Genomic DNA, 56,038 nt, shown 5'->3' with positions numbered 1-56,038 from the left:
CGGAGGCGGACGTCCCCGCCGACGCGGTCACCGCCTCGGGTTCGGGCCTCGACCCGGACATCAGCCCCGCGTACGCGTCGCAGCAGGTCGTGCGGGTGGCGGCGGCGCGGGGCGTGTCCGAGGACACGGTGCGGCAGCTGGTCGCATCGCACACCGAGTCGCGTCAGCTCGGGTTCCTCGGCGAGCCCGTCGTGAACGTGCTGGCCCTGAACCTCGCGCTGGCGAAGCTGTCCTGACGTGCGGTCACCTCGCCGCCCAGCTCGGCCGTCCGCCGATGCCGTCGATCAGGTCGTCGTGCTCGTCGGGCAAGCCGGCAGCAACTACAGCGTGGGGAACGAACGTGAGCGGTGAAGAACTCCGTCCCGCGTCCGAGACGGACGCGGGACGGGACAGTCCCACCCGATTTGAGGAAGCCTGGGCTCGAGCCTTGGTGGGAACGGTTACAAGGAGTATATCAGTCGACCGGCAGCCCTGCAACAGCCGACGCGAGAGGATGAGCACGTGAAGCGCGGCAAGCTACGGGTCCTGCTCGGTGCCGCACCGGGCGTCGGCAAGACGTTCACCATGCTCGAGGAGGGCCGCCGGCTGCTCGACGAGGGCCGGGACGTCGTCGTCGCCGTGGTCGAGACGCACGAACGGGCCGCCACCGCTGCGCTCGTCGACGGCCTCGAGGTCGTGCCGCGCCGCACCGTGGACCACCGCGGTGTGGAGCTCGACGACCTGGACCTCGACGCGGTGCTCCGGCGAGCGCCCGAGGTCGCCCTCGTCGACGAACTCGCGCACACGAACGCTCCCGGCAGTCCGAACGAGAAGCGCTGGCAGGACGTCGAAGCGCTGCGGGCCGCCGGCATCGACGTCATCTCGACGGTCAACGTGCAGCACATGCAGTCCCTCGGTGACGTGGTCCGCGAGATCACGGGCACCGTGCAGCGCGAGACCGTCCCCGACGCCGTGGTGCGCGCGGCCGACCAGATCGAGGTCGTCGACCTGGCACCGGCCGCCTTGCGCGAGCGGCTCTCCGACGGGCTCGTGTACCCGGCTGCCCGGATCGATGCGGCCCTGTCGAACTACTTCCGGCTCGGGAACCTGACGGCGTTGCGCGAGATCGCGCTGCTCTGGCTGGCGGACGAGGTCGACGACGCGCTCAAGGCCTACCGCGCCGAGCACGGCATCGAGCACCGGTGGGAGACCCGGGAGCGCGTGCTGGTCGCCCTGACCGGCGGCCCCGAGGGCGAGACCCTCCTGCGCCGCGGTGCCCGCATCGCTGCCCGCAGTGCCGGGGGTGAACTCGCGGCCGTGCACGTGACGACGAACGACGGCCTGCGCGAGCGCCACCCGGGGGCGCTCGGTGCCCAACGCACCCTGCTCGAACAGCTCGGCGGGACGTACCACCAGGTGGTCGGCGACGACGTGCCGTCGACCCTCGTGCGGTTCGCGCGGTCGATCGACGCGACCCAGATCGTCATCGGCGTCAGCCGTCGCAGTCGGCTCGCCGCGGCCCTGACCGGCCCGGGCATCGGCAACACGGTGATCCGGGAGTCGGGCGACATCGACGTGCACGTCGTCACGCACGAGCGCGCCGGTGGTGGCTTCGCCCTGCCCAAGCTCGGCGGCAGTCTGTCCCGCGGACGGGTCCTCGCCGCGTTCGTGCTCTCGGTCCTGGTCGGGCCCCTGCTCACCTGGGTCCTGTCGATCGGCAGCGACCCCGACGCCATCACCGTGGACGTCCTGGCGTACCAGTTGCTGGTGCTCGTCGTGGCGCTCGTCGGCGGGATGTGGCCGGCGGTGTTCACGGCGGTGCTGTCCGGACTGAGCCTCGACTTCTTCTTCGTCCAACCCCTGCACATGGTCACGGTGCAGCAGCCGTGGCACCTCTTCGCCCTGGTCATGTACGTCATCAGTGCCGTACTCGTCAGCTTCGTGGTCGACCGGTCCGCCAGACGTTCGCGTGCTGCCCGTCGCGCCGCGGCGGAGTCGGGTCTGCTGATGGGGATCGCCGGCAGCGTCCTCCGCGGCGACGACGCCCTGCAGGCCCTGCTCGACCGCACCCGCGAGGCCTTCGGGTTCGCCGGTGTCCGGATCCGGCAGGGGAACGAGGAACCGGCCACGTCGGGGACGTTCGGCGAATCGCCGGACGCGTCCACGAGCCTCCCGTCCGGTGCCGTGCTCGAGTTCGCGGGCGCTCCGGACGACCCGACGCAGCGCCGGTTGCTGCGCGTCGTCGAGCAGCAGCTCGACGCCGCGGTCGAACACCGCTCGTTGACGCGCACCGCGCTGGACGCGGAGCGGATCGCGGCGGCTGACCGCGTCCGCAGCGCGATCCTCGCGGCCGTCGGCCACGACGTGCGTCGGCCGATCGCGGCCGCCTCGGCCGCCGTCCAGTCGTTGCGTGCGCTGGACGTCGACCTGTCCAGGGCCGACCGGGAGGCGCTGCTCGCGACCGCCGACGAGAGCCTCGGTCAGCTGGCGGTGCTGTTGGCAGACCTGTTGGACGTCAGTCGTGTGCAGGCGGGTGTGCTCGCGGTCGCGTCCGGGCCGCTGGCCCTCGACACGGTGGTCGCACCGGCGCTCGACGAGCTCGAGCTCGGGCCCGACGACGTCGACCTCGACCTGCCGGCGGACCTGCCGCCGGTCCTCGCCGACCCGGTCCTGCTGCAGCGGGTCGTCGTGAACCTGCTCGCGAACGCCGTCCGCTACGCACCCGACGGCACCCGCGTGCGCGTCGCGGCGAGCGCCTTCGGAGGCGGGGTCGAGCTCCGGATCGCCGACCACGGTCCGGGTATCCCGTCGGACCGGGTCGACGAGGTCTTCCAGCCGTTCCAACGGCTCGGCGACACCGACAACGAGACGGGCCTCGGACTCGGTCTCGCACTCGCGCGGGGCTTCACCGAGGGCATGGGCGGCACGATCGAGGTCGACGACACCCCGGGTGGTGGGCTCACCGTCGTGGTGCGGCTGCCGATCGCCGGGCACGTGGGAGTGGAGCTCCGGTGAAGGTCCTGATCGCGGACGACGACGCGCAACTCGTCCGAGCGCTCTCCGTCACGCTCGCCGCCCGCGGGTACGAGGTCGTGACGGCGAAGGACGGGCGCGCGGCGATCGACGCCGTCATCACCGAACGCCCCGACCTGGTGCTGCTCGACCTGGGCATGCCCCGGCTCGACGGCATCGGGGTGCTCGAGGGCATCCGGGGGTGGTCGCAGGTGCCGGTGCTCGTGCTGTCCGGACGGACCGACTCGTCCGACAAGGTCGACGCACTCGACGCCGGCGCGGACGACTACGTGACGAAGCCGTTCCAGATGGACGAGCTGCTGGCGCGGTTGCGGGCCCTCGGACGACGCCGTGCCCCGGCCGGCGTCGACAGCGCGCCGACGATCCGGATCGGCGACCTCGTCGTGGACCTCGTCGCGAAGCAGGTCACCCCGGCCAGCGGTCCCGCGATCCGACTGACCCCGACCGAGTGGCGCCTGCTCGAGGTGCTCGTCACGAACCCCGACCGGCTGATGACCCGCGAGATGCTCCTGACCGAGGTGTGGGGGCCCTCGCACGGCAACGACTCCGGGTACCTGCGGCTGTACATGGCGCAGCTGCGGCGGAAGCTCGAGCCCGACTCGGCGACCCCGCGGTACCTGGTCACCGAGTCCGGCATGGGCTACCGCTTCAGCCCCTCCGGGGTCACGCCCGGGAACTGAAGGCGGCGAGCTCGGCACGGGTGCGGGCGCCGTGCTTCCGGAGCAGGTTCGCCACGTGGTACTTCACGGTGTTGACGCTGATGCCCAGGCCCTCGGCGATCTCGCGGTTGCCGACACCCGTCGCGAGCAGCCGCAGCACGTCGCGCTCCCGCGGGGTGAGGTCGTCGTCCGCGACCGAGTCCACCTCGGTCGGCGACGGGTCGAGGGGCAGCGAGATGTCGAGGACCGAGCCCCAGTCCGGCGTGCTCGACACCTGGACGCGGCCGTCGAGGGTGACGACCCGTTCTGCGATCGGCCGCATGGCGTCGTCGTGCACGTCGAGGGTGCCGGACCCGTCGTCACGGAGCTGCATGAGCAGGTTCCGGCCGTCGCAGTCCCACTGGATGCGGACCCGCTTGGCCGCACCACCGTCGACCAGGGCGAGCACGGCGGTCCGGACGATGGCGCGGGCCGCGTGGGCGACGTCGCCCGGCAGTGCGCGGCCGGTGGTCGGCGGCTCGACGAACTGCACGTCGAGGTCGCCGAACCGGACGAGCGGGCGCAGGTCGGCTCGGAGGCGCGAGAACGCCCCGGTGACCGGCTCCAGCAGGGTGCTGCGCTGGTGGTCGGTCTCGGTGCGCAGGTCGACGAGTGCTGCCGACGCGATCTCGACGGCCTCGGCCCGCGCGGCGGCGTCCGACACCCGTGGTGACCGGAGCACGGCGAGCACGGACTCGAGGGTGAGCGCCTGACGGTCCGCCTGCTCGGCGACGGTCCGGGCGTGCTCCGAGGCGGCGAGCCGACTGGCGGGCTCGCCACGGGCCTCCCGGTCGGGTGCGATGGCGTCCATGGGAGCCGAACCTACCTGTCCCACCCGTGCGGACGGGGCCACCCGATCGGGTGGGATGCCTGCCGACGCGGGTAGCGGTGCGGCGGGCCGCGCGACGGCATGCTCGTGGACATGGCAGAACCCACCGTCCCCGCAGCGTTCGACGTGATCGTGCGCGAGGTCACCGACCTCGCCGCGAACGTCGACGACGCGTCGGCCGAGCGCGCCCTCGACCTGATCGACCGCTCCCACCGTGTCTTCGTGCACGGTGCCGGCCGTTCCGGACTCGCGCTGCGCATGACCGCGATGCGGCTCATGCACCTCGGTCGCGACGTCCACGTCGTCGGCGAGGTCACCACGCCCGCGATCCGGCCCGGGGACGTGCTCCTCGTCGCGAGCGGTTCCGGCACGACCACCGGCATCGTGCAGGCCGCCCGCACCGCGCACGACGTCGGCGCGTCCGTCGTCGCCCTGTCGACCACCGACGACTCCCCGTTGTCCGAGGTCGCGGACGTCACCCTCGTGCTGCCGGCAGCGACGAAGACCGACCGCTCCGGCACGGCCTCGGCGCAGTACGCCGGCAGCCTCTTCGAGCAGGCCGTCGCCCTGGTCGGCGACGCCCTGTTCCACACGCTCTGGTCCCGCGGCGGGCAATCCGCCGACGACCTCTGGCCCCGACACGCAAACCTCGAATGAAAGGCATCCACATGCAGCTCCAGTTCGCCATGGACACCCTGACCACCGAAGCCGCCCTCGAACTCGCCGCCGCGGCCGCGCCGCACGTCGACGTCCTCGAGCTCGGAACGCCCCTGATCAAGAGCGCCGGCCTGTCCGCCGTCACCGCGATCAAGGAAGCCCACCCGGACAAGATCGTCTTCGCCGACCTCAAGACGATGGACGCCGGCGAGCTCGAGGCCGACATCGCGTTCTCGGCCGGAGCCGACCTGGTCACCGTCCTCGGTGTCGCCGGTGACTCGACCATCGTCGGCGCCGTCAAGGCCGCGAAGAAGCACGGCAAGGGCATCGTCGTCGACCTGATCGGCGTCTCCGACAAGGCCGCCCGTGCCCGCGAGGTCGTCGCGCTCGGCGCCGAGTTCGTCGAGGTCCACGCCGGGCTCGACGAGCAGGCGGAAGAGGGCTTCACGTTCTCGACACTGCTCGACGCCGGCAAGGAGTCGGGTGTGCCGTTCTCGATCGCCGGCGGCGTGAACGCGTCCTCCGTCGCCTCGGTGCAGGAGGCCGGTGCCCGGATCGCCGTCGCCGGCAGCGCGATCTACAGCGCGTCGGACGTCGGCGCAGCAGCCGCCGAGATCCGCGCCGCGATCACGGCGTAGCGCCCGCGGCGCCCGCGGCGCGATGGTGAGCAGAAATGGTCGAGTGCGCATCCCGCACCCGACCATTTCTGCTCACCGAGGGACCTCCGCCGGTACCGTCGAGGCGTGACGATCGAGCTGCGCCGGGTGACCGCGGACGATTGGCGCGTCTGGCGACCCGTCCGGCTGCGAGCGCTCGCCGACTCCCCGCACGCGTTCGGCTCGACGCTGCAGGACTGGGCGGACGCCCCCGAGCACCGCTGGCGGACACGCCTGTCGATCCCCGGTGCGCTCGACCTGCTGGCGGTCGCCGCCGAGGGCGACGTCGTCGGGATGGCCAGCGGTGTCCCGGGCGCCGACGCCGGTGCGCCAGCCGAACTCATCTCGATGTGGGTCGACCCCGCCAGCCGGGGCCGAGGCGTCGCACGTGCCCTGATCGAGACGATCGCGGAGTGGGCAGCGGCCTCCGGTGGCAGGGCGCTCGAACTCTCCGTGATGCCCGACAACACCGTCGCCCGGCACACCTACGAACGCGCCGGGTTCACCGCACTCGACGAACCGGGCGCTCCCCTGCCCGACGGTCGGAACGAGGTGCTGATGCGTCGTACGGTGGTCGCATGAACCGAGTACTGCGGTGGACCGCGTGGATCGTCGCCGTGCTGCTGGTGGTCGTGGTGGTGTTCCTCGTCTGGGCGCACATCGTGATGCAGGGCACCCGGAGCGCTGCGCTGCAGGTCTGGCGCGACGACCGTGTGTCGGTCCAGGATGCCGGTGACTCCGTGGTGATGACGCCCACGGGGCAGGCCGACGGCAAGGGCATCGTGTTCATCCCGGGTGCGAAGGTCGATCCGTACGCGTACATGGCGACCTTCCGGCAGGTGGTCGCGAACGGCACGACGGTCGTCATCACGAAGCCGACGCTCAACCTCGCGTTCTTCGACACCCGACCGCTCTCGACCTTCGAGGCGCACGCGCCGGATGTCGCGACCTGGGCGGTCGGCGGGCACTCGCTGGGCGGGGTCCGTGCCTGCCAGCTCGCGCAGGACGCTGACGGCCTGCTGCTGCTCGGCAGCTACTGCGCGAACGACATCAGCAGCTCGTACATCGACGTGCTGAGCGTCTCGGGCTCGCGTGACGGGCTCTCGACCCCCGACAAGGTCGACGCGGCCCGGCACCTGTTGCCGTCGACCGCGACGATGACCGAGGTCCAGGGTTCGAACCACGCCGACTTCGGCGCCTACGGGGACCAGCCGGGCGACCGCACGGCGACCATCAGCCGCGAGGCCGCCCGCGAGCAGATCTCCTCGGCGATCGAGGAGTGGGCGCGCGACCTGCCGCCGGCCCCTGGCCTGCGCTGACGGCGCGGTCTGAACACGCGTGCTGGAGCGGTCCTAGACTCGAGGAGAGCAACGTCCACGAACCCCGTTCCCTGAAGGGCTGCAGATGACGACGCCGACCCGGCGCACACCCGCGCGACTCGCGGACACGCGAGCGCTCCTGTTCGACCTGGACGGTGTCCTCACCCCCACCGCCGACGTGCACATGCGCGCCTGGAGCCGGCTCTTCACGCCGTACCTCGAAGCGCACGGGGTCGCGCCGTACACACAGGCCGACTACTTCGCGTACATCGACGGCAAGCCGCGGTACGACGGCGTGCGGTCGCTCCTCGAGTCGCGGGGCATCGACCTGCCGCAGGGCACCCCGGACGACGGCCCGGACGACGACACCGTGTGCGGTCTCGGCAACCGGAAGAACGCCGAGTTCACCGCCGAGCTGGACGAACACGGCGTCGAGCCGTACCCCGGCTCGCTCCGGTTCCTCACCGCCGCGATCGACGCCGGCTTCCACGTCGCGGTCGTCTCGAGCTCCGCGAACGCCGTCTCGGTGCTGCGGACCGCCGGCATCCTCGACCGGTTCACCGTCGTGGTCGACGGGCTCGTCGCCCGCCAAGACGGCCTGGCGGGCAAGCCCGCCCCCGACACCTACCTGGACGCCGCCGGGCGCTTCGGACTGACCGCCGCCGAGTGCGTCGTGGTCGAGGACGCCACCAGTGGTGTGGAAGCCGGCCGGAACGGGGCCTTCGGGCTCGTCGTCGGGGTCGACCGCGGAGCGGGCGCCGACGCGCTGCGCGAACACGGTGCCGACGTCGTCGTGACGGACCTCGCCGACCTGGTCGCGGACCTTCCCCACGCGACCACCAGCACGACGTAGCCAGCGCGCCGGAGGCGAGCCGCGCCTCCCGGTCGAACCGACGTCCCCACGCCACCCTCCCTTCCCACGGAGCACCATGAACCCCATCACCTCGGACCCGCTCGACCGCGTCCGGTACCCGATCGACGAGTGGGCACTCGTCGAGACCGAGTACACCCCCGACCAGCAGGGCGTCGCCGAGACGAACTTCGCCGTCGGTAACGGGTACCTCGGCCTGCGCGGCAACCTCGACGAGGGCCGCGGCGGTGTGCAGTACGGCACGTACATCAACGGGTTCCACGAGACCTGGCCGATCCGGCACGCCGAAGACGCCTTCGGGTTCGCCAAGACCGGCCAGACGATCATCAACGCGCCCGACGCCAAGGTGATCCGGCTCTACGTCGACGACGAACCCCTCGTGCTGGCCGAGGCGGACATCCTCCACCACACGCGGCGCCTCGAGTTCCGCGGCGGCTACCTGTTCCGCGAGACCGAGTGGTCGACGCCGTCCGGCAAGCGCGTGCTGATCCGGTCCCGCCGCCTGGTGTCGTTCACCGATCGGCACCTCGCCGTCATCGACTACGAGGTCACCGTGCTCGACGCGGACGCCTCGATCCTGCTGTCCAGCCAGATCCTGAACCGCCAGGACGTGCAGGACGAGTACCACGCGGGGATGCGCGCAGCCGCGAACGCCTTCGACCCGCGCAAGGCCGAGGCCTTCACCGACCGGGTGCTCGAACCGAAGCTCAAGCGCAGCACCGGCGCCCGTTCCCTGCTCGGGTACCAGACGTCGAGCTCCGGCATGACGATCTGCGTCGGTGTGGAGCACCACCTCGAGACCGAGAACAGCTGGGACGAGTCGTCGTCGATCGACGACGACCTGGCGAAGCACGTCTACCGCGTCCAGGCGCGTGCCGGGCAGCCGATCCGACTCGTCAAGCACGTGGTGTACCACACCTCCCGCGGTGTCCCGGTGCGCGAACTCGCCGACCGCTGCGACCGCACGCTCGACCGGGCGCACGCCGAGAACATCGACGAGACGTTCGAGAAGCAGCGCGTCTGGCTCGACGACTACTGGGCCCGGAGCGACGTCGAGATCGCCGGGCAGCCGGAGATCCAGCAGGCCGTCCGGTGGAACCTGTTCATGCTCGCGCAGGCCACGGCCCGCACCGACGGGCACGGCATCGCCGCCAAGGGCGTCACCGGCTCCGGCTACGGCGGGCACTACTTCTGGGACATGGAGATCTACGTCCTGCCGTTCCTGTCGTACACGGCGCCGATCGTCGCCCGGAACGCGCTGCGGTTCCGCTACAACATGCTCGACGCCGCACGCTCGCGGGCACGCGAGCTGAACCAGCGGGGTGCCCTGTTCCCGTGGCGCACGATCAACGGCGAGGAGTCGAGCGCGTACTACGCCGCCGGCACCGCGCAGTACCACATCGACGCCGACATCGCCCATGCCCTGATGCAGTACGTGCGGGCGTCCGGTGACACCGAGTTCCTGAAGCGCGGGGCGATCGACGTGCTCGTCGAGACCGCCCGGCTGTGGGCCGACCTCGGCTTCTGGCGCTCCAACGGCGACAAGAAGTTCCACATCGACGGCGTCACCGGGCCCGACGAGTACACGACCGTCGTCGACGACAACCTCTACACGAACGTCATGGCGCGGGCGAACCTGTGGTTCGCGGTGAACGCGTGCCGCGAACTCGCGGCCGACGACGTCGAAGAGTACGACCGGATGGTCCGGCGCACCGGTCTGCGCCCCGACGAGCTCGTCGAGTGGGAGCACGCCGCCGAGTCGATGGAGATCCCCTTCGACCCGCACCGTGGCATCCACCCGCAGGACGCCCAGTTCCTCGACAAGGAACTCTGGGACCTCGAGAACACCCCCGAGTCCAAGCGTCCACTGCTGCTCCACTACCACCCGCTGGTCATCTACCGGTTCCAGGTGCTCAAGCAGGCCGACGTCGTGCTCGCGCTGTTCCTGCAGGGGCACGAGTTCACCGCGGCCGAGAAGCGCCGCGACTTCGACTACTACGACGCGCTCACCACGGGCGACTCGACGCTGTCGGCGGTCGTGCAGTCGATCATGGCGGCCGAGGTCGGGTACCACGACCTCGCCGACCAGTACTTCCAGACGGCGCTCTACGTCGACCTGGCCGACCTGCACGGCAACACCTCGGACGGCGTGCACATCGCGTCGACCGGTGGCATCTGGGGTGCGCTCGTCAACGGGTTCGGCGGCATGCGCGACCACGGCGGCCGGATGACGTTCAACCCGCGACTGCCGCGGCACTGGGACTCGTTGACCTACCGTCTGACCGTGCGCGGGTCGCGGGTCCGGGTCGACCTCGGGCAGGACGCCATGACCTTCACGGTCGAGTCCGGCACGGGTTTCACCGCCTGGGTGCACAACCAGCAGTGGGACATCGAGGCCGGCGAGCCGACCGTTGTTCCGTTGCCGCACCAGGGGCCGCGGATGTCCGGGCACGCACCGACCACGAGCGACATCCAGGGCACGCTCCGCGCCGACGGCTCCGTGATCACGGCCTCGATCCCGACGATCTCGCTCCAGCGCGACTTCGACGTGGACGAGACGACCGCTTAGGGCGGCACGTCGGCCGTCGGCCGACGAGACGACCGCGTAGGGCGTCACGTCGGCTGTCGGCAGGGGCCCGCTCGACCCCGTCAGCTCGCGACGAGCTCGACCTTGAAGCGTTCGGCGTCCTCCAGGAAGGCAGCACGGTGGTCTGGACCGCCGGCGTACGGGTGCCGGTCCTCGTAGAGGCGGGTCCAGCCGTGCGCCGGTGCGTCCGTCCACAGCTGCTCGACCTGTCCGGCGTCGCCGGCGTGGAACGCGAGGTGGCTCAGCCCGGGCCGTCGGCGGTCGTGCGCGCCGTCGAGCGGTGCGGCCTCGAGAACGAGGTAGACGTCACCGAGTCGCCAGCTCCGGCCCGCTGGCCACTCCTGGAACGGCGTGTACCCGAGCTCGCCGAGCAGCCAGCCCCACGCCCTGCTCGCCGTGTCGAGGTGGGCGGTGCGGAGCTCGACGTGGTGCAGGGCTCCCCGGGTCACAGGAGCTTCCGGAGCGTGTTCGTGTTGCGCGTCGTGGTCGAGCGCTTGAAGCGTGCTGCCCCGGCCCGCTTCGCGAACACGGTGTCCGTGCTCGACCCCTTCGGGCACGACCAGTACACGACCCCGTCACCCCGGGCGACCTGCTCCACGGCGGCGTCGAGCGTGAGGTCGGCGAGCAGCGCATCGAGGGCGTCGTCGTCGGAGCCGAACACCACGTAGTCGTGCCGATCGTCGGCCCGGTCGAACGGGAACCCCTCGACGATGCGTTCGAGGTCGTCGTGCGGGACGAGCACGATCCACGCGTCGTAGCCGAAGCGGTCACGGAGTGCCTGCTCGATCGTGGCCTTCAGGGTCGGCGCGTCGGCGTCCGTCCCGAACACCACGTTGCCGGATGCGAGCACCGTGCGGACGTCGTCGAAGCCGAGTCCACGGAGCAGTTCCGCGAGCTCGGCGTTCTTGATCGTGATGCCGTTGACGTTCACTCCGCGCAGCAGCGCGATCCACTTCGCCATGCCGGAACCGTAGCGCGGTGGCGGCCGTCTCAGCCGATCAACTACACAAGAAGCATTGCGCAAGAGTTCTTGTGCATCTATCGTCAGAGCATGACCGTGCGCAGACTCGACGACGCCGCCCACATGCGTGCCCTCGCCCACCCGACCCGACTGCGGATCGTCGGGCTCCTGCGTTCCGGTGGACCGCAGACCGCGGCGATGCTCGGCGACGAGATCGACGAGGCACCCGGCACGATCAGCTACCACTGCAAGCGCCTGGCCGACGCGGACTTCATCGAGCCGGCGCCGGAGCTCGGTTCGGACCGGCGGGAGCGGTGGTGGCGTGCGACTGCGGACCACACGTCGTGGGACCTCGCCGATGCGTTCGACGACCCGGAACGGATGCTCGCCACGACGGCACTCGACCACACCGTCGCCGATGCGTACGCGGCCGAGTACGGGCGGTTCATCGACCAGGCGCCGGTGCTCGGCCGTGAGTGGGTCGCGGCGTCGACCAGCTCCGACGAGGTGCTGCGACTGACCGCCGAGGAGCTCACCGGCCTCGGCGCCCAACTGCGTGCCGTCGTCGAGCGATGGACGGCCGTGAGCGACGCGCACACGCCGGGTGACGGGTCGGAGCGCGTCATCGCCGTCACGCAGAGCTACCGGACGGGGCGACCGTGAACGCCCGGGCACGGTTGCGTGCGCTGCTCGCGGTCCAGGTCGTCTCGCGGACCGGCAACGTCGTCACGACCGTGGCCGTGCCCTTCGCAGTCCTGGCCCGGGGCGGCTCGGCAACGGACGTCGGGATCGCCGCCTTCGCCGCGACGGTGCCGATCGTCCTCGGCGGCCCGTTCGGCGGGGCGCTCGTCGAGCGGGTCGGGTTCGTCCGTTCGAGTGTGGCGTCGGACCTCGTCAGCGGTGCGACCCTCCTGGCGATGCCCGTCCTCGCCTGGACGGTGGGTCTGCCGTTCTGGGCGCTCCTGGCGCTCGTGTTCGTGAGCGGCCTGTTCGACCTGCCCGGGGAGTCCGCACGTCGGGTCCTGCTCCCGGGGCTCGCCCGATCGGCCGGCGTTCCGCTGGAGCGCGCGGTCGGTCACTTCGAGGCGTCCCAGCGACTCTCGGTGCTCATCGGCGCGCCGCTCGGCGGGGTGCTCGTCGCGGCTGCCGGACCGATGGCCGCACTCGTCTGCACCGCTGTGGCGTTCGGTACCGCAGCGCTGCTCGCTGCGGTACTGGTCCGGCCAGCGGGCGACGACGCAGCGGGCGACGACGCAGCGGGCGACGACGCAGCGGGTGCGAGCGCTGACGCGGCTCCGACCAACGGGTACTGGCGGGACATCGCCGAGGGCTTCCGGTTCTGCGTCCGCGACCCGTTCTTCCGGCTCGTGATCGCCCTCGTGCTGATCACGAACCTGCTCGACGCGGCCCGGTCGACGACGTTGCTCCCGCTCTACGCCGCCGACGCACTCGGCGGGGCGCAGGCGCTGGGCTTCGTGACCGGGACCTTCGGCGGTGCGGCGTTCCTCGGGTCGGTGGCCTTCGGGTACGTCGCACACCGCGTCCCCCGTCGGATCACGTTCGTCGTGTGCTTCGTGCTCGCCGGTGGGCCCTCGCTCCTGGTGCCGGCGCTCGGCCTCGGGCTGCCGTGGATGCTCGCTGCATCGGCACTGTCGGGCCTCGCTGCCGGCGCACTCAACCCGATCCTCGGTGCGGTCGAGCTCGAGCGCATCCCGGTGCACATGCGGGCCCGGGTGTTCGGGCTGCTCGGAGCCGGGTCCTGGGCGGGCATCCCGCTCGGCGGACTGCTCGCCGGGTTCGCGGCCGAGGGCGTCGGTGTGCAGGCGACGTTCGGAGCGGTCGTCGTGCTCTACACCGTCGTGACGCTCGCGCCGCTGACGGGTGGCGCCTGGCGTCTCATGGAACGACCGGCTCCGGAGCGGGCGCCGGTCGAGCGCGTGACGACGTAGTCCGCATCCGGGGCGGCGCTCACGTCCACGTCCGCGCGACGCCCCAGCCGCTGCCCTCGGGCACGATGTCGACCACCAGCGTGTCCCCGTCGTCGGCCGTGGCCTGGAAACGCCAGCCGACCGTGCGCTCGGGGGCGTGGGTGATGGCGGTCGGCAGCTCGGCCCGCGTCACGGTCAGACGGGTCGGGGTGTCGCTCACCCGCCAGCGGCGCCCGCCCCAGACCAGCCGGCTCGGTGCGCCCTCGGACCACCACACCGTGGCGGCCGTCTCCGTGATCATCATCGGGTCTCCTCGTTCGAACGTGTGTTCGAATGCTAGGTCGCAATCGAACGGCGAGCAACTGCGGGTTGTGTTCAGAACGCGTTCTGAATACGCTGGATCTATGACCCTGACCGCCCCTCCTCGCTCGCGTCGTGCCGTCCAGTCGTCCGACCTCTCCCGCCACTCGAGAGAAGTGTTCGCTGCAGCTGAAGAAGAGCCGCTCGAAGTCACGCGGCGCGATGGAAAAGCGCTCGTGCTCACCACGAAGGAACGCTCGGACGACGACGACGCGGTCCTCGAGATCGCTGCGCAGTTGATCGCTGCAGTGACCGTCAACGAGGGGCTGCCGCTCCACGATCGACTCGCCATCCCCTACCCGTGGATCAAGCTCCTGAGTCGAGACGACCAGCAGCGATTCGCACGTGAGATCGTCGACGTGGCTCGTGGATCGTTCTCGCTCAGGCAGCCGCGGGCCTTGCTCGTCGAGATGCAGGCGTGGCGCAGCAGTGCCGAGGCGATCGCGGCGGGCTGGAGCACCGGCGAACCCGAACTCCTCGAGCACCCGATCGTCCTCGACGCACCGTGAAGCCGTGGTCAGTCGCGGCACCGGTGTCCCCCGTCCGGTACGGACGACGGAGTTCACGGTCGTCCTGGGTACGCGCTCGGCAGAACACGGCTGGCGAGACGTCCTGGCGACACAGCGGAACGCAGTCGTGTCAGCCTGGGAGCGGTTGACCAGCGATCCCTTGTCCGAGGACCTGGCCTGCCATGCGCTCCGCGGTGCGCTCGGCGTCGTCCGGCACTCGGGTCGCGAATGGACACGTCGGCAGCTCGAACTGAAGCGGGGCGCGCGGATCTGGTTCACGGTGGACGAGGCGGATCGAGTCGTCTGCATCACAGACGTCCACACGCGCCATCCCAACCAGACGAAGTGACTACTGCGCCTGACCTCGGACGCCCTCGTGTAGACGGGGTGCATGACGAACGACGATCAGGGCCCCGACGAACATCACAAGGTCCCCGCGGGGGTCTCCGACGCCACGGTCGAGGCACTCGGCACGCTGTCGGCAGCGGTCGAGGTCATCGAGCACGCCCGCGGCCTGCTCTACGGCTTCCACCGCCTGACGGGCACCGCCGACCTGAACCTCGGCGAAGCCGTCGAGCAGCTCCGGAAGGCCGGCCACACCGAACTCGCCGACCGCATCGACACCGAGCTCGTGGGTCGCAACGTCATCGCCGGCCGCTGGACGTTCCAGGTCGTCGAGGACTACGACGACGGGTACTACGCGCTCGCGAAGGAGCTGGAGCGCACTGCGCGGGACGAGCTCGTGCAGGGGCGCCGCCACCTGTTCGAGGCGGGCATGAAGGAGGACCGGCGGTCCGGCGGTCGACGCCACCACGAGGCGACGCCGGGCGACCTGCCGGACTGAGCACGGGGCTCCCGGCCGGCCCGAACGCGAAAGCGACAGTTCTCCGCGGATGTTTCGCGGACAACTGTCGCTTTCGTGGACCACCCTCGGACGGCCCCACAGGAACTGTCGCTCTTGCAGACCAGCCCCTGCCCAGCCCCCCCCCGGCCTCAGCCGACGCCGAGCAGCGCCTCCAGCGGCCCGCGTGCGAAGTACAGCAGGAAGCCCGCGGCGACGACGTAGAGCAGCCACGACACCTCGCGGCCCCGGCCGGACAGCAGCTTGATGAGGACCCAGCTGATGAAGCCCACGCCGATGCCGTTCGCGATCGAGTAGGTCAGCGGCATGACGACGATCGTCAGGAACGCGGGCAGGGCCGAGCCGAAGTCCGTCCAGGAGATGTCCGCGACCTGCGCGACCATCAGGGCGCCGACGACGACAAGTCCGGCGGCGGCGACCTCGAGCGGGACGACCTGCGTGAGCGGGGTGAGGAACATCGACGCCAGGAACAGCAGGCCGGTGACGACCGACGCCATGCCGGTGCGTGCGCCCTCGCCGATGCCGGCGGCGGAGTCGATGAAGACGGTGTTCGACGACACCGAGGCGCCACCGCCGGCGATCGCGCCGACGCCCTCGACGACGAGCGCCGACTTCAGGCGGGGGAACGTGCCGTCGGGCTTCGCGACGCCGGCGGCCTTCGCCAGGCCGGTCATGGTGCCCATCGCGTCGAAGAAGTTCGTGAACACGAGGGTGAAGACGAGCATCGACGCGGCCAACGGCCCGATGCGGCTGAACGCACCGAACAGGTCGGCGTGGCCGACGAGCGACAGGTCGGGGAACGCGAAGAGCGCACTCGGCAGACCGGGGGCGTTGAGGTTCCAGCCGGTCTTCGAGTCGACCGAGGTCGGCACCTGGAAGATCGCCTGCAGGATGATCGCGATGATCGTCGTGGCGACGATCCCGATGAGCAGCGCGCCCTTGACCTTGCGGGCCATGAGCGTGCCGATGATGACCAGGCCGATCAGGAACACGATGGTCGGCAGGGCGCCGACGGAGCCGTCCTCACCGAGCTGCAGGGGCGGCGACGCGAGCCCGGACGAGCGCACGAAGCCCGAGTCGACGAGGCCGATGAAGGCGATGAACAGGCCGATGCCGACGGTGATCGCTGCCTTCAGCTGCGCCGGGACGGCGGTGAAGATCATCGTCCGGATCCCCGTCAACGCCAGGACGACGATGATCACGCCGTTGATGACGACGAGGCCCATCGCCTCGGCCCAGGTGACCTGCTGCACGACGCTGACGGCCAGGAACGAGTTGATCCCGAGGCCCGCGGCGATGCCGAACGGCAGGTTCGCGATGACGCCCATGGCGATGGTCATCAGGCCGGCGACGAGGCCGGTCGCGGCGGCGACCTGCGCGTTCTCGAGCCAGCCGCCGGAGACGTCCTTGGCGGCCTGGTCGGCGCTGAACCCACCGAGGATCAGCGGGTTGAGGATGACGATGTACGCCATCGTCACGAACGAGACGAGTCCGCCTCGCACCTCGCGCGGGATCGTGGATCCGCGCTTCGTGATGGAGAAGTATCGATCGAGGCCGGTCGCGAAGCGGTTCCGGGGTGGGGTGTCGGTCTTCGTGGCGCTCACCGAGCAAGTTTAAAGCCTGCTGGGTTTCCGGCATGTCACAGGATCCTCACAGGGCGCGCAGGGTGCGCCGATGTCCGACCGGGAGGCCCGACCCGCGTGATCGGGGGACGTCACGCCGTGCGCCGGCTCGCGTTCTCCGGCCATGGCTGGTGTTGGATGGACCGGTGACGTCACGCATGGACCGTGCCCGCGTCGAGGCCGCGGTGCGCGAACTCCTGCTCGGCATCGGCGAGGATCCCGACCGCCCCGAACTCGAACGCACACCCGCTCGGGTCGCCGACTCGTACGCCGAGTTCTTCGCCGGCATCGGCACGGATGCCGTGGCCATCGCCCGCGACGGCACGGTGCACGCCGAGGACGGTGAACGCGGCCGACTCGTCATCGTCCGCGACGTGAAGTTCCGGTCCGTCTGCGAGCACCACCTGCTGCCGTTCCTCGGGGTCGCGCACCTGGCCTACGCGCCGGGTGATCGCCTGATCGGGCTCGGCACCCTCTCGCGTGTGCTCGACGCCGTGGCCTCGCGTCCGCAGCTGCAGGAACGGCTGGGCGAGCAGGTCGCCGCCACGATCGCCGAGGGGCTCGGTGCCGAGGGGGTCCTCGTGGTCCTCGACGCGCAGCACCAGTGCGTGACGACCCGTGGGGAGCGCCAGACCGGCTCGACGACCGTCACGGTCGCGGCGAACGGCTCGCTGGCCGACGCCGCGGGCCGGGCGGAGGCGATCGCGCTCATCGGTGCGGGGCGTGTGCCCGACCCCGAGGCGGACGCGTGACGACTGAGGGGGCCGCCACGGGCCTCCAGGCAGGATCGACCGCACCCGGCTGGGTCGTGCCGGACCTGCGGCAGCCGGTCCGTACGATCGGACGCAGAACGTTCGACTTCGACCACCGCATCGCCGTGATGGCGATCGTGAACCGCACGCCCGACTCGTTCTACGACCGCGGCGCCACCTTCGAGCTCGACCGCGCCGTCGCCGCCGCCGCCCGGGCTGCCGAACAGGGCGCCGACTGGGTCGACATCGGCGGCGTGAAGTTCGCTCCGGGGCCGGAACTGCCCGCTGCGGACGAGGTCGACCGCGTCGTGCCCGTCGTCGAGCAGCTCGCCCAGGAGTCCGACGTCACCATCAGCGTCGACACGTTCCGCCCCGAGGTCGCCGCAGCGGCGATCGCAGCTGGCGCGAGCGTGGTCAACGACACCACCGGCCTGTCCGATCCCCGGATGGCGGCCGTCGTCGCGGACTCCGAGGCGACGATCGTCATCACGCACTCGCTCGCCGAACCCCGGCGGCCCCTCGCAGCGCCGCCGCAGTACGACGACGTCACGGCGTCCGTCGTCGGGTTCCTGCGGGAGCGCGTCGACCGGGCGCTCGCCGCGGGGATCCCGGAGTCGCGGATCGTCGTCGACCCGGGCCACGACCTCAACAAGAACACCGTGCACACGCTCGAGGTCACCCGGCGCCTGCCCGAGGTCGTGGCGCTCGGCTACCCGGTGCTCGCGGCGGTGTCGAACAAGGACTTCGTGGGGGAGTCGCTCGGACGCCCGCGCGGCGAACGCCTGGCGGGCTCGCTCGCCGTCGCGACCGTGAGCGCGATGCTCGGGGCGCGGATCGTCCGGATGCACGACGTCGCCGAGAGCGTCGACGCGATGCGCATGGTCGAGGCGACGCTCGGCTGGCGCGCCCCGGTGGAAGCACGGCACAACACGTGAACCTCCTGCCCCCGTCGATCGCTGAGCTGTCAGACGACGACCTCATCGACCTGTACACCGCGGGTGCGTCGGCGCCGTGGCTGCGGGTGAACTTCGTGGCGACGCTCGACGGGTCCGCCTCGGCCGCCGGGGTCTCGGGGTCGCTCGGCGGCCCGGACGACCTGCGCGTGTTCGACCTGCTCCGCCGGGTCGCCGACGTCGTGCTCGTCGCCGCGGGCACCGTGCGTGACGAGGGCTACGGGCCGATGGTCCTGCACGACGCGGACGTGGCCTGGCGCCGGGCGCACGGCCTGCCCGACCACCCGGTGTTCGCGATCGTGTCGCGGTCACTGTCGCTGGACGCCGGATCCCGGGTGTTCACCGAGGCCCCGGTCCGGCCCGTCGTCCTGACCTCCGCGGCGGCGTCGGACGTCGGGGTCGCGCTGTCGTCCGTCGCCGACGTCGTGCCCTGCAGCACCGACACCGACCCCGACTCGGTCGACGTGTCGCTCGTCCGCGACGCACTGGTGGCGCGGGGGCTCGGCACGATCCACTGCGAGGGTGGCCCGTCGTTCCTCGGGTCGCTCATCGCCGCGGACGCCGTCGACGAGCTGACCCTGACGATCGACCCGTCGCTCGAGGGCGGCGCCGGGCCCCGGATCGCCCGCGGCAGTTCCCCGGAGCTGCGACGGATGCGGCCCGCGCACGTGCTCCGCGGTGCGGGTGACGTGCTGCTGACCCGGTACGTCCGGGCGGAGCCGTCCGCCCGAGTCCCGGTGCCGGTCGACCGCTTCGGCTAGGGTCGGGCGCGTGATCGACATCGTGGCGTCCGGGGTCCTCTTCGACATGGACGGGACGCTCGTCGACTCGACCGCGGTGGTCGAGGCGACCTGGACGAGGTTCGGTCAGGACCGCGGCATCGAGCCCGCCGAGATCCTGGCCTTCTCGCACGGCCGTCAGGCGATCAGCACGATCGAGCACTTCCTGCCCGGACTGGACCGCGACGAACAGCTCCGCATCGCCGCCGCACTGGTCGCCGAGGAGAGCGCGAGCAGCGAGGGCATCTTCGAGATCCCCGGCGCCGCAGCCTTCGTCGACCGGCTCCTCGACGCGGGGGTCCCGGTGGCGCTCGTGACGAGTGCGCCGCGCGACCTGGCCGCCGGCCGGATGGCGTCGGCGGGCCTGACCATGCCGACGGCGTTCGTGCCGTCCGAGGACGTCGAGCACGGCAAGCCGCACCCCGACGGGTACCTGCGCGGTGCCGCACTGCTCGGTGTCGCGGCAACCGACTGCGTGGCGTTCGAGGACGCCCCCGCCGGCCTCGAGTCGGCCATCGCCTCCGGAGCGACCACGGTCGTCGTCGGCCCGCACGAGTCGGACGTCACGGCGGGGCTCTACCGGGTGTCGGGGTACGAGGGCATCACCGTCGAGCCCGAAGGGTCCGCTTTCCGCATCCGCGGCTGAGGACCCGCTGCGTCCTGCGGGCACGCCCAGCGCTCCCCGACGACCCTCGGGTGTGCGGCCGGAACAACCGGGCCGCACGTGCGGCCGGAACCACCGGGCCGCGGAAGGAGCGACCATGGCAACCCTGGACGGCAAGAAGGTCCTCGTCATCGCGACGAACTACGGCGTGGAGCAGGACGAGATCGTCGTGCCCGTCGACCAGCTCCGCGAGCGTGGCGCGACGGTGACCGTGGCGGCGCAGGACTCCGGTTCGATCGCGACCCTCGTCGGCGACAAGGACCCCGGCAAGTCCCTCGACCCCGACACCACCATCGCCGGTGTCAACGTGACCGGGTACGACGCGCTCGTGGTCCCCGGTGGCACCATCAACGCCGACACCCTGCGACAGGACAACTCGGCGGTCTCCCTGGTGACGGCCTTCGTCGAGGCGAACAAGCCCGTCGCGGCGATCTGCCACGGCCCGTGGACCCTCATCGAGGCCGGTGTGCTGCGCGGACGGACGATCACCTCGTTCCCGTCGCTGCAGACCGACGTCCGGAACGCCGGCGCCGAGTGGGTCGACCAGGAGGTCCAGGTCGACGGCGGCATCATCACCTCGCGGAACCCCGACGACCTGCCGGCCTTCGTCGACGCGATCGAGAGCGCGCTGACCGCGTGAGCACGGTGCGCTGCCGCTGACGGCCCTGCCGCTGACGGCCCTGCCGCTGACGGCCCTGCCGCTGACGGCCCTGCCGCTGCCGGCGCTGCCGCTGACGGCACCGCCGTCAGCCCAGCGCGACGGGGCGGGTCGTCCGGAGCACCGCGGGTCCGAGGGTGAGCACACCGTCGGACTCGGGGTCGCACCGCACCCCGCCCCGTCCACGCATCGCCCGGAACGCACCCGGCGCCACCTCGTGGTCCATCCAGGCGCACGGGTTCGCCGGCCGGTACCCGCGGAACAGCACGGCACCGCTGCCGGGGCTCTGCAGCGAGAACGGCTCCCCCCGGAGCGCTTCGACGTCGGCGCCCCGCAGGAACACGTTCCGCCGGGTCGCCACGGGGTCGACCGGCACGCCGAGTGACCGTCCGACCTCCTCGAGGCCCTCGAGCCCGATGACCGTCACCGAGGCGTGCACATGCGCCCGCGCCGCGAAGTAGCGGTCGCCGACGATGCCGAGTCCCGCGCGGAGTTCGATGCGGTCGCGCAGCTCGTCCGGGTCGTCCGACCGGACCGGCAGGGCACCGTCGGCCGGCCTGCCCTCGTAGCGGTGGCGGCGCGACACGAGCAGCAGCGCGATCTCGACGTCGGTCCGGAACGGCAGGTCGACGGAGTCGGCGAGCCCGGCGAGCCCGGCGAGCTCGTCGGAGCCGACCCGGTGGTCAGACCCGGCCACGTCGTCTCCGGAGGTCACCCGCCCAACGCTAGCCGGGCCTCCCGGTCGACGCCGTGCCCTCGTCGGCACTGCGCCGAGGTTCCACAACACGCCGTCCGTGTGGCGCCGAGGTTCCACGGGCGAGCACATCGAGCACCGACATGCCGAGATCTCGGAACCTCGGAACCTCGGAACCTCGGGCCGCCCGCCACCCGCACCACGCGACCGCCGCGGCGTCCGATTTCCGCCAGTCGCGGTCGGTGGTGCGTGTCAGGCTGGGCGCGTGACCATCCCCGGAACCGACCAGCTGCACGCCGAGCGCTACCGCGTCGTCGCCTCGCGCGACGCACGCTTCGACGGCCAGTTCGTCACCGCCGTGCACTCCACCGGCATCTACTGCCGACCGAGCTGCCCGGCACGCACGCCCCGCGAGACCGGCGTCACCTTCTACCGCACGAGCGCCGCAGCGCACCTGGCCGGCTTCCGTGCCTGCAAGCGCTGCCTGCCCGAAGCGACCCCCGGCAGCCCCGAGTGGGACCTGCGCGAGGACGTCGCCGGCCGCGCGATGCGCCTCGTCCTCGACGGCGTCGTCGAGCGCGACGGCGTCCCGGGGCTCGCCGCACGGGTCGGCTACTCCGAACGCCAGCTCAACCGCATCATGACGGCCGAGCTCGGTGCCGGCCCGAAGGCGCTCAGCCGCGCACACCGCGCCCAGACGGCACGCACGCTGCTGACGTCGTCGGACCTGCCCATCGCGGACGTCGCCTTCGCGGCCGGGTTCGCGAGCGTCCGCCAGTTCAACGAGACCGTCCGCGAGGTCTTCGCCGTGACCCCGTCCGAGCTGCGCGCCCGTCGGACGCTCCGGCCCGCGTCCGACGGCGCACTGCACGTGCACCTGCCCGCGCGGCCGCCGTTCGACGCGCAGGGGCTCCTCGACTGGCACGCACTGCACGCCCTGCCGGGCCTGGAGCAGGTGGACACCGACGAATCCGGTCGGGTCACCTCCTACGGGCGGCTGCTCGACCTGCCGGGAGGCCCGGGCTGGTTCAGCGCATCGGCCGCGGTCGCGGGGACGGCCGGTTCCACGGCCGCCGGTCGCGGTGCCGGGATCGACCTGCGGGTGCGCGTCACCGACCTGTCCGACCTGCCGACGCTCGTCGCCCGCGTCCGGTCGTACTTCGACCTCGATGCCGACCCGGTCGCCGTCGACGCGGTGCTCGGCTCCGTGCCCGAGCTCGCTGCGGCCGTGCAGCGGGTCCCCGGCCTGCGGCTGCCCGGTGCCGTCGACGCGCACGAGATCGTGTTCCGCACCCTCATCGGGCAGCAGGTCTCCGTCGCCGCGGCCCGGACGGCCCAGACGCGGCTCGTGGCGGCGCTCGGTACCGCCGTGCCGTCGGCGATCCTGCCGGACGGCGTGCTGTTCCCGTCCGCAGCCGTCATCGCCGCCCGCGGCCACGAGGTGCTGCGCGGTCCGGCCGCCCGCGTCGACACGATCCTGCGGGTCGCCGCGGCGCTCACTGACGGGTCGCTCGTCATCGACGGCGGACAGTCCCTCGACGAGCTGCGCGAGCGGCTGCTGGCGGTGAAGGGCATCGGGCCGTGGACCGCCGACTACGTGGCGCTCCGGGTCCGGCACCACCCCGACGTGTTCCTCCACAGCGACCTCGCGGTGCGCAACGGTGCACAGGAACTCGGACTGCCCGGTACGGCGCGCGAGCTCTCCCTATGGTCGGAGCAGGTGGCGCCCTGGCGGAGCTACCTGACGATGCACTGCTGGCGACCGATCATCGACCGCGCGATCGCGACGGCCGCCGGCGCGCGGGTGCACGGCACCGGCCGTGCGCGGCACGCAGACAACGACCCTCGGAAGGACGAACGATGACCGACGCAACCATCCAGACCCTGGACACCCCGGACGGGGCCTTCACCGTGCTCGAGGACGCCGAGGGCCGTGTCCTCGCCTCGGGCTGGACCGACTCCGTCGACCGGATCCTCGGGCGGCTCGCCGACCGGTACCGGCCCAGTCGCATCGTCGACGGCACGGTCGCCGCCGCTGATGCCGTGGACGCCTTCTACTCGGGCGAGGTCGAGCACGCCATGCAGGTGCCGGTGCGGCAGTTCGGCACCGACCTGTTCACCGAGGGGTGGCGGCAGCTCCGCCGCATCCCCGCCGGCGGCACCCTGACCTACACCGAGTTCGCGGGGGCGATGGGTCGCCCGGACGCCGTGCGGGCCGCCGCCAGCGTGTGCGCACGGAACGCTCCCGCGCTGTTCGTGCCGTGCCACCGGGTGCTGCGGTCGGACGGCACGCTCGGGGGCTTCGCATGGGGGCTCGACGTCAAGCGATCGTTGCTCGAACGAGAGTCGGTCGGCACCACGGCGCTCGTCTGAGTTGTACAAAACGCTCTAGAATGTACAGGTGAGCGAAGTGTCGATCTCCGAAGCACGTGGCCGCCTGGCGTCGATCATCGACGACGCCCGGCACGAACCCGTCTACCTGACCCGGCGCAACAAGCGCGTCGCGGCGGTGGTGGACGCGGATGTCCTGGACCGCCTGCTCGAGGCGGCCGAGGACCTCGACGACCTGGTCGCGTACGACGCTGCCATCGCGGAGAACAAGCGCATCGGCGGCGAGAACGTGCAGTGGGACGATCTCAAGCGCGAACTCGGACTCGGATGACCTGGTCGGTCGAGGTCATCCCGTCCGCGCAACGTGTCATCCGCAAGCTCCCGCCCGACGGTCGTCGGCGGATCGAGGGACTCCTCGCGATCCTCGCCGACCACCCGCGGCCCCCGGCAGCTCGGAAGCTCGTGAACCGACCCGGTTGGCGGGTGCGATCAGGTGACTACCGTCTGATCTACGAGATCGACGACGGCCGACTCATCGTGATCGTCGTCGATGCCGGCCACCGCCGAGCGACCTACCGCGACCGCTGAGCGGAGCCGGAGCCGGAGCCGGACCCGGACCCGGATCGGTCGTCTCCCCCTGGTTGCGGGTGGTGACGTGGGAGCGCTCCGATGCCATGCTTCGAGGACCGACCCGCCCGGTCCCTCCCGAGGACCCGACGCAGCGCCGTCGAACCACCCTCGGAAGGCCCCCAATGGACCAGCACGTCGACCGCACGGTCGTCTCCGCCGACGGCACGGTGATCGCCGTGTCCGACGCGGGGACCGGTCCGGCGCTCGTCGTGGTCGGTGGCGCCTTCGACCACCACGGCACCCCCACCGTCGAGCACCTGACCGGCGGCCTGCAGGACCGCTACCGGGTCATCACGTACGACCGGCGGGGCCGCGGTGCGAGCGGCGACACCACCCCGTGGACGATCGAGCGCGAGGTCGAGGACCTCGCGGCCGTCGTCGCGAGTGTGGACGGACCCGTCGCCGCGCTCGGCCTCTGCGTCGGCGCGGGGGCGGTCCTCCGGGGCCTCGCCGCCGGCGTCCCGCTCGGGGCCGCCGTGCTGTGGGAGCCGCCGTACCGGGCGACGGTCGACCCGCACGCCGACGACGTCGTCTTCGCCGACCTGCTCGACGAGCACGTCGCCGCCGGCCGTCGCGCCCAGGCCGTCCGGGCGTTCCTCGCGCACGTCCTGGGGGTGCCGATGGGGCAGATCTCGGCGCTGCGGCTGAAGGGTGCGCTCTGGCGGTCGCTCGTCGTCGACGCCCACGTGCTCAGCCGCGACGTGCGGGTGCTCAACGGCCTGGCGATCCCGGAGCGGGTGGCAGCAGCGGTCGGTGTCCCGGTGCTCGTCGCCGCGGGCAGCGACGGCCACGAGTGGATGCGGCAGGCGGCCCGAGCGGTCGTCGAGGCCGTGCCGGGCTCGGGCTACGTCGAGGTCCCCGGGCAGGGTCACGTGCCCGAACCGGCCGCGATCGGCGCCGTGCTCGACGGGTTCCTGGTCCGGGTCGTCTCACCGAGCAGCTGACTGCGAGAGGATGGCGTGGTGAACGCACCTCGTCTCGGTCTCCTGCTCGACGTCGACGGGCCCATCGCCAGCCCCGTCTCCCGCACCATCGCGATCCCGAGCATCATCGAGGACCTCGTCGCCCTCGCCGCCGAGGGCATCCCCGTCGTCTTCAACACCGGCCGGAGCGACGCATTCATCCGGAGCGAGGTGGTCGGTCCGCTGCTCGCCGGTGGTCTCGCCGAGGGTGGCCGCGTGCACGCCGTCTGCGAGAAGGGCGCCGTCTGGTGCTCGATCGGCCCGCAGTACGAGGGCGGCATGAGCGAGCTCACCGTCGCCGACGACTTGGCGCTCCCGCGCGACTACGCCGACGAGATGCGCGAGCTCGTCCGCACCGAGTACGCCGACCTGGTGTTCTTCGACGAGACGAAGCGCGCCATGGTGTCGATCGAGCAGCGGGTGGAGGTGCCGAACGCCACGTACCTGGCCCGGCAGCCCGAGTTCGACGCGAAGGCGATGGCGGCCCTCGAGCGTCGCGGCCTGGGCGTGCGCCGTCTCGACGACGTCCGACCCGACGCCGACGGCGCCGTGCAGTGGCGGATCGACCCGACGATCATCTCGACCGACGTCGAGTCCGACCGCAGCGGCAAGGACATGGGCGCCGAGCGGTCGCTCGAGCTCCTGGCGCAGGACGGCGAGCTGCCGACGGCCTGGCGCACGATGGGCGACTCGCGCAGCGACTACGCGATGGCGGACTGGCTGCACGCGAACGGCCACGAGGTCGCGCACGTCGACGTCCGTCCCTCGGACGGCGTGCCGGCGACGCCGTACCCGGTGCTCACCGCACCCGACGGGGTGATCCACGACGAGGCCGGAGCGCGGTTCCTGGCGGACTGGCGCCGATCCGCCTGAGCCGAGCCGGGCCTCCCGGTCGACCCGCCCTGCCCACGGAACCTGGTTCCGGACACCGCACCGCGCCGTTCCCTGGTTCCGCGTCCGGAACCTGGTTCCCATGCGCCCAGCGGCTCCGCTGTTTGCGTGTCGGGGTGGTACACCAGTAATGTCACGGGGTCCGCCGCCCAGTCGATGACGGGATCCACCCCATGGCAACGAAGCTCCGCATCAAGTCGATCGAGGCCTCACTGGCCGACTCCGAGGAGCAGGGCCGGTCCCTGAAACGCTCCCTGAAGACGTTCGACATCGCCGCGATGGGCATCGCGGTCGCCGTCGGCGCCGGCATCTTCTCGGTCGGCGCGAACGCCGCCGCGAACTTCGCCGGGCCCGGCGTCATCATCTCGTTCCTGCTCGCCGCGGTCACGTGTGGCCTGGCGATCATGTGCTACGCCGAGTTCGCCTCGACGATCCCCGTCGCCGGCTCCGCGTACACGTTCACCTACGCCACGATGGGCGAGCTCCTCGCCTGGATCGTCGGCTGGGACCTCATCCTCGAGACCCTCACCGCGAGCGCCGTCATCGCGAAGTACTGGGGCATCTACCTCAGCACCGCGTTCGACGTCTTCGGTGTGACCCTGCCCAGCACGATCCAGCTCGGCCCGATCCCGTTCACCTGGGGCCCGGTCCTGATCGTCGGCATCTTCACGGTGCTGCTCGCCTTCGGCACCCGCCTGTCGTCGCGGGTCTCGGCGGTCATCACGATCATCAAGGTCGCCATCGTGGTGTTCGTCATCGTCGCCGGCGCGTTCTTCGTCAAGGCCGCGAACTTCACCCCGTTCATCCCGCCGTCGGAGCCCGCCAAGGGCGCGGAAGGCAGCGTCTGGACCCAGTCGCTCGTGTCGTGGTTCACCGGTTCCGAGCCCGCGCAGTACGGCGTCTTCGGGCTGCTCGCCGCGGCGTCGCTCGTGTTCTTCGCGTTCATCGGCTTCGACGTCGTCGCGACCAGCGCGGAGGAGACCGAGAACCCGCAGAAGACGCTGCCCCGCGGCATCTTCATCGGCCTGGGCATCGTGACGCTGCTCTACGTCGGCGTCAGCATCGTCATCACCGGCATGGTCTCGTACCAGCGCCTCGCGCAGGAGGACGCACCGTCCCTGGCCTCGGCCTTCGACATCGTCGGGTTGCCGTGGGCTGCCGGCATCATCGCCATCGGCTCCCTGATCGGTCTGACGACCGTCGTCATGGTGCTGCTGCTCGGTCTGTCCCGCATCGTCTTCGCGATGAGCCGTGACGGTCTGCTGCCGCGCTGGTTCTCGAAGACGAACCCGAAGACGCAGACGCCGGTGCGCGTGCAGGTCGTCGCGGGCGTCGTCGTCGCGCTGCTCGCCGGGTTCACCGCGGTCGACAAGCTCGAGGGCATGATCAACATCGGCACGCTGTCGGCCTTCGTGCTGGTGTCGATCGGCATCATCGTGCTCCGCAAGTCGCGTCCGGACGCCCCGCGCTCGTTCCGGGTGCCGTGGTCGCCGGTGATCCCGATCCTGTCGGCGGTGCTGTGCTTCTGGCTGATGCTGAACCTCGAGGTCGAGACCTGGCTGCGGTTCGTCGTCTGGCTCGTCATCGGCTTCGCCATCTACTTCGGGTACAGCCGCCGCAACAGCCGGGTGGGCAAGGGGCAGCAGTAGCGGGCTCCGGCCTCCTACGCGCCGACGACCAGCAGGACGCCGAAGCCCAGCATCACGACGGCGACCAGGCCGTCGAACACCCGCCACGTCAGGGGCTTCGCGAACAGCGGCCGGAGCAGTCGCCCGCCGAACCCGAGCGCGCCGAACCACAGGCAGCTCGCCGCGACGGCGCCGACGGTCCACAGCCAGCGGTCGTCCGGGCCCTGCTGGTTCGCGACGGACCCGAGGAACACCAGCGTGTCCAGGTACACGTGCGGGTTCGCCCACGTGAAGACGAGCATGGTCACCACCGCCGTGCGCATGGTGACCGCCTGGCCGGGAGGCACGGTGCGCGTCCGCCCCGCCACCACCGTCGCGGTGCGGTCGGGTCCACTGCCCGCGGCCGATTCCGGCACGCCGTCGTCCGACGCCTCGTCGGCGACGCGAGTCGCGATGGTCACGTCGTCCGCCGCCTCGTCGGCCACGCGCATGGCGTCGCTCGACGGCCGCAGTGCCCGTCGCGCGGCGAGCACGCCGTAGGTCACGAGGAACGCGGCCCCGACGAACCGCACGACGACGAGCGCCACCGGGAACCGCTCGACCACGGCCCCGACGCCGAGCACCCCGGCGACGATGAGCACGGCGTCCGACACCGCGCACACGACGACCGCCGCCGTCACCACGCGCAGACCCGAGCTGACCGCCAGCCGGAGCAGGTAGGTGTTCTGCACACCGATCGCGACGATCAGGGCGAGTCCGGTGCCGAGGCCGGCGAGCAGGGGGAGGAGTGCGGTCACGTCCACGACGCTAGGTACTCCCTCGGCTGTAGACCAGCTCACGTTCCTTCAGCGCCGTAAGCTGCACTGCATGGTCCGGTTCCAGCGCGAGCACCTCGAGACCCTGTTGGCCGCCGTCGACCACGGCACCCTCGACGCGGCCGCCCGGGCCCTGGCGATCACCCCGTCGGCGGTCTCGCAGCGCATCAAGTCGATGGAGCAGCAGGTCGGCCGGGTCCTGCTGCAACGGACGACCCCGGTCACCCCGACTGCCGACGGAGCGGTCGTGCTCCGGCACGCACGTCAGGTGCGGTTGCTCGACGACGAGACCGCTCGCGCACTCGGCGAGACCGATGCCGACGGTGCGGGGTCTGCGGTGCCGTCGATCCCGCTCGCCGTCAACGCCGACTCGCTCGGCACGTGGTTCCTCGGCGCGCTCGCACTCGTCCGTGCCGACACCGAGGTGGTCTTCGACCTGCACCGCGAGGACCAGGACCGCACCGCCGAGCTGCTGCGCGCCGGCACGGTGATGGGTGCCGTGACGGCCGAGGCGGACCCCGTGCAGGGCTGCTCGTCGGTACCGCTCGGCATCGACCGGTACCGGGCGGTGGCGTCGCCGGCGTTCGTCGACCGCTACCTGTCGGACGCCGACACCGAGCGGCGGATGCTGAGCCGCCTCGACCGGGTGCCGCTCGTCGACTACGACCGCGACGACGACCTGCAGCAGGGCTACCTCCGCCGGGTGCTCGGCCACGCGCCCTCCGGTCCACGCCACTTCGTCCCGACCTCGGCCGACTTCGCACGGGCGGTCTCGCTCGGCTTCGGGTGGGGGATGCTGCCCGAGGCGCAGTGCCTCGATGCCCTGGCGCGAGGCGAGCTGCTCGAGCTCACCCCGACCCGCCGGGCCGACGTCGCCCTGTGGTGGCAACGGTGGAACCTGGCGTCGCCGCTGCTCGAGCGGGTCACGGACGCCGTGCGGACGACCGCCGCCGAGCGCCTGCACCCCGTCAGCCGGTGAGCAGGCACGTGCCGGTGCGCGTCGCTGCGCCCGCGGCTCAGGTCTGGCAGCGCGGGCACCAGTAGGTGTCCCGCAGGGTGAGCTCCGAGTCACCGAGGTCTCCTCGCCGGATCCGGGTGCCGCACCGCAGGCACGGCTTGCCCGCTCGTCCGTAGACCCAGAACCGACGCCCCGGGCGGTCGATCCCCGTCGTCACCCGGTGGCTGCGGTCGCGGTTCGCCAGGATGAGCCGGCTCGCCAGGGAGATCGTCCGGCCGGCGTCGTGCACCTCGGCCACCGGGCGGGTCGGCAGGACTCCGCGCAGGAAGCAGAGCTCGTTGCGGTAGACGTTGCCGAGGCCGGCGAGCACCCGCTGGTCGAGCAGCGCCAGGCCGACCGGCCGCGACGGATCCCGCGTCAGGTTCTCGAGCGCCAGGTCGGCGTCCCAGTCGGGGCCGAGCAGGTCCGGGCCGAGGTGTCCGACGACCTCGGACTCCTGGTCGCGGGGGATCACCTCGAGCACCCCGAGTGTGAACCCGACCGTGGAGACGTCCTCGGTGTCGAGGATCGCGCGTGCCTGGTGCGCCGGGCGTCGCCAGCGCTCGCCGGGGGCGTATAGGTCCCACCGCCCCTCCATCTTCAGGTGGGAGTGCACGGTCAGGTCCCCGATCCGGTGCAGCAGGTGCTTGCCACGGGGCACGACCTCGTCGACGGTGCGGCCGACCAGGTCGACGGTCGCGAACGCGGGCACCCGGAAGTCGCTCCGGGTCAGGACCTTGCCCGCGAGCGCCGCGTGCAGCCGGTGCGCTGCCCGGTAGACGGTGTCGCCCTCAGGCACGGAGCCGGAGTCCCTGCGGGGTGGCGGTGAACCCGGCGTCGCCCAGCGCGGTGCCGAGCGGGGTACCGAGCACGAACTCGCCGTCGACGCGCTCGACCGCGAGCTTCCGCAGTCCGGTGCGCACGATGCCCGCGATGGACGCGGCTGCGACGGCCAGGTCGGCGGGGTCGTCGGTGAAGGTCAGCACCGACTTGCCGCCCCGCTCGACGTACACCGCGAGCCGGCCGTCGACGGTGGTGACGAGTGCTCCGGCCTTGCGCCCGGGCCGGTGGCCGCGCGCGCCGGTGGTGGCCGGTGCCGGGGCCTTCTGCGCAGCCGCAGCGACAGCAGCGACGTCGGCGCCCGTGACGTCCGTGTCGTCCGCCGCGCGGTCGTCGGACGGCCAGGGCAGCGACGCCCCGTACGGGTTCGCGGGGTCGGTCGCGGCCAGGGTCAGTGCCTCGCGCTTCCGGTCCGGGTCGACGCGCTCGTCGTCGTCGAGGTCACGGGCGTAGGTCCGCAGCCGGTCGATGGTCGGACCCGTGGCGAACTGTGCGGCCCCGAGCCCCTCGATGAAGTAGCCGCGGCGCGCCCGCCCGGACTCCTCGAACCGCGAGAGCACTCGGTACACACCGGCGAACCCACCTCGGACCCCCTCGACCTGGACGGCCCCGCGGGTGACGACCCCGTAGCGCTCGAGCAGCTGTTCGGCGGTCGCGGCGGCCCGCACGGTCGAGTCGGACTCGGCCAGGGGGAGCAGGGACCAGCGGCCACCGACGGACGGCGGGCCGGACTGCGTCGGCATCGTCGGACGGCGGCGCCCGCGGTACGCACGAGCCCGCGGGGCGCTGCTGCTCTTCGCCTTGCCGCCGAGCATCGAGCGCAGCGGAGCGAACGTGTCGTTCGTGATCTGTCCGGCCCAGACGAGGTCCCACAGCGCCGTCGTCAGGGCCGGGTCGTCGGTGCTGCCGACGGCCTGCCCGAGCTGGCGGAAGAAGTACGCGCCGCCGCCGGCCAGGGCACCGAGCACGTCGCGCTGCAGCTCGGTGGTCTCGTCGCCGGAGGGCTCGGCGAGCGTCGTCGACGCCGTCTCGGCGAGGTGCAGGCGCACCCACCCGTCGTTGCCGGGCAGGGTCCCGCCGCCGGACCACAGGACCTCGCCGGTGGCGGTGAGCTCGTCGAGCATGTTCGTGGAGTAGTCGGTCACCCGCGCGGGCAGCACCAGGGTCTCCCAGGCGCTGGCGGGCAGGGCGACGCCGGCGAGCTGGTCGATCACCTGCAGGACCCCGTCGACCCCGCGCAGGCCGCCGCGGGTGCCGGGGGTCTGCACGTGCTGCCAGGCGGGCAGGAAGCGCGCGAGCGTGTCCGGCGACACCGGCTCGACCTCGTGGCGGAGCGCGGCGAGGGACTTCGTGCGGATCCGGCGCAGGACCTCGGCGTCGCACCACTCGGCGCCCTGCCGATCCGGGCGGAACTCGCCTTCGACCACACGCCGGTCGGCGACCAGACGGCGCAGGGTGTCCTGCACGACGGCGACCCCGAGGCCGAGGCGACCCGCGGCCTCCTGCGCCGAGAACGGCCCGTGCGACCGGGCGTAGCGGCCGACCAGGTCACCGAGCGGGTCTGCGACGGGTTCGACGAACGCGGTCGGCACGCCGATCGGCAGCGGGACCCCGAGGGCGTCGCGCAGGCGCGAGGCGTCCTCGATGACGGCCCAGCGGGTGGACCCGGCGTGTGAGAACGACAGGACACGGCGGTCGCGCTCGAGCGCGGTGAGCACGGTCTGCACCTCGGTCGCAGCGGCGGAGCGGTCGTCCGACGCCGCCAACCAGCTCCGGTCGACGGCTTCGTCGAGGTCGAGCGCGCCGACGAGCCGCAGCACGTCGACCAGCCCCTCGGCGTCGCGCGCCCGGCGGTCCGGCGACAGCCGCTGCAGGTCCTGTTCGACCGAGGCGATGACCGCCGGGTCGAGCAGCTCCCGCAGTTCGGCGCGGCCGAGCAGTTCGCCGAGCAGCGTCGAGTCGAGCGACAGTGCCGCGGCCCGGCGCTCGGCGAGCGGGGAGTCGCCCTCGTACATGAACGCGGCGACGTACCCGAACAGGATCGAACGGGCGAACGGGGACGGCGTCTCGGTCTCGGTCTCGACCAGGCGGATGCGGCGGCCGGCGATCTCGTCGGCGATGCCGAGCAGGGCGGGCACGTCGTAGACGTCCTGCAGCACTTCGCGCACGGTCTCGAGCACGATCGGGAACGACGGGTACTTCCGGGCCACCTCGAGCAGCTGCGAGGCCCGCTGCCGCTGCTGCCACAGGGGCGATCGCTGCCCGGGGTTCCGACGGGGCAGCAGCAGGGCGCGCGCCGCACACTCGCGGAACCGCGCGGCGAACAGCGCCGAGCCACCGACCTCGTCCGTGACGAGCGCCTCGAGGTCGTCGCGCTCGAACACGAACAGGTCGGCGCCCGGCGGTTCGGCGTCGGTCTCGGGGATGCGCACCACGATGCCGTCGTCGGCGGCCATCGCGTCGCCGTCGATGCCGTGGCGTTCACGCAGCCGCGCCGCGACCGCCAGGGCCCACGGCGCGTGCACCTGCATGCCGTACGGCGAGTGCAGGATGAGCCGCCAGTCGCCGAGTTCGTCGCGGAAGCGCTCGACCACGAGCGTCGTGTCGTTCGGCACGTGGCCGGTGGCCGCCCGCTGGTCGCGCAGGAAGGTCAGCAGGTTCGTGACGGCACGCTCGTCGAGGCCGCCGGCGGCGACCCGGGCGCGGGCGTCGTCGTCCGAGGCACCCTCGACCTCGCGCACGAACGCCCCCGTCGCGCGACCGAGTTCGGCGGGGCGGCCGATGCCGTCGCCCTTCCAGAACGGCACCCGACCGGGCTGTCCGAACGCCGGGCTCACGATGACCCGGTCGTGGGTGATCTCCTCGATCCGCCAGCTCGTGGCTCCGAGGGCGAAGACGTCGCCGACGCGGGACTCGTAGACCATCTCCTCGTCGAGCTCGCCGACCCGGGAGGCCTTCTCGCCGACCATGAACACGCCGAACATGCCGCGGTCCGGGATCGTGCCGCCGCTCGTCACCGCGAGCCGCTGGGCGCCGGGGCGTCCGGTCAGGGTGCCGTGCACGCGGTCCCACACCAGCCGCGGGCGGAGTTCGGCGAACTCGTCGCTCGGGTACCGCCCGGTGATCAGGTCGAGCGTGGCGTCGAACGCCGAGCGGGGCAGCCCGCTGAACGGAGCGCTCCGCCGGACCAGCTCGAACCAGTGCTCGACGTCGACGGTGTCGATCGCTCCCGCGGCGACGGTGTGCTGCGCCAGCACGTCGAGGGGGTTCGCCGGCACCGAGATCGACTCGATCTGCCCCGAGACCATCCGTTCGACCGTGACCGCACTGTTGACGAGGTCGGCGCGGTGCTTCGGGAACAGCACTCCGCGGGAGATCTCGCCCACCTGGTGCCCGGCACGCCCGACGCGCTGCAGACCGCTCGCGACCGAGGGCGGCGCCTCGACCTGGACGACGAGGTCGACCTCGCCCATGTCGATGCCGAGCTCGAGCGAACTCGTCGCGACGACGCACCGCAGCCGACCGGACTTCAGGTCGTCCTCGATGATGGCGCGCTGGTCCTTCGACACCGAGCCGTGGTGGGCGCGGGCGAGCACGGGCACTGCAGTGTCGGAGCCGCCGCCACCGGTCTGCCCGGACGCGCCGATCATCTGCGCCGGCGGCCGCTTCGTGCCCTGGGGTGCGACCGCATGCGCCGAGGTCCGGGCGGGCGACTGCGGGCGACCCCGCGCCACCGGCAGTCCGTCGTCGGCCGGCGAGACACCCGCCGGCACCAGCGCATCGCCCTCCGCGGCCGAAGCCGGAGCCGCCGCGGCGAGGACGCGCTCTTCGTGGATCTCGTTCAGCCGCGCGGTGAGGCGCTCGGCCAGTCGCCGCGAGTTCGCGAACACGATCGTCGACCGGTGCTCCTCGATGAGGTCGACCACACGCTCTTCGACGTGCGGCCAGATCGAGCCGTTCGCGGGCGCATCGGACGCGTCCGCACCGACCGGCGGAGCACCGAGCTCGGCCATGTCGTCGACCGGCACGACCACGCGCAGGTCGAAGGTCTTCTGCGCCGGCGGGGCGATGATCGTCACCGGCGCACGGCCGCCGAGGAACCGGGCGACCTCTTCCGGCGGCCGGACCGTGGCGGACAGCCCGATGCGCTGCACCGGCTTGTCGAGCAGGTCGTCGAGCCGTTCGAGCGAGACGGCCAGGTGCGCTCCGCGCTTGGTCGAGGCGACCGCGTGCACCTCGTCCACGATGACGGTGTCGACGTTGACCAGGGTCTCGCGCGCCTGCGAGGTGAGCATGAGGTACAGCGACTCGGGCGTCGTGATGAGGATGTCCGGCGGCTGGCGGAGCAGCTTCTGCCGGTCCGACGACGGGGTGTCGCCACTTCGCACCCCGACGGTGACCTCTGGTGGTTCGGTACCGAGCCTCCTGGCCGTCTGCGTGATGCCGACGAGCGGGCTGCGCAGGTTCCGCTCGACGTCGACGCCGAGGGCCTTGAGCGGCGAGACGTACAGGACCCGCGTGCGCTGCTTGGCCGGGGGCCGGTCGGTCGCGCTGATGAGCCGGTCGATCGACCACAGGAACGAGGCCAGGGTCTTGCCGGAACCGGTCGGCGCGATGACGAGTGCGTGCTGCCCCGTCGAGATGGCGTCCCACGCGCCCGCCTGTGCCGGAGTGGGGGCGTCGAACGCACCACGGAACCACTCCGCGGTCGCGGGGGAGAAGCGCTCGAAGACGTCCGTCATGGTCCGCCCATCCTGCCCGCCACCACCGACAGCAGGCCGAGCGGGGAATACTCCTTGACAAGACGATAGTTAGCGATCTATCGTAAACACATCGCGATACGACGAAGACGAAACCAGTCAGACCGATCGCGAGCCGACTCAGCAACAAGGAAGGACGCACCATGCGCCCCATGCACAACGACAACGACAGCAACCACCACCCGCGCGGCCCCCGTTTCGGCGGCGCGCGGCAGCACCACGGCGCCGGTTTCCCCGGCCGCGACCGCGGTGACCACGAGCACGGCGGCCGAGGCGGCCGTGGCTTCGGCCCGGGCTTCGGGCCGGGCATGGGCTTCGGCCCCGGCTTCGGTGGCTTCGGCGGACCCGGCTTCGGTCGTGAACGCCGCCGCCGCGGTGACGTCCGCCTCGCGATCCTCGGCCTGCTGGCCGAGGGGCCGCAGAACGGCTACGCCGTGATCAAGACCATCGCCGAACGCACCGGCGGCGCCTGGAAGCCGAGCCCCGGCTCGGTCTACCCGACGCTCCAGCAGCTCGTCGACGAAGACCTCGTGGTCTCGTCGGGCGACGGCCGCAAGACCCTCTTCGAGCTCACCGACGCCGGCAAGGCCGAGGCTGAGGCGAAGGCCGACGAGATCGCCGCGGCACTCGACGCGGCCCCCGGGATCCCGGACGCGCAGCGCGAGTTCTTCGAAGCGCTCCGGAAGACCATGGGCGTCCTGCAGATGTACCGGACGACCGCGACGGAGGACCAGGCCAAGGCCGCCACCGCCAAGGTCGACCAGCTCCGCAAGGACCTGCTGCAGATCCTCGCCGACTGACGGACAGGAGGCACGGTGCCAGCCCGCACCGTGCCTCCCGTCCGTCGTCGCCAGGGCTGACCCCCCGCGCATCGCGAGCAGAAAAGGTCGAGTCCGCACGCCTGGACTCGACCTTTTCTGCTCACCAAGCGCGCCCCGCGCCTACGCGCCGTCGATGAACGCCGCGACGTCCGACAGCTCCGCTACCGACACCGCGTGCGGCAGCCCCGCGTACGCCCGGTCCGTCACGGTGGTGTTCGCCGCCGCCCACGCCTGCGTCCGCGCGGTGGCCTCCGCCGGGATCACCGGGTCGAGGTCGCCGTGCCCGAGGAACACCCGCGGCCGGACGGCGGCGACGGTCTCGTCACGCCCATCCGTCACCCCCGGCACGACGAACCCGGACAGCGACACCGCGAACGCGAACGCCGCGGGCCGTGCGCGCAGCAGCTGCAGCGCCATCGACCCGCCCTGCGAGAACCCGAGCAGCCCGATCCGCGGGTGGTCGGCGGCGACGGAGTCGACCCACGCGAGCACCTCGGCGACGGCGGTGTCGACGGGCTCGAGTGCGGGGGAGCCCGGCGTCCCGAGCGGGTACCAGCTGAACCCCTGGCCCCACGGCATCGGTGCCCGCAGGGACGCCATCGTCCAGGCCGCCGGCAGCGCGGGGGCGAGTCCGAGCAGGTCGCGTTCGTTCGACCCCACCCCGTGCATGGTCACGAGCAGCGGTGTCCCTGCGCGTTCCTCCGCGGGACGGGTCCACTGCACCAGGTCTGCATCAATCATGTGGACAACGCTAACCATCCCCAAGTCCCGCGCCTTCCGCCGAACTCGACGCCGTCCCTGGTAGACACGGTGCATGGCCTCGTTGCAAACCCCCGACCCCGACTCCGGCTGGCTGTCCGACGAGGAACTCGCCAACGCGCGTCGTCGACTCCCCATCTGCTACGTCGAGGCGATCCCCGTCCGTACCGACGGGCTCGGCGTCGTGACCGAGGTCGGAGTGCTGCTGCGTGTGGCCCCGAGCGGCTCGATCGTCCGCACCCTGGTGTCCGGTCGCGTGATGTTCGGCGAGTCCATCCGCACGGCGCTCTTCCGTCACCTCGAGAAGGACCTCGGCCCGATGGCGTTCCCGCAGCTGCCGTCGAGCCCGACGCCGTTCACCGTGGCCGAGTACTTCCCGCTGCCCGGCGCCTCGGTCTACACCGACGAGCGACAGCACGCGATCTCGCTGGCCTACGTCGTTCCGGTCACCGGCACGTGCGAGCCCCGGCAGGACGCCCTCGAGCTCACCTGGATGACCCCGATGGAAGCCGCGTCGGACGGCGTCGCCGACGACATGGAGGGTGGCCGCGGCGCCCTGCTGCGCGCGGGCCTCGCGTCGGTCGGCGCGCTCATGTAGCGACCGGCTCGGTTCCCGAACACGACGGAGCCCCCCGAACACGACGAAGCCCCCGGATCCGATCGGATCCGGGGGCTTCGCAGCGCGGTGCTTGACCGGCTTGTTACTTCGTGTCGCGGTCGCTCTTGAGGCTGTCGGCGACGCCGGAAGCGGCGTCCTTGACGTTCGTACCCGCCTGCTTGGTGTCGGCCTTGACCTGATCGGTCTTGCCCTCAGCCTTGAGGTGGTCGTTGTCCGTCGCGTTCCCGACGGCCTCCTTGACCTTGCCTGCCGCCTTCTCAGCGGCGTTCTTGATGTCTTCGATCCCAGCCATAGGCACTCCTTCCAACAGCGGACGTTTCCCCGTCAGCCGCTCGCGCGGCATCCGGTGAAGGAGAACCTACGCCTCGGGGGCGTCCGCTTCGCAGGCGCCCCCAAGGTTGTCCCCCGCTGGTCAGCGCGGGCCGGGTCGACAGGTCAGTGGCGGTCGGCAGCGCCGGCCGGACGGGAGGCACGGCGCGACGAGCCACGACGGCCCCCGCCCGACTCCTGGCCGGCTCCACGGCCCGCGGCGTAGCCACCGTCCGAGGACCAGACGGCAGAGGACCCACCGCGCACGGTGTCGCTGCCGGCGCGACGGCTGCCGCCGCTGCGGCGACCACCCGTCGAGCCCGCGCCCGCTGCGGCGGAGCGCCCGGTGCCCTCGGAACGTGCGCCGCGAGCCGGACGGCCCTGACGGCCCCCGGCCGAACCGGCGGACTCGGAAGCCGAGCCGGAGCGCGCGGGCTGACCCGAGCCTCCCGGACGGCCGCCGCGACCACGACGACCACGGTCACCGGCGGAGTCGGCGGAGCGCTGCTTCGGCTGACGCTGCTGCTGCGCGGGCTGGTCCTCGGCGACGTGGCGGATCGGGGCGATCTCGCCGACGAGCGTGGTGACCGCCGGGGAGGTCGCGGTGACCTGCTGCGGGGTGACCTTGATCGCGGCGGCACGCATCATCTGCGCGACGTCGCGACGCTCGGCGGGCATCGTCACCGTGACGACGTCACCGGACGAACCGGCACGGGCGGTACGGCCCGAGCGGTGCAGGTACGCCTTGTGCTCGGTGGGCGGGTCGACGTGCACGACGAGCTCGACGTTGTCGACGTGCACACCACGGGCGGCGACGTCGGTGGCGACGAGGACGAGGGCCTCGCCGGACGAGAACTTCGCCAGGTTCCGCTCACGGGCGCCCTGCGACAGGTTGCCCTGCAGGTCGACGGCCGGGATCCCCTGGCTGCTGAGCTGCTTGGCGAGGCGCTTGGCGTGGTGCTTGGTGCGCATGAAGAGGATGCGGCGACCGTTGCCCGAGGCGAGGGTGCTCACGAGGTGCTTCTTCGCGTCGGCGTCGGCGACCTCGAACAGGTGGTGGGTCATCGCCTCGACGGGGCTGTTCGCCTCGTCGACGGAGTGCATCACCGGGTTGTGCAGGAACTTCTTGACGAGCTTGTCCACGCCGTTGTCGAGCGTGGCGGAGAACAGCAGACGCTGCCCCTGCTCGGGCGTCGCCTGCATGATCTTGGTCACGCCGGGCAGGAAGCCCATGTCGGCCATGTGGTCGGCCTCGTCGAGGACGGTCACCTCGATGTCACCGAGGTTGACGTGGCCCTGCTGCATGAGGTCGGCGAGGCGACCCGGGCAGGCCACGACGACGTCCACGCCGCCGCGCAGGGCGTCGACCTGACGGCCCTGTCCGACGCCACCGAAGACGGTCGTGGTGTTCAGGCCCATGGCCTTCGCGAGCGGAGCGAGGGCGACGTCGATCTGGGTCGCGAGCTCACGGGTCGGGGCGAGCACCAGGGCACGGGGGCGGCCGGCACGGCGCTTGCGGCCACTGGCGGCGAGACGGGCGACGAGCGGGATCGCGAACGCGATCGTCTTGCCGGAGCCGGTGCGGCCACGGCCGAGGACGTCCTTGCCCTGCAGGGAGTCGGGGAGCGTGTCCTCCTGGATCGGGAACGCGGTCTCCTTGCCCTGGTCGGCGAGGACGGCGACCATCGGCGCGGGGACGCCCAGGTCGGAGAAACGGAGGTCATTGGTGGTCATGGTGACCTTTCGAGCCGGATGAGACCGGCTGTGGGCGCGCTCTGAGGCAGCGCGCGGGCGGGATGCGCGCCAACAGAGGTGGCTGGCGCAGTCGCCGCAGCAGAGAAGCCTGGGCACCTTCGGGAGGTGCTCGATCATCGACCAGAGGATCAGTGGAACGTGGTCGGGAGTTCGGGGCGTCCGTACGACGCACGAGACGATCGGCGTCTCGAGTACCACCAGCATAGCGTGTGCACCCCGCAGAACCCAGGACCGGTCCGTTCGCCGTGCGCATGCGAGGATTCCCGGGTGCGTACGCGAACCGTCCTGATCACCACCGCGATGGCCCTGGTGGCCGTCCTCGGCACGGCCGGCTGCGCCGAGGCTGCTCCGACCAGCGCTGCGGCGAGCTACCGCAACCTGCCGACCTCCGGGCGCCCGGACTACCAGCTCGGCGGCTCCTACACGCAGCCGTCCGGTGTGACGATCGTCGAGCGGGACAGCACCGCCAAGCCCGCGAAGGGCAAGTACGACATCTGCTACGTCAACGGGTTCCAGACGCAGCCCGAGTCCGCCCGCACGTGGACGGGGTCGTACCCGTCGGCGATCCTGCGCGACCGGGCCGGCAAGCCGGTGTCCGACCCGGGTTGGCCGGACGAGATGCTCCTCGACACCCGGACGGCGGCGAAGCGCGCGCTCATCACGAAGGTGCTCGCGAAGTCCATCGCCCGCTGCGGCGACCGCGGGTTCGACGCGGTCGAGTTCGACAACCTCGACTCGTGGACCCGGAGCGGGAAGCGGCTCACGCGCGCCGGCAACCTCGCGCTGGCGAAGTCACTCGTCGACACCGGGCACCGCCACGGCCTGGCCGTCGGGCAGAAGAACACGCCGCAGCTCGGGGCCTCCGGCCGGAAGCAGACCGGGTTCGACTTCGTCGTCGCCGAGGAGTGCGTGCAGTACCGGGAGTGCTCGGCGTACACGAAGGCCTACGGCAAGCGGGTCATCGACATCGAGTACGCGGACACCCTCGAGCGCTCCTGGGGGTCGGTCTGCAAGCTGAAGAGCCGCCCGGCGATGACGATCCTGCGCGACCGCGACCTGGTCACGCCGACCGACGACGCCTACGTCTTCGAGCACTGCTGAGCGCGGGTTCCTTCCCAGAACGCCCGCGATGGAAAGTCGAATCGGGCGTACCGGGCCGGAACTTCCGACCAGGTACGCCCGGAAGCACCAGGTACGCCTCGAAGCCCGGCGCTACGCGGGCCAGGCGTCCTTGAGCGCGGTGGCCGCCTGGTCGGCCGACAGACCCGCCGCGCGGGCAGCGGCTGCGAGCGCACGTGCGGCGTCGGCCACGGCGTCCGGCACCTCGGCCGGCCGCACCACCCGAGTACCGGCACCACGCGCGGTGTGCACGAGCCCGGCCTCCTCGAGCAGCTGGTAGGCCTTCGCGACCGTGCCGGCCGCCAGCCCGAGCTCGTCGGCCAGCCCCCGCACGCTCGGCAGCCGTTCGCCGTCGACGAGGTACCCCGCGCCGATCTGCGCCGCGATCTGTGAGCGGACCTGCTCGAAGGGCGGCACGCGTCCGCCGGCGTCGAGTGCGACCAGTCCTGCCATGCGTTCCACCCTAGAAGTCGTACTGCTCGCCGACCGGGATCGGCACCGGCACGGTGTTGCCGGGAGGCGCGAGCGGGCACGCCCACGCCGGGTCGTACGCGCACGACGGGTTGTACGCGAAGTTGAAGTCCAGCACGAGCGAGTCGGCGTCGTCGCCGCCCAGGTCCGAGCCCTTGATCGTGTCGAGCAGGTAGCGTCCGCCGCCGTACGTGCCACGGGCCTTGCCGGCGCTGGAGTCCTTCACGGGGACGAACAGCCCGCCCGCGTAGCCGCCGTGCGACCAGACGTCGAGCGTGCCGACGCCCGGGACCGTCACGACGCCGAGGCGGTCGAAGTGCACGGTGCCGTCGGTGCCGGTCTCGTAGTCGAACTCGGCGGGCTCGGCGGGTTCGATGCGCACCTGGAACCGCCAGGCGGGGTCGTAGTCCGGCACGGGCAGCGACTCGAAGTCGCGGGCGTCCTCGTCCAGGAGCGGCGACGCGGGGTGTTCCGCGAACATCGCGTCGCGGGTCTCCCGCCACAGCGCGTGCGCCGTCTGGGGATCGGGCGTCGCGCGGACGCGGCGGTACAGGTCGAACGTCATGCGCCGCCAGTCCACGGTCGCCAGCGTGCTGCGCACACGGTCGTCGGTCGTCGGCTCCTGGGGGCGCGTCTGGCTCACGTGGTCGAGGCTACGCCCGCTCCGCGGTGGACGGGAGGCCCGACTCGCCTCGGTCAGGCAGCATCCGTCCGCCAGGTGGGCGCGAGCGCACGCATCCGGTACGCCCGCCACTGCCAGATGACCCACATCCCCGGCCACAGCAGTGCGCCGAGGGGCCACGGCCGCATCCGGTAGGTCAGGCGGTCGATGAGCAGCGTCCGGTCGCCGTGAGCCGGCACGACCGCCATCCGGTGGCGCATCGTCATGCGGCCGAACAGCCCGCTCGTGCCGCCGCCGTTGTCACGCTGCACGGGGACGCCGTCGATCTCGTACAGGTCGAGGTCGACGTGCGTGTCGCCGCTCGGCACGAGGCCGAACGCACTCGCGGTGATCGGGTGCGGGTGCCCCGGTTCCCACCGCTCGGGGAACCCCTCGGGGCTGCGCGAGCGGTACACCAGGAACGGCTTCGTCACCGCGACCATCACGGACGGGGACAGCAGGGCATCGCGCACGGCGTCGACCGGCGCATCGAGGACGATCCGGATACCGACGTGCATGCCCAGGACCCTACGCTCGCGGGCGACGGCCGCTCTCGGCAAATGTGAAATACGAGTATGTGAGTGTCTACAGCATGCGATCCACTCACCCCCGCCTCCCCCTGCTCGCCGCTCCCGCCGTCCTCCTCGTCCTCGCCGGCTGCGCGGCCGGAACGCCTCCCGAGGCCGACGCGCACGACGCCGGCACGTCGTGGTCGTACGAGGGAGCGGGTGCCCCGCAGCACTGGGGTGGTCTCACCGACGAGTACGGCACGTGCGGCACCGGCGACCAGCAGTCCCCGATCGACCTCCCGGCCGCCCGCGGCGGCGCCGACCTCGACCTCGTGGGCACGGGCGCCGTCCGGGGTCTGACGGCGGACAACGGGCACACCGTGCAGTTCACCGCCGGCGACGGTGCCTCGACGACCATCGCCGGCGCGGACCTCGACCTGGTGCAGATGCACTTCCACGCGGGGTCGGAGCACACCGTCGACGGTGACCCGGCCGACGCGGAGTTCCACTTCGTGCACGCCGACGACCGCGGGGCCCTGACCGTCGTCGGGGTCCTCGCCGAGCGGGGCGCGCACAACCCCGCCTACGAGAGCTACCTCGCCGGGGCGACGGCGGGTGCCGGCCCGGAGAGCACGGTGGACGTCGAGGCGATGCTGCCCGCATCGCGCTCCTTCGCGACCTACGAGGGCTCGCTCACCACGCCGCCGTGCACCGAGGGTGTGCGGTGGATCGTGCTCGAGGACCCGATCGAGCTCGGCGCCGACCAGCTCGCCGACCTCGAGGCAGCGCACGTCGAGAACGCACGTCCGGTCCAGCCGCTCGGCGACCGGACGGTCCGTCACACGCTCTGACGGTCAGGCGTGCCGGGCGGACCGGCGGCGCGACCCCTCCGCGCGGTCGTGCCGCCGGAGCCGCTCGGCCAGGGACAGCCGGACCGCCGGCCACTCCGAGGCGATGATCGAGAACACCACGGTGTCGCGGAGCGTGCCGTCGCGACCGATCGAGTGGTTCCGCAGCACGCCGTCCTGCTTCGCGCCCAGACCGGCGATCGCGGCGCGGGACTGGTGGTTGTGCCAGTGCGTGCGGAACTCCACCGCGATGCACTGCCAGGCCTCGAACGCGTGGGACAGCATCAGCAGCTTCGCCTCGGTGTTGATGCCCGACCGCTGCGCCGACTTCGCCAGGAACGTGCTGCCGATCTCGACGTGCCGGTTGCCCGCGTCGATGTTCATGAAGGTCGTCGAGCCCACCACACGGCCGGTCGGACGGTCACGCACCGCGAAGGGCACCATGCGGCCGGCCTCGTGCTCGGCGAGGCGCCGGTCGATCTCGTCCTCGACCTGGGCCGGCGCGGGGACCGAGGTGTACCAGGTGCGCCACAGATCGCCGTCCGTCACCGCTGCCCGCAGGTCTTCCGCGTGCTCCTGCGCGAGGGGCTCGAGCGTCACACGGTCGCCGGTCAGGGTGGGCGCGGGGGCGATCTCCATGGAAGTGCATCCTACGGTCGTCGACCATGGTGGAGCCTGTCGGGACGGCCACCCTGTGGAGAGGGACAGCATCGCCCGGACGGCTATCGTGACGGACGTGGCAGAACGCACCCAGGAGCAGTACCAGGTCCGGTTCGCGTGGGGCACCGGTGGTGCGGCACGCATCGCCCACGGCGCACACCTCGTCGTCTGGGTGGACGTCCTGCCGAGCTCGCCGGACGCGGCGGCGCAGCGCCGCGCGTTGCGGAACGCGACCGCCCAGCTGCCGGACGGTCCGGAGGTCGTGCTCGGCCACCTCGGCAACGCGAGTGCGATCGCGGAACGGGTGACGGGCCTCCAGGCCGATCGTGGCGACCGGTGCGTCGTCGCGGTCGTCGCCGCCGGGCTGCACCATCCCGGAGCGCTGGACGACGCGGCCGAGGCCGCGGGCGAGACCGTCGACGTGCCCGACGCACCCGACTTCGCCGTCGAGGACCTGCTCGCCGCCGGCGCCGTCGTCGACGCGCTCGCCGCGGTCGGGATCGACCACACCTCACCGGAGGCCGCCGCGGCCTGCGCGGCGTACACCGGGCTCCGGCGCGCGGTGAAGCACCTGGTCACGGCCTCCGAGAGCGCGGCCGTCCTCGGTCGCGAGCCGGTGCACGCGGCGCTCGCCGTCGGACCGGAACTGGTCGTCCTGCGGGAATCGCGGGGCCGGGCGTAGCGTTCGGGCGGACAGGGACCGGAGCGCCGTCCAGGCCGTCCGGCACCAGCGAGCGAAGGAGCAACGCATGAAGGCAGTCGTCGGCGACACGGTGATCGCGGAGGCCCCGGAAGAGGACCTCATCAAGATCGAGGGCAACTGGTACTTCCCGCCGTCGAGCGTGAAGTCCGAGCTGTTCACCGAGAGCCCCACCCAGTACCACTGCCCGTGGAAGGGCGACACCCAGTACTTCACGGTGAACGTGGACGGACAGGCGCTGCAGGACCGCGCGTGGTCCTACCCGACGCCGATCCCGTCGTCGTTCGACCGCGTCGGCAAGGACTACTCGGGCTACGTCGCGTTCTGGAAGGACGTCACGGTCGTCGAGTGACGACCAGCGTCCCGGCGCTCACTGCGTCACCGTGAGCACGATCAGCGCGACGTTGAGCGCCACGATGACCGCCGCGATCACCCACGCCACCACGCGGGTGGTCGCGGCGTTCACGTCCGTGCCCATGATGCTGCGGCGCGACGTGTAGACGACCAACGGGACGATCGCGAAGGCGATCCCGAAGCTCAGCACCACCTGGCTCACCACCAGCAGCATCGTCGCGTCGGCACCGATCGCGAGCAGCACGATCGCCGGCACCAGGGTGATCACGCGCCGTGCCACGAGCGGGATCCGGACGTGCAGCAGCCCCTTCATGATCTCGGCGCCGGCCATGCAGCCGACCGAGGTCGAGGCCAGCCCCGACGCCAGCAGCCCCACCGCGAACAGCACCCCGACGACGGGCCCGACGTGGTCGGCGATCGCCCGCTGGGCACCGGGGATCGAGTCGGTGCCGGCGACGCCGGGCAGGGTCGCCGCGGCCAGGACGAGCATGCAGATGTTCACGCCGCCGGCGACCACCAGCGCGAGGCCGACGTCCCACCGGGTCGCGACGAGCACGCGACGGCGCTCGGGGCCGGCGGGCACGTCGCCGTGCCGGTCGCGGGCGAGCGCCGAGTGCAGGTAGACCGCGTGCGGCATGACCGTCGCGCCGAGCATCGACGCCGCGAGCATCACCGACTCGGAGCCCTCGAACCGCGGCACGAGGCCGCTGACGAGCTCGGCGGGGGAGACCTGCGCGAAGAGCAGTCCGGCGCAGAAGCCGACGGTCAGGATCGCGAGCATCGCCGTGACGACGGCTTCGAAGGTGCGGGTCCCGCGGCGGCTGTGCAGGGTCAGCAGGAGCATCGAGACCACGCCCGTGATGAGCCCACCGGCGACGAGCGGCAGGCCGAAGAGCAGGTGCAGGGCGAGTGCGCCGCCGATCACCTCGGCGATGTCGGTCGCGGCCGCGACGATCTCGGCCTGCCCCCAGAACAGCAGCCTCGGGGTGCGACGCATCCGCAGGCCGAGGTGCTCCGGCAGGGACTTGCCCGTGACGACGCCGAGCTTGGCGGACAGGTACTGCACGACGACCGCGCTCGCGTTCGCGGCGACCAGGACCCAGAGGAGCAGGTAGCCGTACTTCGCCCCGGCGGTGAGGTTGGCCGCCACGTTGCCGGGGTCGACGTAGGCGATGGCCGCGACGAACGCCGGGCCGAGCAGGGTGAGGCCGGCGGCGCGGCGCCTCGGGGTACCCGTGGGTTCCTCGGTGGTCCTGGCTGCGGCGGTGTCGGTCACGGGACCCAGCATGCCAGAGAATTCGGCGCACCGAATCTTTTTCTTCGCGGTGCCTTGTCGGCTGGCTGGAGGGTGGTTCAGACCGCCGCGCGCCGAGCGCGGTGCGCACGGACCTTGGCGCGGTTCCCGCACCGCTGCATCGAGCACCAGCGACGCGTCCCGCCCCGCGAGGAGTCGTAGAAGACCAGCGTGCAGTCGTCGGCCGAGCAGCGGCTCAGACGCGTCGGTCGGCCGTCGGCCTCGACGTCGTCGAAGCCGACCTCGGTGAACAGCGCGACGGCGTCGCGCGCGACGCTGGACAGTGCCTGGGCCAAGCGGACACGGTTCGCTCCGGCACGGCGTCGGCCACCCGGGAGGCTCGGGGGCACGTCCGGCAGGGCGGCGAACAGGTTGACGGTGTCGATGTCGTCGGGCGCGGGGCGCGTGCGGCCGGTCCCGGCACGAAGGCCCGCCGCGACGGCGGTGCGCTCGGCCGCGGTGGTCGCCGGGCCGGGGGCCGCGGCGACGGCGAGTCGGGCGATCGCCGCGCGGAGCGCGCGTGCGTCCTGCAGCTCGCGCGCGCTCGCCCCGACGTCGATCGGTTCGGTGTGGTCGCTGAGCCACTCGTCCAGGTCCGCCGGGCTCGCGAGCAGCTCACCGAGCTGCGATCGAGGGCGTCGGCCGTCCGGGTCGTCGGCGAACCCACCGGTGTGCGCGAAGTCCAGGGCGATCCGACCGGCGTCGAAGAACCAGGTGGATCCGGCGTCCGTGCGGATGTGCTGCCCCGTGTGCATCCGTCCAGGCTAACGGGTTACCGGCGCGCCTCCGCGCGCGGACGGACTCATGCGGTAGTCGAGGCCACTGTCGACGGGGTGTCAGCCTCGCTCCGGCGCCGCCAGACGATGGCGTTGCGGGGATCGAACCGGCGGGAGCACCGGGCACAGGCGAGCTGGCGGGTGGGCGTCCGGTAGCGGAAGTGCTCGTGTCCGGCGGGGCAGGTCCCGATCCACGGTGCGAGCTCGCTGGCGATCGGGCCGTCGTGCAGCCGCGAACCCGTGTACCCGATGGCGGACGCGGTCCGCTTCCACTTCGGGCCGTGGCCCGCACGTGCTCCGGCGAGGGCGTGCGCGACCTCGTGCAGCAGGACCTGCTCGACGTCGTCGTCCGAGAACCGTGTCGCCAGGTGCCGGCTGACGGTGATGCGCTTCCGGGCGAAGTCGCACTGTCCTGCGCGGGTCTTCGCGTGGTCGAACCCGAAGGCCCACGAGCCCGCGCCGAGGTGTTCGGTGATGAGTGCCTCGGCTCGGGAACGGACCGTCTCGAGTGCGGTCACTGGTCGGCGCGGGGGTCGGCCTGGCCCTTCTTGGCTGCCCGCGCGGCGATCCGTCCCCAGATGTCGTCGGCCTCGGTGCGCGCGGCGTCCGGCGCCCCGAGCACCCGGCGGCGGATCGGCGGGACCTGCTTGACCGGCTCGGCGACGCGCATGGTCGGTTCGTCGTCCTCGGCACGGCGGGCGGCGACCTCGCGGGCCGTCCGCGGCTTGTCAGCGGGTTCGGCGGGGTGCGTGATCGAGGCACGCATCGCCGCCTCGACCGCGGTGCGCAGGGCGTCGGTGCGCTCGGACGGGGCACCGGCCTGGCGGAACGCCTGGTAGGCGCGGGACAGTGCGGCGCGGGCCTCTTCGAAGCGGTCGTTCTCGAACAGCGACCACCCCTCGATCTCGGCGGCGGCACCCTCGAGCTCCGGCCACTCCTCGGTCGCGGCGGTGTCGCGGGCCAGAGCGGCCTCGGTCGCGGCACGCTCGTGGCGACCCAGGTCGTGCAGGATGTGCGCGCGCCGGATCCGGGCGGCGACCTTGTCCTGGCGCTCGCCCGTGAACATCGCGAGGCGGAAGACCTCCTCCGCGACGACGAGTGACTCGTCGAGGCGGCCGAGCAGGCGGAGGAGTTCGGCGCGTTCCGCGAGCGCCTCGGTGCTGCGGCTCTGACCGAGGTCGCGCAGACGCTGGTGCACGGCGTCGACGTCGACCGCCGGTCGCAGGCTGATGGGCGCGAAGGTGCTGCCCGGGCTGACCCCGGCCGTCACGGGAGCCGCGTGGCGCGGTTCACGGGACGGGTCGGACGGGTCGGGCTGCTGACGGTCGTCGGGCGGGAGGGACATCGGTTCGAGGGTAGCCGCGCTCTGCCGGGAGCGGCCGGTGCGACGCGCTCAGGCTTCGCGCCGGTGGACGGAGAACGGCCCGCCGTGCCGGAGCACGACGGGCCGTTCCGGACCGGCTCGGCGGATCAGGACATCCCGCTCGCCGCGACCGCAGCGACGCCGACCGCCACGACGAACACGATGAGCGCGACGACGGCGAGGACGATGGCGAAGACGCCCCAACCGCGGCCACGCTTGGTGACGGCAGCGATGATGCCCTGCACGATCGCCCACAGGCCGAGGGCCGTGCCCAGGTAGAACATGAGGGACCCGGTGATGACGTTCGACGAGGTCATCAGCTCGGTGATCTGCGCGTCGCTCGGCGTCGCTCCGCTGTTCTGCATCGAGTCGCGGAAGGCGTCGGAAGCGCCGAACGACTGCCCGAACAGGTACCCGCCGATGGCTCCCACGACCAGGGCGGCGAGGCCGACCACGAACGCGATCACGCCGACGGTCTTCTTCTTGGCCTTCGGCTCCTCGTAGCTCTGCCACGCGGGCGAACCGGAGCTCGCGGGCGCCGCGGCGTACGGCTGCTGGCCGTACTGCTGCTGGCCGTACTGGTCCTGCTGCTGCCCGTACTGCTGCTGCTGCTGCCCGTACTGGTTCTGCTGCTCGCCGTACTGCGGGGCGGACTGCCCGTACTGCGGCGTCGGGTCGCTCCGCTCGCCGTACCGCGGTGCATCGGCGGCGGGCTGCTGCTGCGGGGCTTCGCCCCAGCTCGGCGCCTGGCCGTCGCCCGTCCGGTCCTGGTTGCTCCGGTCGTCGTTCGTCATCAGGGGATCCCATCGCTCGGTCGCGCACCTGCGCGGTCGTTCAGACCATCCTGACAGCCGCACCCGCCGAGTGCCCGGGAACGGCCTCGCGCGCCGCCCCGTCGTCACCGCGGGGTCAGGCGCCGAACACGCTCCGGTTCGGCTCCGGTGACGCCACGGCCGTCGCGTCGGTGACGATCGGCGCCCCGGCGATGAACGCCCGCAGCTCGGCCCCGTGCACGACCTTCGCCGGCATCGGGTCCGACGAGTACCGCCGCGGCATCTCGGCGATCGGCAGGTCGGTCGGCGAACCGAGCAGCACGATGTTCCCGAACCGTCGCCCCTTGAGCATGCCGGTGTCCGCCACCGCTGCCACCGACGGCAGCACGGCCTGCAGCGTCGACGCCTGCCCCCGTGCGAACGCGAGACCCGCACCGTCGGCCACGTTCACGGCGACGATGCCGGTCGGCGACAGGAACGCGGCGACCTCGCGGTAGAACTCGATGCTCGTCACGTGCGCCGGGATCTGCGAGCCGCCGAAGACGTCCACCACCGCCAGGTCCACCGTGCCGCGCAGCCCGGAGGGGAGCTTGCCGAGCACCTCGCGCGCGTCGCCGTACCGCACCCGGATCGACGCTCCGCGGGGGAACGGCAGGACCTCGCGGACGTGGTCCACCAGGTCGCGCTCGAGCTCGATGACCTGCTGGCGGGAGCCCGGCCGGGTCACTGCGACGTACCGGGGGAGCGTCAGGGCACCGGCGCCGAGGTGCAGCGCCGTGACCGGACCGGACGGCAGCAGGTCGATGGCGTGCCCGATCCGTCGGATGTACTCGAACGCCAGGTGGGTCGGGTCCTCGAGGTCGACGTGCGACTGCGGCGTGCCGTCCACCACGAGTGTGAACGACCCGGGGCGGTGCCGGTCCGGCTCGACCACCGAGTAGCCCGCACCGATCCGGAACCCGTCGAACGCATCAGCCATGCGGTCAATCGAACACCACCCGACCGGCACCGCGATCACCACCCGGGCCCCCACCCCTGGTTGGTGTGCCCGCGAACGCACCGGAACGAGGCTGGATCCATCGGTCGGGGACGTCCCGCCGGGTCACCTCGAAAGGCACACCATGTCGGTCCAACTCCTCGTCAACGTCCTGATCGGCGTCGCCCTCGTCGGCTTCCTCGGGTACCGCCAGGCCACCTGGCAGTACCTCGACCCGGCGCGCATCTGGCGCACGCCGATGATCATGGCGATCGTCGGTGTGGTGGTCCTGGCGCAGTCGGGGGCGACGATCACCACGACCGACGTCGTGTTCCTCGGCATCGAGGCCCTGATCACGATCGGCGTGGGCCTGACGATGGGCACCATCACCCGGTTCCGCACGGTCGCCACCCCGGACAGCAAGGGTCGGACGATCCAGTCCCGCACGGGGTGGCTCGGTGCGTCGCTCTGGATCGTGCTCATCGCCGTGCGCGTCGGCCTCGATGTGCTCGGCGGCCACCTCGGTGCGCACCTGCTCACCTCGACCGGCGCGATCCTGCTCGTGCTCGCCCTGAACCGCGCCGCCCGCGCCGTCGTCATCGACCAGCGCATCCCGCGCGGAGACCGCGGAGACCGCGGCGACCGGACCGCCAGTGGCCGCACCACCCGCGGCATGATGGTCCGGTGACCCTGCTGAGCGGACAGGACCCGACCGACCTCCCCGGGGGTCGGTCCCGTTCGGCAACCGCCTGGGGACTCAACGCCCTCGGCATCGCGATCGTCGGGTTCTGGTTCGTGAAGAACGGACTCGAGCTGCAGCCGCCCGCGTGGGTGTGGGTGCTCGGCGCGGTGGCGCTCGCCGCGTGGGCGCTCCGCGAGTTCGGCCGGACGCCGCAGCTGCTCGTCGTCGCGGGCGTGGTGATGATCGTCGCCGGTTCCCTGACCGTGGTGGCGACCGACTCGCTCATGATCGTCCCCGTGATCGTCGGGATCGTCCTGCTCGGCGCGAACCTTCGGGTGCCGGTCTGGCTCGCGGCGGTGGCGGCGGTGGGGGCGATGGTGGTCATCGCCGTCTGCGCGACGATCGAGCACGCCTCGGTCCAGTTCGTCCTCGGCACGAGCGGCGGGCTGCTGCTCGGCGTGCTCATCGGGTTCAGCCGCCGGCAGTTCCGGGTCGCGGCGCAACGTGCGCGGCAGGCCGAGCGGGACCAGCAGCGGGCGCAGCTCCTCGCCGACCGGTCCCGGGCCTCGCGGGACATCCACGACGTCCTCGCGCACTCGCTGGGCGGACTCGTGCTGCAGCTCGACGCGGTCGAGGCCCTGCTCGAGGCCGGCCGGGTCGACGACGCGACGAAGCGTGCCGGCGAAGCCAGGACCCTGGCGGCGGACGGCCTCGCCGAGGCCCGCCGAGCCGTGCACGCCCTCCGCGACGACGCGGACGCCGAGCCCGATGCCACCCCGGACCGGGCCGCGACCCCGGACCGGGCCGCCGCCCCGGACCGGGCCGCCCCCGACCCGACCACGACCGCGGACCGCGCCACCACACCGGACCGGACCACGGCCCCGGACCAGGCCACGCGGACCACCGGAGCCGACGTGCCGGACGCGAGCCGCGCCTCCCGGCCGTCCACCGACCACGTGCCGGACCGCGCCGACCACACCGACCGCACCGACCGCACCGACCACGTGCCGGACCGCACCGACCTGACCGCCCTGGTCGCCGCCCACCGCTCGTTCGGCGGCACCATCGTGGTGCAGGGCGACGTGACCCTGGCCGCACTCGACGAGGCGCACCGCGCCGCCGTCGTCCAGGTCGTCCGCGAGGCCCTCAGCAACGCCCGCCGGCACGCCCCCAGCCGCCCCGTGTCGCTGTCCGTCAACCGTGACGGCGACGCCGTGGACGTCGTCGTGGCCAACCCGCTCACCGGCGGCGGCCAGGGCCTGCTCGGGATGCGCGAGCGCGTCGAGGAGCTCGGTAGCGGCGCGACGGTCGAAGCGGAGCGGTCCGACGACGAGTTCGTCGTCGCGCTGCACCTGCCGGTGGACCGGGTGGCCGAGCACGAGGTGGACGCCTCGTGACCATCCGTGTCCTCGTCGTCGACGACCAGGCGATCGTCCGCGACGGCCTGGTGACGGTGCTGTCGCTCGTACCGGACCTGCAGGTGACGGGTGAGGCCGCCGACGGCGCCGAGGCGATCGCAGCGGTGGACCGTGACGCTCCCGACGTCGTGCTGATGGACCTCCGCATGCCCGGTACCGACGGGCCGACGGCGACCGCGCGCATCGTGGCCGACCACCCGCAGGTGGCGGTGCTCGTGCTGACGACCTACGCGGACGACGAGTCGATCGTGACCGCGCTCCGGGCCGGTGCGCGCGGGTACCTGACGAAGGACGCCGGACGGACCGAGATCGCGACGGCGATCCGGGCGGTCGCGTCGGGGCAGTCGACGTTCGACGCCACGGTGGGGGCGCGGCTGGTGGCGCAGCTCGCCGGCGGCGGGGCGACGGCATCCGCACCCGCTGTGCCGGCGCTGCGTGACCGGTTCCCGGACCTCACCCCGCGCGAGGCCGACGTGCTCGAGCACATCGCGGCCGGCCGGACGAACCCGCAGATCGCGGCGGAGCTGTTCCTGACGGTGCCGACGGTGAAGTCGTACGTGAACCAGGTGTTCGCGAAGCTCGGGGTCGCCACCCGCGCCGAGGCGGTCGCGCGCGTCCTGCGGTGACCGGTCCTGGCCGGTACGTGAATGCGTACACATGGACGGCCAGCGGACGCCAAGACTCGTTCCGTACTGTTCATCCGGTCGTCACGCGGAACCGCGTCGATGCGTGCAGTGCCCCACACCTCGCGCGTCCGCCCTCCCGACGTGACCACGACGTGCCGTCGAGCGGCCCCACCGCTCGAGCGTGCGCGTCGTCGGCATGCGTCCGCGTGCCCCTTCCGGTCACCCGCGCGCGCTGGCCGTGATCACATCGCACCCGTCATGTAAAATACGGGATGCAACACTCCGCCGAGCCGCAGGAGACCCGACATGACCGCTGACACGATGAGCGTGCCCACCGCACGCCTGGCCGCACCGACGACCCGCGCCACCATGCGCACGACCGCGAGCCGGACGACGCGGGTGCCTCGAGCCTCCCGTCCGGCCCACGCCGACCACGAGACGGCGCCCACCTGGATGCGTGTCGTCGGCGCGGTCCTGCTCCTCGGCGGGCTCGGCCTGACCGCGGCGGTAACCGCCTGGCCCGGCGACGCACCGGAGACCGCGCTCATCGTTCCGGCGCTGGTCGCCGTCGTGGCGGGCGTGCTGCTGCTGCTCGCACGAGCCGGGTTCGCTGTCACCGACACGCACGTCACGTTGCACTTCCGGCCGCTGCCGCCACGGCGCATCGCACGTCGGCGCATCGCCGACGTCCGACTCGTCGAGGCGGACGCCCGCACCTACGGCGGCGTCGGCCTGCGGATCGGTCGCGGTGTGCGCGCTCTGATCCTCACCCCCGGACTCGGGATCGAGATCACCGACGACCGTGGTCGCGTCACCTTCGTGCGCACCCGTCGACCCGAGGACGCCTTCCGTGCGCTGGCCGGACTGCAGGTCCAGCCGGGAGGTGCGGCGCACGTCGAGCGCGAGCGCCTCGGCTGAGCGCACGGCCGGGTCCACTGCGCGGGCCGGGTGCGCAGGCCCGTTGCGGGCCGTCGCGGGCCGGGCGCGACCCGTCGCGGACCGGACGCGGGCCGGGAATTCCGCGGGCGTGCAGCGGCTTATACACGCCACTGCCGAATCTGGTCAAGCCAGGACTGGACAGCACGACACGGCGCGAACTATGATGGCAGTTCGCGCTCCCTGGCATCCGTGTCGTCATATTGCGGTCGACGCAGAGTTCTGAGTTGGACAAGCTCAACTCGCCCTGGTGCAGCCGGACCCGTATATGGCGGCGGGTCCCGCTCACGGAGATCATCCCACACGTGCACCGACGTTCCGCGTCAGGCACGCGTCGGCGTGGTCGCAGGGCAAGAACTCGCGGGGATCGCCGAGCGATCATCTACTCACCTACATGCTGCTCGTCAGTATCGGCCCGACGGGGCCTACGGAGGTCACACCCTTGGCTGCTGCGCCCAACGCATCCACCAACCCCAAGAACGGTCGCAACCACTCGCGACTCTCGTTCGCCAAGATCACGGACACCCTCACGGTTCCTGATCTGCTCGCACTCCAGACGGAGAGCTTCGACTGGCTCGTCGGCAACGACGTCTGGAAGGCCCGTCTCGCAGAGGGACAGGAGCAGGGTCGCACCGACCTCGCCCTGCACTCCGGGTTGGAGGAGATCTTCGAGGAGATCTCCCCGATCGAGGACCTCGGCGAGACCATGCAGCTCTCGTTCACGGCGCCCGAGCTCGAGGACCCCAAGTACTCGATCGACGACTGCAAGGAGCGCGGCAAGACCTACGCCGCTCCGCTGTACGTCAACGCCGAGTTCATGAACCACATGACGGGTGAGATCAAGACGCAGACGGTCTTCATGGGCGACTTCCCGCTCATGACCGAACGCGGCACGTTCATCATCAACGGCACCGAGCGCGTCGTCGTGTCGCAGCTCGTCCGTTCGCCCGGCGTGTACTTCGAGCGCCAGCAGGAGAAGACGTCCGACAAGGACATCTACTCCGCTCGCGTCATCCCCTCGCGTGGTGCGTGGCTCGAGTTCGAGATCGACAAGCGCGACCAGGTGGGCGTGCGCATCGACCGCAAGCGCAAGCAGTCCGTCACGGTCTTCCTCAAGGCGCTGGGTCTGACCAGCGAGGAGATCATGGAGGAGTTCCAGGGCTTCGCCTCGATCGAGTCGACCCTCGAGAAGGACGCCATCCTCACGAAGGAAGAGGCGCTCAAGGACATCTACCGCAAGCTGCGCCCGGGCGAGCAGGTCGCCGCCGAGGCCGCGCGTGCGCTGCTCGACAACTTCTACTTCAACTCGAAGCGCTACGACCTGGCGAAGGTGGGCCGCTACAAGGTCAACCGCAAGCTCGGGATCGACGCCCCGCTGTCCGACTCGGTGCTGACCGTCAAGGACATCGTCGCGACGATCAAGTACCTCGTGTCCCTGCACGCCGAGAAGACCACGCTGAACGGCGTGCGTGACGGCGAGCCGGTGCAGCTGCGCCTCGACGTGGACGACATCGACCACTTCGGCAACCGTCGCATCCGCGCCGTCGGCGAGCTCATCCAGAACCAGGTCCGCACGGGTCTGTCCCGCATGGAGCGTGTCGTCCGCGAGCGCATGACCACGCAGGACATCGAGGCGATCACGCCCCAGACGCTCATCAACGTGCGTCCGGTCGTCGCCGCGATCAAGGAGTTCTTCGGAACGTCCCAGCTGTCGCAGTTCATGGACCAGAACAACCCGCTCGCAGGCCTGACGCACAAGCGTCGTCTCTCGGCCCTCGGCCCGGGTGGTCTGTCCCGTGAGCGTGCCGGCGTCGAGGTCCGTGACGTCCACCCGTCGCACTACGGCCGCATGTGCCCGATCGAGACCCCGGAAGGCCCGAACATCGGCCTGATCGGTTCGCTCGCGTCGTTCGGTCGGATCAACTCGTTCGGCTTCATCGAGACCCCGTACCGTCGCGTCGTCAACGGCGAGGTCACGAAGACCATCGACTACCTGACCGCATCGGAAGAGGACGAGTTCGTCGTCGCGCAGGCCAACGCGCCGCTGACCGACTCGTTCCACTTCGCCGACGACAAGGTCCTCGTCCGCAAGAAGGGTGGCGAGGTCGAACTCGTCGCCAAGGGCGAAGTCGACTACATGGACGTCTCGCCGCGCCAGATGGTGTCGGTCGCGACCTCGCTCATCCCGTTCCTCGAGCACGACGACGCGAACCGCGCCCTCATGGGTGCGAACATGCAGCGTCAGGCCGTCCCGCTGCTCCGTTCCGAGTCGCCGCTCGTCGGTACCGGCATGGAGGGCTACACCGCGATCGACGCCGGTGACGTCGTCACCGCCGACAAGGCCGGTGTCGTCTCCGAGGTCTCGGCAGACGCCGTGACCCTGC

General features: G+C 71.9%; 60 protein-coding genes (2 of these 60 running past the window's edge). 38 read left to right on the top strand and 22 right to left on the bottom strand.

Annotated elements, in window-relative coordinates; genetic code table 11:
• The 3 genes from kdpC to GVL05_RS05290 form a co-directional block, all read left to right on the top strand.
• Positions 1-236, top strand: partial view of a potassium-transporting ATPase subunit KdpC gene (gene kdpC, locus GVL05_RS05300; protein WP_159571896.1) — the 3' portion only. Its footprint begins 367 nt before the window's first position; only the last 236 of its 603 coding nucleotides appear in the window; its start codon lies beyond the left edge, outside the window; the stop codon is at positions 234-236.
• A 265-nt stretch (positions 237-501) separates the two neighbouring features.
• The gene (locus GVL05_RS05295) at positions 502-2,994 is read left to right on the top strand and encodes an ATP-binding protein (RefSeq protein WP_123937010.1); all 2,493 of its coding nucleotides are present in this window, start codon (positions 502-504) and stop codon (positions 2,992-2,994) included.
• Entirely contained in the window at positions 2,991-3,692 is a 702-nt protein-coding gene (locus GVL05_RS05290) for a response regulator (protein WP_123937009.1), read from the top strand. The genes GVL05_RS05295 and GVL05_RS05290 overlap by 4 nt, the downstream gene beginning before the upstream one ends.
• Here the strand turns inward: GVL05_RS05290 and GVL05_RS05285 are convergent.
• Positions 3,676-4,521: a LuxR C-terminal-related transcriptional regulator gene (locus tag GVL05_RS05285; RefSeq protein ID WP_111083538.1), complete on the bottom strand. Its 846-nt coding sequence runs from the start codon at positions 4,519-4,521 to the stop codon at positions 3,676-3,678. The genes GVL05_RS05290 and GVL05_RS05285 overlap by 17 nt on opposite strands.
• 111 nt (positions 4,522-4,632) lie before the next feature.
• On the opposite strand from GVL05_RS05285, the gene hxlB reads away from it, so the two are divergent.
• From hxlB to GVL05_RS05255, 6 genes are all read left to right on the top strand, one after another.
• Positions 4,633-5,196 (top strand): 6-phospho-3-hexuloisomerase, encoded by a 564-nt coding sequence (gene hxlB, locus GVL05_RS05280; RefSeq protein WP_123339553.1) that lies wholly within the window; start codon positions 4,633-4,635, stop codon positions 5,194-5,196.
• A gap of 11 nt (positions 5,197-5,207) precedes the next feature.
• The gene (hxlA, locus tag GVL05_RS05275) at positions 5,208-5,834 is read left to right on the top strand and encodes a 3-hexulose-6-phosphate synthase (protein WP_111083537.1); all 627 of its coding nucleotides are present in this window, start codon (positions 5,208-5,210) and stop codon (positions 5,832-5,834) included.
• A gap of 105 nt (positions 5,835-5,939) precedes the next feature.
• Positions 5,940-6,434, top strand: a complete 495-nt coding sequence (locus GVL05_RS05270; RefSeq protein WP_159571894.1) for a GNAT family N-acetyltransferase — start codon at positions 5,940-5,942, stop codon at positions 6,432-6,434.
• Positions 6,431-7,171 (top strand): alpha/beta hydrolase, encoded by a 741-nt coding sequence (locus GVL05_RS05265; protein WP_123339425.1) that lies wholly within the window; start codon positions 6,431-6,433, stop codon positions 7,169-7,171. The genes GVL05_RS05270 and GVL05_RS05265 overlap by 4 nt, the downstream gene beginning before the upstream one ends.
• A gap of 85 nt (positions 7,172-7,256) precedes the next feature.
• On the top strand, positions 7,257-8,024 hold the full coding sequence (locus GVL05_RS05260; protein ID WP_111083533.1) for an HAD family phosphatase: 768 nt from the start codon (positions 7,257-7,259) through the stop codon (positions 8,022-8,024).
• A gap of 76 nt (positions 8,025-8,100) precedes the next feature.
• Entirely contained in the window at positions 8,101-10,611 is a 2,511-nt protein-coding gene (locus GVL05_RS05255) for a glycoside hydrolase family 65 protein (RefSeq protein WP_159571892.1), read from the top strand.
• A gap of 80 nt (positions 10,612-10,691) precedes the next feature.
• On the opposite strand, the gene GVL05_RS05250 is transcribed toward GVL05_RS05255, so the two are convergent.
• Positions 10,692-11,078, bottom strand: a complete 387-nt coding sequence (locus GVL05_RS05250) for a VOC family protein (protein WP_123671387.1) — start codon at positions 11,076-11,078, stop codon at positions 10,692-10,694.
• Complete coding sequence (locus GVL05_RS05245) at positions 11,075-11,590, bottom strand: DUF1697 domain-containing protein (RefSeq protein WP_159571889.1); 516 nt, start codon at positions 11,588-11,590, stop codon at positions 11,075-11,077. The genes GVL05_RS05250 and GVL05_RS05245 overlap by 4 nt, the downstream gene beginning before the upstream one ends.
• A 90-nt stretch (positions 11,591-11,680) precedes the next feature.
• Between GVL05_RS05245 and GVL05_RS05240 the strand changes: the two genes are divergently transcribed.
• Positions 11,681-12,253, top strand: coding sequence for a transcriptional regulator (locus GVL05_RS05240; protein ID WP_159571886.1), 573 nt, complete (start codon positions 11,681-11,683; stop codon positions 12,251-12,253).
• On the top strand, positions 12,250-13,539 hold the full coding sequence (locus tag GVL05_RS05235) for an MFS transporter (protein WP_159571883.1): 1,290 nt from the start codon (positions 12,250-12,252) through the stop codon (positions 13,537-13,539). The genes GVL05_RS05240 and GVL05_RS05235 overlap by 4 nt, the downstream gene beginning before the upstream one ends.
• Positions 13,540-13,558: 19 nt before the next feature.
• On the opposite strand, the gene GVL05_RS05230 is transcribed toward GVL05_RS05235, so the two are convergent.
• Positions 13,559-13,822: a hypothetical protein gene (locus tag GVL05_RS05230; RefSeq protein ID WP_111083527.1), complete on the bottom strand. Its 264-nt coding sequence runs from the start codon at positions 13,820-13,822 to the stop codon at positions 13,559-13,561.
• 100 nt (positions 13,823-13,922) lie between these two features.
• Between GVL05_RS05230 and GVL05_RS05225 the strand changes: the two genes are divergently transcribed.
• The 3 genes from GVL05_RS05225 to GVL05_RS05215 all read left to right on the top strand — a co-directional run bounded on the left by GVL05_RS05225 (position 13,923) and on the right by GVL05_RS05215 (position 15,231).
• Positions 13,923-14,387: a prevent-host-death protein gene (locus tag GVL05_RS05225; protein WP_131920992.1), complete on the top strand. Its 465-nt coding sequence runs from the start codon at positions 13,923-13,925 to the stop codon at positions 14,385-14,387.
• 127 nt (positions 14,388-14,514) lie between these two features.
• Positions 14,515-14,736, top strand: a complete 222-nt coding sequence (locus GVL05_RS20120; protein WP_235035857.1) for a hypothetical protein — start codon at positions 14,515-14,517, stop codon at positions 14,734-14,736.
• Between the two features lie 42 nt (positions 14,737-14,778).
• Entirely contained in the window at positions 14,779-15,231 is a 453-nt protein-coding gene (locus tag GVL05_RS05215; RefSeq protein WP_159571880.1) for a hypothetical protein, read from the top strand.
• A gap of 149 nt (positions 15,232-15,380) precedes the next feature.
• On the opposite strand, the gene GVL05_RS05210 is transcribed toward GVL05_RS05215, so the two are convergent.
• A complete protein-coding gene (locus tag GVL05_RS05210) occupies positions 15,381-16,853 on the bottom strand; it encodes an NCS2 family permease (RefSeq protein WP_123293062.1) in 1,473 nt (490 codons plus the stop codon).
• 176 nt (positions 16,854-17,029) lie between these two features.
• Here GVL05_RS05210 and folE point away from each other — a divergent pair, with 176 nt between their 5' ends.
• The 5 genes from folE (at position 17,030) to GVL05_RS05185 (ending at position 20,659) form a co-directional block, all read left to right on the top strand.
• Positions 17,030-17,623, top strand: coding sequence for a GTP cyclohydrolase I (gene folE, locus GVL05_RS05205; protein ID WP_123293064.1), 594 nt, complete (start codon positions 17,030-17,032; stop codon positions 17,621-17,623).
• Positions 17,620-18,558: a dihydropteroate synthase gene (gene folP, locus GVL05_RS05200; RefSeq protein WP_159571877.1), complete on the top strand. Its 939-nt coding sequence runs from the start codon at positions 17,620-17,622 to the stop codon at positions 18,556-18,558. The genes folE and folP overlap by 4 nt, the downstream gene beginning before the upstream one ends.
• A complete protein-coding gene (locus GVL05_RS05195) occupies positions 18,555-19,337 on the top strand; it encodes a pyrimidine reductase family protein (protein WP_159571874.1) in 783 nt (260 codons plus the stop codon). Before folP ends, GVL05_RS05195 begins: the two co-directional genes overlap by 4 nt.
• 10 nt (positions 19,338-19,347) lie before the next feature.
• Positions 19,348-20,001 carry an HAD-IA family hydrolase gene (locus GVL05_RS05190; RefSeq protein ID WP_159571871.1) on the top strand — a complete coding sequence of 218 codons (654 nt, stop codon included), beginning with the start codon at positions 19,348-19,350 and terminating at the stop codon, positions 19,999-20,001.
• 115 nt (positions 20,002-20,116) lie between these two features.
• Complete coding sequence (locus GVL05_RS05185) at positions 20,117-20,659, top strand: type 1 glutamine amidotransferase domain-containing protein (protein ID WP_111083520.1); 543 nt, start codon at positions 20,117-20,119, stop codon at positions 20,657-20,659.
• A 106-nt stretch (positions 20,660-20,765) separates the two neighbouring features.
• Here GVL05_RS05185 and GVL05_RS05180 read toward each other — a convergent pair whose 3' ends face one another.
• Positions 20,766-21,302 (bottom strand): molybdenum cofactor biosysynthesis protein, encoded by a 537-nt coding sequence (locus GVL05_RS05180; protein WP_159571947.1) that lies wholly within the window; start codon positions 21,300-21,302, stop codon positions 20,766-20,768.
• A 334-nt stretch (positions 21,303-21,636) separates the two neighbouring features.
• On the opposite strand from GVL05_RS05180, the gene GVL05_RS05175 reads away from it, so the two are divergent.
• The 7 genes from GVL05_RS05175 (at position 21,637) to GVL05_RS05145 (ending at position 27,834) form a co-directional block, all read left to right on the top strand.
• On the top strand, positions 21,637-23,235 hold the full coding sequence (locus tag GVL05_RS05175) for a DNA-3-methyladenine glycosylase 2 family protein (protein ID WP_235035856.1): 1,599 nt from the start codon (positions 21,637-21,639) through the stop codon (positions 23,233-23,235).
• Positions 23,232-23,744 (top strand): methylated-DNA--[protein]-cysteine S-methyltransferase, encoded by a 513-nt coding sequence (locus GVL05_RS05170; RefSeq protein WP_111083519.1) that lies wholly within the window; start codon positions 23,232-23,234, stop codon positions 23,742-23,744. The genes GVL05_RS05175 and GVL05_RS05170 overlap by 4 nt, the downstream gene beginning before the upstream one ends.
• A 28-nt stretch (positions 23,745-23,772) precedes the next feature.
• A complete protein-coding gene (locus GVL05_RS05165; protein WP_123293073.1) occupies positions 23,773-24,033 on the top strand; it encodes a type II toxin-antitoxin system Phd/YefM family antitoxin in 261 nt (86 codons plus the stop codon).
• Complete coding sequence (locus tag GVL05_RS05160) at positions 24,030-24,290, top strand: type II toxin-antitoxin system RelE/ParE family toxin (protein ID WP_159571868.1); 261 nt, start codon at positions 24,030-24,032, stop codon at positions 24,288-24,290. The genes GVL05_RS05165 and GVL05_RS05160 overlap by 4 nt, the downstream gene beginning before the upstream one ends.
• Before the next feature lie 164 nt (positions 24,291-24,454).
• The gene (locus GVL05_RS05155) at positions 24,455-25,276 is read left to right on the top strand and encodes an alpha/beta fold hydrolase (protein ID WP_159571865.1); all 822 of its coding nucleotides are present in this window, start codon (positions 24,455-24,457) and stop codon (positions 25,274-25,276) included.
• Positions 25,277-25,294: 18 nt separating this feature from the next.
• The gene (locus GVL05_RS05150) at positions 25,295-26,167 is read left to right on the top strand and encodes a hypothetical protein (RefSeq protein ID WP_131845918.1); all 873 of its coding nucleotides are present in this window, start codon (positions 25,295-25,297) and stop codon (positions 26,165-26,167) included.
• 191 nt (positions 26,168-26,358) lie between these two features.
• Positions 26,359-27,834 carry an amino acid permease gene (locus GVL05_RS05145; RefSeq protein WP_123293079.1) on the top strand — a complete coding sequence of 492 codons (1,476 nt, stop codon included), beginning with the start codon at positions 26,359-26,361 and terminating at the stop codon, positions 27,832-27,834.
• A gap of 14 nt (positions 27,835-27,848) precedes the next feature.
• On the opposite strand, the gene GVL05_RS05140 is transcribed toward GVL05_RS05145, so the two are convergent.
• Entirely contained in the window at positions 27,849-28,610 is a 762-nt protein-coding gene (locus tag GVL05_RS05140; RefSeq protein WP_200849158.1) for a LysE/ArgO family amino acid transporter, read from the bottom strand.
• A gap of 70 nt (positions 28,611-28,680) precedes the next feature.
• On the opposite strand from GVL05_RS05140, the gene GVL05_RS05135 reads away from it, so the two are divergent.
• Positions 28,681-29,607, top strand: a complete 927-nt coding sequence (locus GVL05_RS05135) for a LysR family transcriptional regulator ArgP (RefSeq protein ID WP_159571859.1) — start codon at positions 28,681-28,683, stop codon at positions 29,605-29,607.
• A gap of 37 nt (positions 29,608-29,644) precedes the next feature.
• Here GVL05_RS05135 and GVL05_RS05130 read toward each other — a convergent pair whose 3' ends face one another.
• Together GVL05_RS05130 and GVL05_RS05125 are read right to left on the bottom strand one after the other, a co-directional pair.
• Positions 29,645-30,424 carry a DNA-formamidopyrimidine glycosylase family protein gene (locus tag GVL05_RS05130; RefSeq protein WP_159571856.1) on the bottom strand — a complete coding sequence of 260 codons (780 nt, stop codon included), beginning with the start codon at positions 30,422-30,424 and terminating at the stop codon, positions 29,645-29,647.
• Positions 30,417-35,207, bottom strand: coding sequence for a DEAD/DEAH box helicase (locus GVL05_RS05125; protein ID WP_159571853.1), 4,791 nt, complete (start codon positions 35,205-35,207; stop codon positions 30,417-30,419). The genes GVL05_RS05130 and GVL05_RS05125 overlap by 8 nt, the downstream gene beginning before the upstream one ends.
• Positions 35,208-35,377: 170 nt before the next feature.
• Here GVL05_RS05125 and GVL05_RS05120 point away from each other — a divergent pair, with 170 nt between their 5' ends.
• Entirely contained in the window at positions 35,378-36,025 is a 648-nt protein-coding gene (locus tag GVL05_RS05120; RefSeq protein ID WP_235035855.1) for a PadR family transcriptional regulator, read from the top strand.
• Positions 36,026-36,166: 141 nt separating this feature from the next.
• On the opposite strand, the gene GVL05_RS05115 is transcribed toward GVL05_RS05120, so the two are convergent.
• The gene (locus GVL05_RS05115; RefSeq protein ID WP_159571850.1) at positions 36,167-36,787 is read right to left on the bottom strand and encodes an alpha/beta hydrolase; all 621 of its coding nucleotides are present in this window, start codon (positions 36,785-36,787) and stop codon (positions 36,167-36,169) included.
• A gap of 73 nt (positions 36,788-36,860) precedes the next feature.
• Here GVL05_RS05115 and GVL05_RS05110 point away from each other — a divergent pair, with 73 nt between their 5' ends.
• Entirely contained in the window at positions 36,861-37,403 is a 543-nt protein-coding gene (locus tag GVL05_RS05110; protein WP_111083509.1) for an NUDIX hydrolase family protein, read from the top strand.
• 103 nt (positions 37,404-37,506) lie between these two features.
• On the opposite strand, the gene GVL05_RS05105 is transcribed toward GVL05_RS05110, so the two are convergent.
• Positions 37,507-37,716 (bottom strand): CsbD family protein, encoded by a 210-nt coding sequence (locus tag GVL05_RS05105; protein WP_111083508.1) that lies wholly within the window; start codon positions 37,714-37,716, stop codon positions 37,507-37,509.
• 143 nt (positions 37,717-37,859) lie between these two features.
• Positions 37,860-39,467 (bottom strand): DEAD/DEAH box helicase, encoded by a 1,608-nt coding sequence (locus GVL05_RS05100; RefSeq protein WP_159571847.1) that lies wholly within the window; start codon positions 39,465-39,467, stop codon positions 37,860-37,862.
• A gap of 288 nt (positions 39,468-39,755) precedes the next feature.
• Here GVL05_RS05100 and GVL05_RS05095 point away from each other — a divergent pair, with 288 nt between their 5' ends.
• A complete protein-coding gene (locus GVL05_RS05095) occupies positions 39,756-40,589 on the top strand; it encodes an endo alpha-1,4 polygalactosaminidase (protein ID WP_159571844.1) in 834 nt (277 codons plus the stop codon).
• A 111-nt stretch (positions 40,590-40,700) separates the two neighbouring features.
• On the opposite strand, the gene GVL05_RS05090 is transcribed toward GVL05_RS05095, so the two are convergent.
• From GVL05_RS05090 to GVL05_RS05080, 3 genes are all read right to left on the bottom strand, one after another.
• Positions 40,701-41,060 (bottom strand): GntR family transcriptional regulator, encoded by a 360-nt coding sequence (locus tag GVL05_RS05090; RefSeq protein WP_165901018.1) that lies wholly within the window; start codon positions 41,058-41,060, stop codon positions 40,701-40,703.
• A gap of 10 nt (positions 41,061-41,070) precedes the next feature.
• On the bottom strand, positions 41,071-41,643 hold the full coding sequence (locus GVL05_RS05085; RefSeq protein ID WP_123293403.1) for a DUF1684 domain-containing protein: 573 nt from the start codon (positions 41,641-41,643) through the stop codon (positions 41,071-41,073).
• A gap of 131 nt (positions 41,644-41,774) precedes the next feature.
• Entirely contained in the window at positions 41,775-42,257 is a 483-nt protein-coding gene (locus GVL05_RS05080) for a hypothetical protein (RefSeq protein WP_159571841.1), read from the bottom strand.
• Positions 42,258-42,331: 74 nt separating this feature from the next.
• Here GVL05_RS05080 and GVL05_RS05075 point away from each other — a divergent pair, with 74 nt between their 5' ends.
• Complete coding sequence (locus GVL05_RS05075; protein WP_159571838.1) at positions 42,332-43,099, top strand: carbonic anhydrase; 768 nt, start codon at positions 42,332-42,334, stop codon at positions 43,097-43,099.
• Between the two features lie 3 nt (positions 43,100-43,102).
• On the opposite strand, the gene GVL05_RS05070 is transcribed toward GVL05_RS05075, so the two are convergent.
• Positions 43,103-43,735: a GNAT family N-acetyltransferase gene (locus GVL05_RS05070; protein WP_123339447.1), complete on the bottom strand. Its 633-nt coding sequence runs from the start codon at positions 43,733-43,735 to the stop codon at positions 43,103-43,105.
• Between the two features lie 97 nt (positions 43,736-43,832).
• On the opposite strand from GVL05_RS05070, the gene GVL05_RS05065 reads away from it, so the two are divergent.
• Positions 43,833-44,438 (top strand): hypothetical protein, encoded by a 606-nt coding sequence (locus tag GVL05_RS05065; protein ID WP_216834250.1) that lies wholly within the window; start codon positions 43,833-43,835, stop codon positions 44,436-44,438.
• Positions 44,439-44,505: 67 nt separating this feature from the next.
• Positions 44,506-44,808, top strand: coding sequence for a DUF427 domain-containing protein (locus tag GVL05_RS05060; RefSeq protein ID WP_111083501.1), 303 nt, complete (start codon positions 44,506-44,508; stop codon positions 44,806-44,808).
• A gap of 18 nt (positions 44,809-44,826) precedes the next feature.
• On the opposite strand, the gene GVL05_RS05055 is transcribed toward GVL05_RS05060, so the two are convergent.
• The 6 genes from GVL05_RS05055 to GVL05_RS05030 form a co-directional block, all read right to left on the bottom strand.
• Positions 44,827-46,086 carry an Nramp family divalent metal transporter gene (locus GVL05_RS05055; RefSeq protein WP_123293097.1) on the bottom strand — a complete coding sequence of 420 codons (1,260 nt, stop codon included), beginning with the start codon at positions 46,084-46,086 and terminating at the stop codon, positions 44,827-44,829.
• 77 nt (positions 46,087-46,163) lie between these two features.
• Positions 46,164-46,859: a CGNR zinc finger domain-containing protein gene (locus GVL05_RS05050; RefSeq protein WP_134194365.1), complete on the bottom strand. Its 696-nt coding sequence runs from the start codon at positions 46,857-46,859 to the stop codon at positions 46,164-46,166.
• A 47-nt stretch (positions 46,860-46,906) separates the two neighbouring features.
• Positions 46,907-47,398, bottom strand: coding sequence for a SprT-like domain-containing protein (locus tag GVL05_RS05045; RefSeq protein ID WP_131877685.1), 492 nt, complete (start codon positions 47,396-47,398; stop codon positions 46,907-46,909).
• Positions 47,395-48,225, bottom strand: a complete 831-nt coding sequence (locus tag GVL05_RS05040; RefSeq protein WP_111083497.1) for a hypothetical protein — start codon at positions 48,223-48,225, stop codon at positions 47,395-47,397. The genes GVL05_RS05045 and GVL05_RS05040 overlap by 4 nt, the downstream gene beginning before the upstream one ends.
• A 125-nt stretch (positions 48,226-48,350) precedes the next feature.
• Positions 48,351-49,037: a hypothetical protein gene (locus GVL05_RS05035; protein WP_159571832.1), complete on the bottom strand. Its 687-nt coding sequence runs from the start codon at positions 49,035-49,037 to the stop codon at positions 48,351-48,353.
• Between the two features lie 115 nt (positions 49,038-49,152).
• Positions 49,153-49,995: a spermidine synthase gene (locus GVL05_RS05030; protein WP_123339452.1), complete on the bottom strand. Its 843-nt coding sequence runs from the start codon at positions 49,993-49,995 to the stop codon at positions 49,153-49,155.
• Between the two features lie 142 nt (positions 49,996-50,137).
• On the opposite strand from GVL05_RS05030, the gene GVL05_RS05025 reads away from it, so the two are divergent.
• The 5 genes from GVL05_RS05025 to rpoB form a co-directional block, all read left to right on the top strand.
• Positions 50,138-50,680: a hypothetical protein gene (locus GVL05_RS05025; RefSeq protein ID WP_123293102.1), complete on the top strand. Its 543-nt coding sequence runs from the start codon at positions 50,138-50,140 to the stop codon at positions 50,678-50,680.
• Positions 50,677-52,071, top strand: coding sequence for a sensor histidine kinase (locus GVL05_RS05020; protein WP_159571829.1), 1,395 nt, complete (start codon positions 50,677-50,679; stop codon positions 52,069-52,071). The genes GVL05_RS05025 and GVL05_RS05020 overlap by 4 nt, the downstream gene beginning before the upstream one ends.
• On the top strand, positions 52,068-52,718 hold the full coding sequence (locus GVL05_RS05015; RefSeq protein WP_123339455.1) for a response regulator transcription factor: 651 nt from the start codon (positions 52,068-52,070) through the stop codon (positions 52,716-52,718). Before GVL05_RS05020 ends, GVL05_RS05015 begins: the two co-directional genes overlap by 4 nt.
• Before the next feature lie 306 nt (positions 52,719-53,024).
• Positions 53,025-53,636, top strand: coding sequence for a hypothetical protein (locus GVL05_RS05010; protein ID WP_159571826.1), 612 nt, complete (start codon positions 53,025-53,027; stop codon positions 53,634-53,636).
• Between the two features lie 460 nt (positions 53,637-54,096).
• Positions 54,097-56,038 carry the 5' portion of a DNA-directed RNA polymerase subunit beta gene (rpoB, locus tag GVL05_RS05005; RefSeq protein WP_111083490.1) on the top strand. 1,547 nt of this gene lie beyond the right edge of the window, so only the first 1,942 of its 3,489 coding nucleotides appear in the window; its start codon is at positions 54,097-54,099; its stop codon lies off the right edge, out of view.

This window comes from Curtobacterium sp. 18060, assembly GCF_902706105.1.
In the GTDB taxonomy this organism is placed as follows: Bacteria; Actinomycetota; Actinomycetes; order Actinomycetales; family Microbacteriaceae; genus Curtobacterium.
Note: the sequence above shows the minus strand (reverse complement) of the source record. Positions and strands in the feature narration are given on the sequence as shown.

Coding starts and splice junctions, on each gene's coding strand:
- GVL05_RS05285 (WP_111083538.1), bottom strand. CDS start 4,521: ATGGACGCCATCGCACCCGACCGGGAGGCCCGTGGCGAGCCCGCCAGT.
- hxlB (WP_123339553.1), top strand. CDS start 4,633: ATGGCAGAACCCACCGTCCCCGCAGCGTTCGACGTGATCGTGCGCGAG.
- hxlA (WP_111083537.1), top strand. CDS start 5,208: ATGCAGCTCCAGTTCGCCATGGACACCCTGACCACCGAAGCCGCCCTC.
- GVL05_RS05265 (WP_123339425.1), top strand. CDS start 6,431: ATGAACCGAGTACTGCGGTGGACCGCGTGGATCGTCGCCGTGCTGCTG.
- GVL05_RS05260 (WP_111083533.1), top strand. CDS start 7,257: ATGACGACGCCGACCCGGCGCACACCCGCGCGACTCGCGGACACGCGA.
- GVL05_RS05255 (WP_159571892.1), top strand. CDS start 8,101: ATGAACCCCATCACCTCGGACCCGCTCGACCGCGTCCGGTACCCGATC.
- GVL05_RS05245 (WP_159571889.1), bottom strand. CDS start 11,590: ATGGCGAAGTGGATCGCGCTGCTGCGCGGAGTGAACGTCAACGGCATC.
- GVL05_RS05240 (WP_159571886.1), top strand. CDS start 11,681: ATGACCGTGCGCAGACTCGACGACGCCGCCCACATGCGTGCCCTCGCC.
- GVL05_RS05230 (WP_111083527.1), bottom strand. CDS start 13,822: ATGATGATCACGGAGACGGCCGCCACGGTGTGGTGGTCCGAGGGCGCA.
- GVL05_RS05225 (WP_131920992.1), top strand. CDS start 13,923: ATGACCCTGACCGCCCCTCCTCGCTCGCGTCGTGCCGTCCAGTCGTCC.
- GVL05_RS05215 (WP_159571880.1), top strand. CDS start 14,779: ATGACGAACGACGATCAGGGCCCCGACGAACATCACAAGGTCCCCGCG.
- folE (WP_123293064.1), top strand. CDS start 17,030: ATGGACCGTGCCCGCGTCGAGGCCGCGGTGCGCGAACTCCTGCTCGGC.
- GVL05_RS05185 (WP_111083520.1), top strand. CDS start 20,117: ATGGCAACCCTGGACGGCAAGAAGGTCCTCGTCATCGCGACGAACTAC.
- GVL05_RS05170 (WP_111083519.1), top strand. CDS start 23,232: ATGACCGACGCAACCATCCAGACCCTGGACACCCCGGACGGGGCCTTC.
- GVL05_RS05160 (WP_159571868.1), top strand. CDS start 24,030: ATGACCTGGTCGGTCGAGGTCATCCCGTCCGCGCAACGTGTCATCCGC.
- GVL05_RS05155 (WP_159571865.1), top strand. CDS start 24,455: ATGGACCAGCACGTCGACCGCACGGTCGTCTCCGCCGACGGCACGGTG.
- GVL05_RS05145 (WP_123293079.1), top strand. CDS start 26,359: ATGGCAACGAAGCTCCGCATCAAGTCGATCGAGGCCTCACTGGCCGAC.
- GVL05_RS05135 (WP_159571859.1), top strand. CDS start 28,681: ATGGTCCGGTTCCAGCGCGAGCACCTCGAGACCCTGTTGGCCGCCGTC.
- GVL05_RS05125 (WP_159571853.1), bottom strand. CDS start 35,207: ATGACGGACGTCTTCGAGCGCTTCTCCCCCGCGACCGCGGAGTGGTTC.
- GVL05_RS05120 (WP_235035855.1), top strand. CDS start 35,378: ATGCACAACGACAACGACAGCAACCACCACCCGCGCGGCCCCCGTTTC.
- GVL05_RS05115 (WP_159571850.1), bottom strand. CDS start 36,787: ATGATTGATGCAGACCTGGTGCAGTGGACCCGTCCCGCGGAGGAACGC.
- GVL05_RS05110 (WP_111083509.1), top strand. CDS start 36,861: ATGGCCTCGTTGCAAACCCCCGACCCCGACTCCGGCTGGCTGTCCGAC.
- GVL05_RS05105 (WP_111083508.1), bottom strand. CDS start 37,716: ATGGCTGGGATCGAAGACATCAAGAACGCCGCTGAGAAGGCGGCAGGC.
- GVL05_RS05100 (WP_159571847.1), bottom strand. CDS start 39,467: ATGACCACCAATGACCTCCGTTTCTCCGACCTGGGCGTCCCCGCGCCG.
- GVL05_RS05090 (WP_165901018.1), bottom strand. CDS start 41,060: ATGGCAGGACTGGTCGCACTCGACGCCGGCGGACGCGTGCCGCCCTTC.
- GVL05_RS05085 (WP_123293403.1), bottom strand. CDS start 41,643: ATGACGTTCGACCTGTACCGCCGCGTCCGCGCGACGCCCGATCCCCAG.
- GVL05_RS05080 (WP_159571841.1), bottom strand. CDS start 42,257: ATGCACGTCGGTATCCGGATCGTCCTCGATGCGCCGGTCGACGCCGTG.
- GVL05_RS05075 (WP_159571838.1), top strand. CDS start 42,332: ATGCGATCCACTCACCCCCGCCTCCCCCTGCTCGCCGCTCCCGCCGTC.
- GVL05_RS05070 (WP_123339447.1), bottom strand. CDS start 43,735: ATGGAGATCGCCCCCGCGCCCACCCTGACCGGCGACCGTGTGACGCTC.
- GVL05_RS05060 (WP_111083501.1), top strand. CDS start 44,506: ATGAAGGCAGTCGTCGGCGACACGGTGATCGCGGAGGCCCCGGAAGAG.
- GVL05_RS05050 (WP_134194365.1), bottom strand. CDS start 46,859: ATGCACACGGGGCAGCACATCCGCACGGACGCCGGATCCACCTGGTTC.
- GVL05_RS05040 (WP_111083497.1), bottom strand. CDS start 48,225: ATGTCCCTCCCGCCCGACGACCGTCAGCAGCCCGACCCGTCCGACCCG.
- GVL05_RS05035 (WP_159571832.1), bottom strand. CDS start 49,037: ATGACGAACGACGACCGGAGCAACCAGGACCGGACGGGCGACGGCCAG.
- GVL05_RS05030 (WP_123339452.1), bottom strand. CDS start 49,995: ATGGCTGATGCGTTCGACGGGTTCCGGATCGGTGCGGGCTACTCGGTG.
- GVL05_RS05025 (WP_123293102.1), top strand. CDS start 50,138: ATGTCGGTCCAACTCCTCGTCAACGTCCTGATCGGCGTCGCCCTCGTC.
- GVL05_RS05010 (WP_159571826.1), top strand. CDS start 53,025: ATGACCGCTGACACGATGAGCGTGCCCACCGCACGCCTGGCCGCACCG.